Here is a 56,822-nt window from a genome sequence, read left to right as displayed (position 1 = left end):
ACGGCGGGGACGGTTGGAGCGCGGCATGCATCCATTCTGCCCCAGCGGGAGCGGCCGCCACTGCAGCGTCCCCGCGGCGGGTGGATGCACTGCCGCCGGCGTCGCCGTCGTTCACCCCGCTCGCGCACCCGGTAGTGTGTACGGCGTGCGACTTGTGATTGCCCGATGCTCCGTTGATTATGTTGGCCGGCTCAAAGCCCATCTCCCCCTCGCCACCAGGCTCCTGCTGGTCAAGGCTGACGGCTCTGTCCTTGTGCATTCAGACGGTGGCTCGTACAAGCCCCTGAACTGGATGAGTCCGCCGGCCACACTCCGTGTTTCGTCACCGGAGGATGTTGACCTGGAGTTGGGAGTCGCGGAGCAGTGGACGGTCCAGTCCGCCAAGACGGATGACCGGCTGATCATCAATATCCACGAAAAGCTCAGCGAAACCTCGCACGACCTCGGCGTGGACCCGGGCCTGATCAAGGACGGCGTGGAAGCGGACCTCCAGCGGCTCCTCGCCGATCAGATTGAAACGCTGGGAACAGGCTATTCGCTGATCCGGCGCGAATACTTCACGGCCATCGGTCCGGTGGACATCCTGGCCCGGGACGGCGACGGCGCAACCGTGGCCATCGAACTCAAGCGGCGGGGGGACATCGATGGCGTGGAGCAACTCACCCGCTACCTCGAACTGTTGAACCGCGATCCCCTGCTGGCACCGGTGCGCGGCATTTTCGCCGCCCAGCAGATCAAGCCGCAGGCCAAGGTCCTCGCCAACGACCGCGGGATTGATTGCGTCACCCTTGATTACGACGCAATGCGCGGTGTCGACGACAGTGAATCACGGCTCTTCTGACGCCGCCTGACTTTCAGGCATTGGCCAATTGTGTCCTGACAAGGCATCCACCCCGGTTTTTACCTAAAATTTGTCCGATTCCGCCGCCGAAGCGTTGACCTGCGGGAACGGGCGTGAAATTCTTAACTCAGTCTTTGTGTAGGTGTTATTCATGCTCGCAAGACATGTTGCGAGCGCGAAGCTCCTGCAGGGCCAGTTCCTTTCCCGGACGGCTATTCAGGATTCTTCTCGCGGAGTGACCAAGGCCGGTACGAAGTGTGCCGATCTTAAGAAAGTTCCACAATGAGGAGAAATAAATGGCACAGGGAACTGTGAAGTGGTTCAACGCTGAAAAGGGCTTCGGCTTCATTACCCCGGACGACTCCGACGGCGACGTCTTCGTCCACTACTCCGAGATCCAGACCGGCGGCTTCAAGACCCTCGACGAGAACCAGCGTGTTCAGTTCGAAATCGGTCAGGGCGCCAAGGGCCCGCAGGCCACCGGCGTTACGCTCGTCTAGTCTTCGGACAGACTGCTAAGCCTGATTAGCAAGAATGGTCCCCGGCACAATTGCCGGGGACCATTTCTTTTGCCTGCCGCATTGTCCGGCCAGCCTTAGCCTTTGCTTTATGCGGCCCGGGCCCGGGCGGTATCCGGCGGCGATCGGCATCCTTTATCAGACTAAATTCCGGACCAGCCTCGCGCCCTGGGGCAAGGACAGCCCAGGCAGGTAGGCCCGGGTGAGCGCGCGGCCGATCGCCGGCAGCTGAAGAGGGTCCTGATAGTAGAGGTACAACGCCCGGTACTCGGGTTTGAACCGGGACTTGAAGGCGGCCAATGACCGGAAGCCATAGACGGGTTCCAGCGCGTGGCCCACCAGGTCCAGGATGCGGACCAGGTTCTTGGCTCCCCCCTGGGCGGTGTCCTCGGCTCCCCCGTCATTCGCCAGCGGTGAACCGGACAGCGAAATCACCTCCACGGAATCCCGCAGTTCCAGGACAGCGGAGGCGATCAGGAATTCCATCACGCCGGGGAAACCCCCGGCGCCCCTGCGCATCACGTCCAGCGTCCGGCTGACAAGGCGGCCGTCGTCGTACACGGGAAGCCAACTGGTGAACCCGTGGACCCTGCCCTCACCGTCAACGGCGAGACAGCACAGCACCTCATCGTCGTCGAGCTCGTCCACGCTGCCAAGGGTGAACCCCATTTCCGGAACGGACTTTCCGGCGGCCCATTCCTCGGACACTTCGTTCAACCGGGTGCGCAAGGCAGCAGGCAGCCCGCTGTACGGACCCCAGACGGCATGCACCCCCAGCTTGGCCGCCCGGTTCAGCGCTGTCCGGACGTTCTGCCACTCCTTGCCCTTGAATTCCAGCTCCCGGATGGCCAGCCGGGTTTCCTGGGCCACCGATACCCGGGAGAAACCGCGCTCACGCAGGGCCGGCCACACCGAGTCGTCGCAGGAATACAGTGCCGGAATCAGCGCCTCGCGCCGGCAATGGCCGAGGAACCCCTCCGTGACGGCCAGCTGGGATCCGGCAGGGCCGATGGCACACCCGAGGGTGAGGGCCACGCTGCCGTGCTGCTGGTAGGCCATGGCGCCCTGGCCGTCCGGGCTGAACCAATACGTGTTCGGTTCCCAGAGAGCCATCCAGGACAGCGGGCCGCCGCCCTGGTGGAGCAGCGTCCGCGCACGTGCCCGGTCCTGCCGGCCGGAGTCGTGCCCGTGGTTTCCGCCCAGCAGCGCCCACCACACAGCTGCCAGCGCAATGAGCCAGAACACGGGCCCGGAATAGGCGAAGAGGACAGCCTCAACAGTGTTCCGGTCTGCGAAGACCCGGTGGAAATGCTGCGGAATCGGCACCGGTACATACTGCCGTGCCAGCTCGGCAAACAGACCCAGCACACCGCCGTCGCGGGACATCCCGCCAGAGGCGAACCATGCGGTGGCATAGGCGGCAGCCAGCACCCCCCAGGAGCCGCCCACCAGCACGGCAAGCGTGCGCCGGGCGGTGGGCAGGGTCTGCACCCGGAACTGCCTCCGGTTCAGCCAAAGGATGACGGACAGCAGCAGTGGAACCACCACCAGAGGAAGCACATGGGCAAAGGCGGAGCCCATGGGCGCCGCGTGCGGGCCCTGCGGCCTGGAGGGAACCAGGGCGAACAGTGCAAGGTACACGGCGGCAAGGGCTGTCACAGCCAGCTGGATCGCCAGGGCAATGTTCAGGGCCATCCTGCGTCCCCGGCGCATCCCGTCGGCGCAGATCAGCAGCAGGACCACCGGGACCACTGCCAGGGCCAAGCCGAACGGACCGGCGAAACCTGCCCTGCCCGCTTCAAGGCAGGACGCTTCCACGGTGGCACCGCAGTTGAACGCCAATTGGCCCAGCGTGGGCAGCGGATTCAGGACAACGTCCCGGAGCAGCGCCAGCGGCCCGGTGGGTGCCCGGGTGATCCCGGTAAGGATGGGCCCGACGGCGAACACTGCCACCATCAGGGCCAGCAGGTTACGGGCCTCCCGTCCCGTGGAGCGGTGGCGGTGGAGCCTGCCTTCGTCGCCTTGGATCCACCAGCCCACCAGGAGTCCCAGCAGCGCGCCAAGGAGGCCGATCACCGTCTCGGCATGTCCCACGTACAGGACGAGCAGGAGCGAGATCGAGAGGGCCGTCGTCCGCAGGCGCCGCTGCCAGAGCACCGGCAGCCGGGCGCTGCCTGCCATGCCTGCGGCGAGCACCGGAGCGTAGGGGCCGATCAGGATGACGTCGGTCATGGTGTCGAGCCAACCGTCCCCCACATAGGCCGCGAGCTGGGTCACCAGGAGGAACAGCGTGACGGCCGCGAACTGGCCCCCCAGGAACAGTGCAGCGGCAGCCCGGAATCCGAGTTTCCGTTCGGCCAGGCCCAGCAGCACAATGATCATCAGTCCGGCCACCACATAGGCAGTGGGGTTGGTGGCGAAGAAGAGGCTGGTGAACAGCGACCACCAACGGCCCTCACGCAGTCCGGGACCGCTGACGCCGGCAACATCCAGCAGCTGCTCGGACGGACCGGCCAGGAAGCTGTCAGTAGCCGCGCCGGTCCCCACAAACAGGGCAAGAACCGCAAGCGTGAACGGCATGGCCTTCAGCCCCGCCGCGGCCCTGCCCAGCGTTGGCCGGACCACGGTGTCCCAGGCCAACGCCATGGTCCGGGTGTCCTGTCCGCCGGTCATCCGCCGGCCCTCCACTGGTCTGCGAGGAACTGCAGGGCATCGCCAAACCGCCGGGACGACGTGTCCCACGAGTGCCCGGTGTGCTCCACCTCGTAGGCGCGCACGGTGAATCCGGCATCCTGGGCAGCGGCCGCCAGGGTCCTGAGGTAGCCCACAAATTCAGTATCGTTCTGCCCGGCCGTCAGGTACAGGCCGTGGCCGTCAAAGCGCTTGTCCGCCATAATAGCCAGCGGCGTCTGCCGCAGGAACGCCTCGGGGTCGCCCGGGAAGGCGGCGTCGACGGTCTTCTGGCGTTCCTTGGCGATGGCAGGCTCTGCTTCTGCCGAGAACGCGAGGACCTCGGGGAACAGGTCGGGATGGCGGGTTCCCAGCTGGATGGCGCACGTGCCGCCGAAGGAGAATCCCCCTACGGCCCAGTACGCATGGTCCGTGTCCACGGCAAGGGTGGAGCTGATCCACCGCGGCACATCCTGCGACAGGTAAGTATCAGCGTGGGCAATCTGGCTGTCCATGCACATGGTGTTGGCGTTCTGCGACCCGTTGGCATCGGGGACCACCACCACGGGAGCCACGCCGCCATGCGCGGCTGCAAAGGAGTCCATGTGGCCGCGGAGGGCTCCGCCGGTCAGCCAGTCGGCCGGACCGCCGGGCTGGCCGGCAATGAGGACCAATACGGGCAACGCCGGACGGTTCTGTGCAAAGTAGGCCGGAGGAAGGTAGATGAAGGCGTCCCGGGTATCCATGCCGGAGATGGTGCCTGGAATGGCGGCCTTCCGCAGGACTCCCCCGTCCGGGATGTCCCCTTGCGGACGCCAGCCCTGCAGCGCCCCGCCGTCGGGCGCTCCCGCCGGCCGAACGAGGTTCTGTTCCAGGGCAGGAATGCGCGCAAGGGCGGTCCCCATCAGGTCGCTCACCGTACGGTTGAGGCCGAAGTAGGCGTTGATTTGCACGCTGGACAGTGCGATCACCAGCAGTGCGGCCGCCAGGCCACCGCCACGGCGGCGCCAGGAGTTCCGGGGCAAGAGGAACAGCCAGAGCAGTACCGCAGCCACAGCGGGCACCAGCCACAAAAGGACCGGGTCCGGGATGTTCTCCGGGAAAACGGAATAGAGGTTAATCAGCGCCCAGTGGACGGTTGCCACCAGCGCAAAGGCCACGGCAACGGCCGCAATGACCCGGCAGAGCCAGCGCAGCGGTCCGTGGGGCGGCGGTGGCATGAGGAGGAACGCGGCGCCGGCGAGGCCCAGGATCAGCGAGGCCCAGTAGAGGGGGCCGTCGGTCAGCCGGACATCAAAGATCCAGTCCACGCGTCTAACGCCAGGTGCCGATGCCGATGACCGGCCCGGCTTCCAGCCACGACGACAATCCTGTGTAGGCATCGAACTTCATGGCGAGCCGCAGGTCCTGGCCCTCGTAGCGCAGTTCCACGATGACGACGTCGGGCTGTACCTTGACGGCTTCGGCTTCGGTGGGCTGGCGGCGGCCAAGGAGTTCAAGGGAATGCCGCTTGAACTTGTGTTTGGGGCGGACACTGAGCGAAAGCAGCCGGAACCACTCAAGATCGTTGTCCTGATAACGACAAACCCCCATCTGCCAGCTGTTTCCAGCCATGCAAATGGAGGCGTCCACCGTGCCGAGGGCACGCCGCAGGTTAAAGCGGCGCACCCCCGAAAGGCACAGTGCAAAAATCAGCAATCCAAAGGCGATTGCCAGTGCGATGAACGAAATACCCGGTGCGTCCATCAAGGTCGTGCTAGCGGATCCCAGCGGTAGCCGAGCCGCCAAGCTGGGCGTTGTCAGCAACGATGACTACCCGGTTGTTGTCGACGGAGAAGAACCCGCCGTCAACATCGACCGAAATACGGTCCCCGGACACCGGCTGGATCGCGAGTTCACCTTCGGCCAGGATCGCCAGCAGGGGCGAGTGGCCGGGCAGGATTCCGATCTCACCATCGCTGGTGCGGGCCTTGACCATCGTGGCCGCTCCGGACCACACGAAGTGGTCCGCTGCGACAATCTCAACCTCAAGCTCAGCCATATTACTTGGTCTGTTCCTGGATCTTGGCCCACTGGCGCTCAACGTCATCGAGGCCGCCGACGTTGAAGAACGCCTGCTCCGCAATGTGGTCGAGCTCGCCGTCGCAGATGGCGGTGAAGCCTTCGACGGTGTCCTTGATGGAAACCGTGGAGCCTTCGACGCCGGTGAACTGCTTGGCGGTGTAGGTGTTCTGCGAGAGGAACTGCTGGATACGGCGTGCACGCGACACGACGATCTTGTCCTCTTCGGAGAGTTCGTCAACGCCGAGGATGGCGATGATGTCCTGGAGTTCCTTGTTCTTCTGCAGGATCTGCTTCACGCGGACAGCCGTGTTGTAGTGATCCTTGCCGATGTACTGCGGGTCCAGGATTCGCGACGTGGAGGTCAGCGGATCCACGGCCGGGTACAGGCCACGGGAGGCGATTTCACGGGAAAGTTCCGTGGTGGCGTCCAGGTGCGCGAACGTGGTGGCCGGGGCCGGGTCGGTGTAGTCATCTGCAGGAACGTAGATGGCCTGCATCGAGGTGATGGAGTGGCCCTTGGTGGAGGTAATGCGTTCCTGCAGGAGACCCATTTCGTCGGCCAGGTTGGGCTGGTAGCCCACGGCGGACGGCATGCGGCCGAGCAGGGTGGAAACCTCGGAACCTGCCTGCGTGAAGCGGAAGATGTTGTCGATGAACAGCAGCACGTCCTGGTTCTGGACATCGCGGAAGTACTCCGCCATGGTCAGTGCGGACAGTGCAACGCGAAGGCGCGTTCCCGGCGGCTCATCCATCTGGCCGAATACAAGGGCGGTGTCCTTGAGGACGCCTGCCTCTTCCATTTCTACCCAGAGGTCGTTACCCTCACGGGTACGCTCGCCAACACCGGCGAATACCGAAGTACCACCGAAGTTGCGGGCAACACGGGTGATCATTTCCTGGATCAGAACGGTCTTGCCCACGCCGGCGCCGCCGAACAGGCCGATCTTGCCACCCTTGATGTACGGGGTGAGAAGGTCGATGACCTTGATGCCGGTTTCCAGCATCTCGGTGGAACCTTCGAGCGAAGCGAAGGCAGGCGCCTTGCGGTGGATCGGCCAGCGTTCGCTGATATCCAGCTCCGACTCGGTAACGTCCAGGGGCTGGCCCAGCACGTTGAAGATGTGGCCCTTGACGCCGTCGCCAACGGGGACGGAGATGGGGGCACCGGAGTCCACCACTGAGGTGCCGCGGACCAGTCCGTCAGTAGCCTGCAGGGAGATGGCGCGGACGAGGTTGTCACCCAGGTGCTGGGAGGTCTCGAACGTGATGGTCTTGGTCTCACCGTTGAGAGTAATCTCGGTGGTGAGGGCGTTATAGATCGACGGGATTGCGTCAGCCGGGAATTCGACGTCGACAACCGGGCCGATTACGCGCGCAATACGGCCGGTGGCACCGGACGTTGCGGCTACGTGTTCGGTAGCAGTGGCAGTCATCTCTCTCACTTCACTCAGTAGATGGCGTGGGGTTAAGTTTATCTGTTGTGGTGCAGGTTCCGCGGAGACCGGGGCAGTGCAGGCTAGGACGCAAGAGCGTCGGCGCCGGCAACAATCTCGGAGAGCTCCTGCGTGATCTCGGCCTGGCGGGCCGTGTTCCGCAGACGCGTGTACTTCTTGATCAGGTCGGTGGCGTTGTCCCCTGCCGACTTCATCGCGCGCTGGCGGGCAGCCAGCTCGGAAGCGGCGGCCTGCAGCATTGCTGCGAACAGGCGTGACTCGATGTAGCGGGGCAGCAGCGCGTCGAGGACCTGTTCGGTCTCCGGCTCGAACTCGTACAGCGGCAGCAGGTCTGACTCGGAGGCGGCTTCCTCTTCCACTACCTCAAGCGGCAGCAGGCGGATGACCGTGGGCTCCTGGGTGACCATGGACTTGAAGCGTGTGTAGACAACATGGATTTCGTCCACGCCGCCTTCTTCGAAGTCCGCAGCAAAGTCGGCCAGCAATGCGGCTCCGATTTCACGCGCGGTGCTGAACTCGGGTGCGTCAGTTCCTCCGGTCCAGACCCGCGCATATTCGCGGTTCCGGAAGTCGAAGTAAGCCTGGGACTTACGTCCCACGAGGTAGGTCTTGACTTCCTTGCCTTCGGCGTGGAGCAGCTCGTTGAGACCTTCCGCCTGCTTGAGGACGCTGGCCGAGTAAGAACCTGCCAGGCCGCGGTCCGAGGTAATAACCAGGACGGCGGCTCGGCGGATCTGCTCCGGCTCAGTGACCAGCGGGTGGTCGATTTCGCTTTGGCTGGCGACAGCAGAAACGGCGCGCGTGATCGCGTTCGCGTAAGGCAGTGAAGCTGCTACGCGCGCACGGGCCTTCCCGATGCGCGAGGTAGCGATCAGTTCCATCGCCTTGAAGATCTTGCGCATCGACGTGGTCGAGCTGATCTTCTGGCGGTAGACCCGGATCTGGGCTCCCATACTTATCCTTTCCTAAGATTCCGTAAACCGGGTGTGCCGGACCCTGCGGGCCCGGCACACCCGGCCATCGGAACTAGCGCTTCTGCTTGACGATCTTTTCCTGGTCGACTTCACCCTCGGAGATGGCGTCATGTGCCTCGTGGCCTGCGCCCACCAAGTGGTTGTCGCCTTCGCCGAAGAAGCCCTTCTTGAAGTCGATGATGGAGGACTTCAGAGCTGCTGCGGTGTCATCGTCCATCACGTTGGTCTGCGCCAGCGTGGTGAGGATGGAGGACTTGTGCTTGAGGTGCTCCAGGAACTCGGTTTCGAACCGGTTCACATCCTCAACCGGAACGTCATCCAGGTGGCCGTTGGTGCCTGCCCAGATGGAGACAACCTGGTCCTCAACCGGGAACGGTGAGTACTGGCCCTGCTTGAGCAGTTCCATCAGGCGGGCTCCACGGGTGAGCTGCTGGCGTGAGGCGGCGTCCAGGTCCGAGGCAAACATGGCGAAGGCCTGCATGTCGCGGTACTGGGCGAGTTCCAGCTTCAAGGTGCCGGAGACCTTCTTCATGGACTTCACCTGCGCTGCACCGCCAACGCGGGACACCGAAACGCCCACGTCGACTGCCGGACGCTGGTTGGCGTTGAAGAGGTCTGACTGCAGGAAGATCTGGCCGTCGGTGATGGAGATGACGTTGGTCGGGATGTAGGCGGACACGTCGTTCGCCTTGGTCTCGATCAGCGGCAGGCCCGTCATGGAACCGGCACCGAGCTCGTCGGAGAGCTTTGCACAACGCTCCAGGAGACGGGAGTGCAAGTAGAAGACGTCACCGGGGTAGGCTTCGCGTCCCGGCGGGCGGCGGAGCAGCAGGGACACAGCGCGGTAGGCTTCAGCCTGCTTGGACAGGTCATCAAACACGATGAGGACGTGCTTGCCGCCGTACATCCAGTGCTGGCCGATCGCGGAACCGGCGTACGGTGCCAGGTATTTGAAGCCGGCGGGGTCGGATGCGGGAGACGCCACGATGGTGGTGTACTCGAGCGCGCCGTTTTCCTCGAGGGTCTGGCGGACAGCGGCAATGGTGGATGCCTTCTGGCCGATCGCCACGTAGATGCAGCGGACCTGCTTGGTCACATCGCCGGAAGCCCAGTTGGCCTTCTGGTTGATGATGGTGTCGATCGCAATGGCCGACTTGCCGGTCTGGCGGTCACCAATGATCAGCTGACGCTGGCCGCGGCCGATCGGAATCATGGCGTCGATGGCCTTGAGACCGGTCTGCATCGGCTCGTGCACCGACTTGCGCTGCGTCACGCCGGGAGCCTGGAGCTCCAGGGCACGGGTGGCTTCAGCCTTGATCTCGCCGAGGTCGTCGATGGGCACGCCCAACGGGTCGACTACGCGGCCGAGGAAGGCGTCGCCCACGGGCACGGACAGAACCTGTCCGGTGCGGTGGACTTCCTGGCCTTCTTCGATACCGGTGAAGTCGCCGAGGATGATGACGCCGATTTCGCGGACGTCAAGGTTCTGGGCGAGGCCCAGGGTGCCGTCCTCGAAGCGCAGCAGCTCGTTCGCCATGACCGAGGGAAGGCCCTCAACACGGGCGATGCCGTCACTAGCGGTGGTTACGCGGCCGACCTCTACGCGTTCTGCGTTTCCGGGTTCGTAGGACGCCGCGAACTCGTTCAGCGCATTACGGACGTCGTCGGCGTTGATGGTCAATTCGGCCATCTGCAGTCCCTGCTCTCCTGTTTTGTGATCACCGTCAGGTGACCGGGGTTTCTATCAGTTTGGTTGTGCTTGTCCGGCTAGCCGGCCAGCTGGCGTTGCAGCTCGCCCAGGCGGCTGATGACCGAAGCGTCAAGCACTTCGTCACCCACCCGGACGCGGATGCCGCCAATGAGTGCCGGATCAACGTTGATGTTGACCTTCAGTTCCCGTCCGTACAGCGCGTTCAGGCCCGCCTGGAGGCGGGACAGCTGCGTTGACGTCAGGGGACGGGTCACGCTGACCGTTGCAATCCAGCGCTGCTGCCGCTTGGCCGCCAACTCGGCGAACCGTTCCACCAGGCGCGTCGCCTTGATGCCGCGGGGCTGGGTGACTGCCTGGGTAATGAGGACTTTTGCTTCCTCACTGACACCGGGCACCAGTTTTTCGGCAAGGGCAGCCTTGGCTGCCCCGCTGGCCTGTGGTTCGGACAGAGCACGTTGTACCTCGTGGCTGGACGCCACGGCCTGGTTGAAGGAGAACAGGTCGTTCTCCAGTTCTTCCAGGCCAGTGATGCCGGAGGCAGAAACGGCCGACTTGTTTTCAGCAACGGAAATGACCACCGTTGCGGCAAGAGTCTCGAGTGCATCGCCGATGTCCCGCGCAGATGCCCAGCGTGAACCGGCCAATCCGCCCGCGACCTCTGCAGCATCAGCGGAGACTTTTCCGCCAACCAGCTGCCTGACCAGCGCCGACTTTTCGTCACCGTTACGGGACGGGTCAGTCAGGGCGCGGCGCAAGCCAGCCGAGCTGTCCACCATTCCCAGAATTCCGAAGAGTTCCTTAGCCAGCTGCAACGACGCGGTGGGAAGCTTTACTTCCAGTGCGGCCAGTGCTGTTGCCAGCGATTCGCTCGATACGCCTGCCATTACTTAGCTGCACCTGCGCTCTGGGTCTCCAGATCTGCCAGGAACCGGTCCACGACCCGTGCTGAGCGGTCGTCGTCGTTGAGCGATTCGCCCACGATGCGGCCGGCAAGAGTGGTGGCCAGGGTGCCAACCTCGGAGCGCAGGGACACAACGGCCGCCTGGCGCTCGGATTCGATCTGTGCGTGTGCCTGCGCAGTGATGCGGGCAGACTCGGCAGCAGCCTTCTCCTTGAGGTCCGCGAGGATCTGCGCACCTTCGGCGCGTGCTTCCTCACGGATGCGGTTTGCTTCGGTGCGGGCGTCGGTCAGCTGCTGCTTGTACTCTTCGAGTGCAGCAGACGCCTCAGCCTGGGCCTTTTCAGCCTTGGCAATGCCACCTTCGATGGCTTCGGCTCGCTCGGCAAAGGTCTTCTCGAACATCGGGACAACAAACTTGACCACGATGAACATGAGAATCGCGAAGCCAACCAGGACAACTCCCATTTCCCAAAGGTTGGGAACGAGGGGGTTAACCTTTTCGCCTTCAGTGGCGGCTGAGATGATCAGCTGATTCATATTTCACCCGTCCTTATCTACTCGGTTCTGAATGTTCGCTTCGCGCCAGGACTAGGAAAGGACGAAAGCGAAGACGAGACCAAGGATGGCGAGGGCTTCGGTCAGTGCCAGACCAAGGAATGCGATCGGCTGCAGCACACGCTGGGCCTCCGGCTGACGTGCCACACCGTTGATGTAAGCGGCGAACACGAGACCCACACCGATACCACCGCCGATGGCCGAGAGACCATAGCCGATGAGGTTGAGGGAGCCGTTGATTGTGCCTTCCATTTTTCTTCCTTTCAAGATGCCACCCATGTGGCAGGTTGTTTGGGTTGCTTCATCCCCGCGAGGGGAAGATTTGTGTGTGCCTGTCGGCAGGGCGCCTAGTGGCTGTCGGCGTGCAGGGCGCCTTCGATGTAGATCGCCGTCAGCAGGGTAAAGACGTACGCCTGCAGGACCATGATCAGGGCCTCAAGCATGTACATGGCGATCGCACCGGCGAGCACCAGGACAGAGGTGCCTTTCAGGAGGATGCTCTCCTGCATGACCAGGTATTCGATGCCGGAACCGGCGATCATCACGATGAGGTGGCCGGCCAGCATGGTGGCGAACAGACGGAGGCTGTGCGTCACGGGCCGGACGACGAAGTTGGAGATGATCTCGATGGGGATGACGATCGGCAGGATGAACCAGGGAACACCCGACGGAACGGTGGCCAGCTTGAAGTAGCGCAGGCCGTTCTTCTTGACGCCGATGGCGATCCAGGTGAAGTAGACGATGCCGGCCAGGACGTATGCTCCACCAACGTGCGAGAACGTGGGGAGCTGGATGACCGGGATGGCGCCGTAGATGTTGTTCACCAGGATGAAGAAGAACAGGCTGAACAGCAGGGGCACGTACTTGATAAAGTCGCGGCCGCCGATGATGTCTTTGGCGATGCCGTTGCGGACGAAGCCGTAGGCGGCCTCGCCGGCGAACTGGAGCTTGCCGGGTACCAGCTGCTGCTTGCGTGCAGCCAGCACGAAGAAGACGGCGATAAAGACGACAGAGAGGAGGACCAGCAGCATCTGCTTGGAGAATCCTTCTGCGGCACCCCACGGCAGGATTGCCGGCAAATGCATTTCGTTAATACCAGGAGGTGTAAACTCTCCTGAATCTTGGGCCGGGAGCGCAAGCGCGATCAACGCGTTTCCTCTCTGCAGTGTCCATCATTGGGCGTTGGGCGGGGAGCAGGGGCCTTGCGGCCTGAAGTTCCCCCTGTGAAATTATTTGGCATTCGTGCCGCCGTCCTGGGACGGACCGCTGGCAGCAGGACGATCACCAGTGTTTTTGCGGGAACTGGTGAGGCCATGCATGTGGGAAAGGTAAAAACCTCCGACGGCTCCAAGCAGAGCGCCTGCGAGCACAATCCAGCGCGTTCCCCACAGAAAATCCAATCCCCACCCTATCAAACTCCAGACGATGATTCCGCCAATGATGTAGCTGAAGACGGCCATCCCGGCGTTGTATCCGCCGTCGGTGTTTTCGCTGGAGACGCCGGCCGCAGAACTGTTCTGCGCACGGTTGCCGTTGCCGGCAGCGTCACGTTTCCTTGAGTTACGCACGGGGCTCCCCTTTGTCCTCTGGATCGTTGTAGATCTGAAGGCGGACTTTGCTGAAACCATAGATTTCGGCCGCCTGCCACAGGACGACGGCCACTACGGCTCCGACGACGAACCAGCGGCCTTGCAGCCATTGGGGCGCCCCCAGCACGAACATCACAATGGCGAAGCCCACGACTTTGATGAAGTAGGTGGCCACGAAGACGCCGATGGCACCGGAGGGATTGCTTCGTCCGACGAAGTGGCCAACCAGGAGGCTGATTCCAAAGAACAGCATCACCAGCAAACCGCCCAAAGTACTTGAGAGTGCGGCGGCACCACCGTTGAGGAACATCGCTGTTGCAGTGCAGAGGACCAGGCCAATTGCCGCGGCAGCGGCGCTGATCTTCAGCAGGTGCAGCCACAGCGATGCGGTGGGACCGGAAGCACCAACATGTCCTTTGCCGGACGCAGGTCCGGGCTCGGCGTTGGAGGTCATTCGATCCCAATCGTCGGGGGCATTTGGCGGGGAGCCAGCAGGGTGGAGTGGCAGCTTGTGCTGCCCCTAAATTCTACACGAGATAGAAAATGTTTCCGCACGGCGTTACGTGGCTGGTTCCTCGCCGCTGCGTGACAGGTACGGCCACGCCGTGATCAGGCCCATCACCAGGGTAGCGAACAGGTCAACCGCAAGGACGATCTGCCAGGGAAAGATCGCAAAGGCGAGCCCGCCGAAGGACAGCACCACTGTCCAGAGATACATGAGGATCACGGCCGTGCGGTGCGAGTAGCCGATATCGAGGAGTTTGTGGTGCAGGTGTCCACGGTCCGCAGACCACGGCGAGCGTCCGCGTGCGGTGCGCCGGACCACTGCGAGCCCCAGGTCCAGCAAGGGCAGGAAGAGCACGGCGAACGGAAGGAGGATGGGAATGACAGTGGAAATACCGTTGGCCCGGTCATACAGGCCCGAGGTGATCTGCCCCGTGGACACCACGCCTGCCGAGGCCATCAGCAGCCCGATCAGCATGGCCCCGGAGTCCCCCATGAAGATCTTTGAGGGGAACCAGTTATGCGGCAGGAACCCGAGGCAGCCGCCCACGAGGACCGCCGTAATGAGCGTGGCAAGGTCTGAGTAATCCAGCAGGACCGCATTGCGGTGTACCCAGTAGGCGGTAACGAAGAACGCTGTTCCGCCGATCACGGCCACTCCAGCGGCAAGACCGTCCAGGCCGTCGATGAAGTTGAATGCGTTCATGGTGGTGACAATGAGCCCCGCGGTCAGCACCACCCGGAGCGTTCCGTTTTCCAGGTAGATGGGTTCCGGAACCCAGGGAACAATGGTCATCTGTACGCCCCAGGTGGCCACGGTCAGGGCAGCTACGCTCTGGCCGATCAGTTTCACCCACCAGCGGATGTCCAGGAGGTCGTCGGCCACGCCCACCAGGACGATCACCGCGGCCCCGGCCAGCACTCCCCACGGCGAGAAATTGTTCCGGTAGATGTCCTTGACGAAAAAGGACTGGCTCGCGACGATCAGTGCCACCATCACACCCAGGAAGATGGCAACGCCGCCAAGCCTGGAAACGGGGGTGGAATGCATGTCGCGGCTGCGGATGGGCTGGTGCAGTTCGAGCCTGTGGCCCACCACCCGGGCACCCCAGGTAGCGGCGTAGGACACGACGGCGGCCGTCAGGCCCATGAGCAGGTACATGATCATGGGGTGATGGCCGTTTCAGAATTAAGGGGGCCGGGAATGGACCGCCGCGCCGGCGGCAGGTCCGGGATAGGTGGGCTCACTGGCCGGGAATCTGTTCTGCGATAAATGAAACTTCTCCGTCGCCGAGCGCGCAGCAGACAGTACGCGGATAGCTTTACGCAGTGCCTTACAGGGCTGTATTACAGTGGACTCTAGTCAAAGATACTAGCGCCAACGGCGTCATGGCTCCGCGCCACACTCGCGCAGAAGGAGCAGGGAAACCCCTGACAGCCATGCTGAAAGGACCCCCATGACCGCCCGCATTGCAGTTGCAGCCGTGACCTTCGACCGTCCGAGGGAACTCGCGGTACTGCTGGATTCGATCAAGGCCCAGTCGGCCGCAGTGGACACCATCTGCCTGGTGGACAGTGGCACAACGCCGGCGCGCGGCATAGCAGAACAGCATGCCAACGTGGACTATGTCCGGTCCGAAGCCAACCTCGGCGGGGCCGGCGGGTTCGCCCTCGCAGCCCTCAAGGCGGTGGCCAGCGGTGCCAGGTGGATCTGGATGATGGACGACGACGCGGTGCCCGCCGATCCTGAATGCCTGGCCACCCTTGTGCGGGAAGCCGAAGCCCGCGACCTTGAGGCTGTGGTCCCGCTCGTTACGGCCCCCGGACAACCCGACAGGCTCTCTTTCTTCTTCCGGCTGGACGGCAAGGTCACCCACGACCGCGCCGAAGTGGAAAAATTGGGGTTTCTTCCCGACGACGGGCACTTCTTCAATGGCGCGCTAATCCGGTCCGACGTGTTCTTCAAGGTGGGCCTGCCCGACATGCGCCTGTTCATCCGCGGTGACGAGGTGGACTTCACCATCCGGCTCCGCCAGGCAGGGATCAGGTTTGGCACAGTCACCACCACAGCCATCACACACCCTCATGCGTTTTCCGAAACCCAGCACGTGTACGGCGCCGGATGGCACGTCATCGTTCCGGAGTCGGCGTTCAAGCGCTACTACTACTACCGCAACCGCGGGTACCTCATCCGCCGGTATTTCCGGGTCCGTTCGTTCGTTGCGGACGTAGGCGGCTACCTGGGGTACTTCCTGCAGCGCCGTGACCTTCCCGGACTGCTGAGCTGGGCCAGGACCTTCAGCACCGGCTTGCGCGGCAAAGGATTCGGCCCGCTGGAGGACCAGAAGTTCTAGCGGTACTTCCCGCGCAGGGCTGACGGAGGAGCCCACTAACCCTTGCGGGATAACCGGCGCGTTGCCAGGAGCCACAGCAGGACCCAGGGCTCGCCGAAAACACGATAGGCAACGCGGCGCGGGTGCAGCAGCAGCCGCCAGGCCCACTCAAGGCCCAGCCGGCCAAGCCAGCGGGGCGCCAGTTTCTGGATCCCGGCCAGCTGTTCGATAGCACCACCCACGGCGCAGTAAATGGCCGGCGGCAGGCCGGCGAGCCGACGCTGCAGCACTTCTTCCTGCAGGGGCATGCCCAGGCCCAACAACACCAACTGCGGCTGCTCGCGGTGCAGCCAGGCGACCGCGGCGTCCTCCAGTTCAGGGTTCCAGTCCTCGCCCGGAAAACCTTCAACCCGGGCACCGGGAACAATGGTCCTCAGCCGGGCCACCGCACCGGAATTGGCTTCATTGCCGGCGCCCACCACGGCAATCCGCTCGAGGCCGCGCACCTGGTCGAGGGCGGGCAGCCAGTCCGTGGAGCCGAGCCGGTAGTCCATGACGGGACCCTCCGCGTTGCCGGTCCTCCCCCACAGCCACAGCACCGGCGCCCCATCCAGGAGCACGATGTCACTGGCCTCGTAGAGCCGGCGAAACCCATCATCGGAGAGGGTGAGCGTGACGCTGTGGAGGTTGTGTCCCAGCACCGTCCGGGTGGAACCGTCCTCAATGAAGAGGCTGAGCTCCTCAACCAGCTCGGGAACCCGCAGCGGCGTGGCGTGGACGTCCAGGACAGGAATCTGCTGGCGGTCCAGTGCCATCAAGGCTGCTGTTCCCTGGCCGGTGCGGCAGCATCCGCCGGCTCGGCTTTTCCGGCAGCATCAGCGGTTGCGGACTCAGCACCAGCAGATTCAGCACCGGCAGCGTCAGCGGTGGCTGACTCAGCATCGGCAGGCTCGGTATTGGCAGACCCAGTAGCATCGGCCGGTTCTGCTGCCACGGCCGGCTCCGCCGGATCCTCCTCAGCCATTGGAATCTCGCCGAGGCCAAGGACGCCCGGAACGTGCTCGCGGAGCTGGTCGAGGCTGACCGCGCCGTTGCGGACAACGCGGAGGCGGGGCCCGGTGGCATCAACAATGGTGGAAGGAACAGCGTCTGCGCCCTCGGCCGGGCGGAAGCCGCCTTCCAGGTAGACCTCCACGGAGTCCGCCAGCTGCTCGCGCGCCGCAGCGGCTGTCTGTGCCGGCGCGTGTCCGGTCCGGTTTGCGGAGGACACGGCCAGCGGCCCGGTGAGGGTCAGCAGCTCCTGCGCAATTTCATCGGCCGGCATCCGCAGCGCCACAGTCCCCTTGGTCTCGCCAAGGTCCCAGTCCAATGAAGGCTGGGCGTGGAAAATGAGCGTGAGGCCGCCGGGCCAGAAAGCCTCCGCCAGCTTACGGGCCTCCGCGGAAATATCCGTGGCCAGCCCGTCCAGGGCGTTGATGCGGGGAATCAGCACGGGCGGCGGCATGGTGCGGCTGCGTCCCTTGGACACCAGGAGCATGGTGACGGCCTGCGGAGAGAAAGCGTCGGCGGCGATTCCGTACACGGTGTCCGTGGGCAGGACCACGCATTTCTTTTCGCTGATGGCCCGCTGGGCATGTTCAAGGGCTTCGGCGCGCTGGCTGTCGGTGCTGCAGTCGTAGGTTGTGGTCACAGGCCTATTCTTTCATTCCGTGTGGCCGGGTCCGGCAAGGAAGGCGCTGGTGGCGCGCTCTTTGCCGTTCAGGTCCACGTGCGTGCTGATCCCGGTCCAGGCTCCCTGCCTGCCAAGCATGGCGGCGATCCAGCCGGCCTGGACTTCGGCGTGTTCCATCACAAAGTAGCCCCCGGGCCGCAGGAGACGCGCAGCGGAGGCCGCGGCCGCCGTCGGGAGCTCCATACCGTCCGCTCCCCCGCCGTAGAGTGCCTCCGGCGGGTCGTGCAGTGCCACTTCGGGTTCGTTGGGGATGGCTTCGGCCGGGATGTAGGGCGGGTTGGAGATGACGACGTCGAAGGTTCCGTTCAGCTCCGGAAGTGCTGTCCGCAGGTCCCCCAGGACGAGGTGGACACCGAGGGGTTCGAGGTTCCGGGCCGCCCAGGCGTGGGCCAGCGGACTGAATTCGACGGCATGGACTTCGGCGCCGGGGACTTCATGGGCGATCGAGCCTGCGATGGCGCCGGACCCTGTACCGAGATCCACGATCCGCGGCGCGTCCATTCCCGCCACATGGTCGATCACCAGCTGGACCACGGATTCAGTCTCGGGCCGGGGAATGAAGACACCCGGGCCTACCGCCAGTTCCAGGTACCTGAAGTGGGCCACCCCGGTGATGTGCTGGAGGGGTACACGGCCCGCCCGTTCCGCGACAAGTTCGTCATACCCCTCCGGCGCCGGAGCGTCGCCCAGCATCAGGGCGCGGAGCCGGCCCAGGCCGACGTGGAGCAGGTAGTCGGCGAGGAGCTCGGCGTCGACGCGGGGGCTGGGCACACCGGCCTCGCGGAGGACAGCGGTTGCCGCACTGACGGCGTCAGCGAGGGACTGGCCTTCACTCATACGTGCGGACTAGTCGCCGATGGCGTCCAGGCGTGCCTGTTCGTCCATCTCGATGGCAGACTGGATGACCGGTTCCAGGTCCCCATTCATGACCTGGTCCAGGTTGTACGCCTTGTAGCCGGTGCGGTGGTCCGCGATCCGGTTCTCCGGGTAGTTGTACGTGCGGATCCGCTCGGAGCGGTCCATGGTGCGGATTTGGGATTTCCGCTGCTCGGAGTTGGCGGCGTCGATCTGCTCCTGCTGGTGGGCAAGGATGCGCGCACGCAGCACGCGCATGCCGGCTTCACGGTTCTGCAGCTGCGACTTTTCGTTCTGCATGGCCACCACGATGCCCGTGGGAAGGTGCGTGATGCGGACGGCAGAGTCGGTGGTGTTCACCGACTGGCCACCCGGGCCGGAGGACCGGTACACGTCGATCTTGAGGTCGTTCTGGTTGATTTCGAGCTCTTCGGGCTCGTCAACTTCTGGCAGGACCAGCACGCCGGCGGCAGAGGTGTGGATGCGGCCCTGCGACTCGGTGACGGGGACGCGCTGCACGCGGTGGACGCCGCCTTCGAACTTGAGCCGTGCGTAGACGCCCTCGGCGGGGTCGTTGGAGCTGCCCTTCACGGCCACCTGGACGTCCTTGTATCCGCCCAGGTCGGACTCCGTGGAAGAGATGATTTCGGTCTTCCAGCCGCGGGATTCCGCGTACCGGGTGTACATGCGCAGGAGGTCGCCGGCGAACAGCGCGGCTTCGTCGCCGCCTTCGCCGCCCTTGACCTCAAGGATCACGTTGCGGGCGTCGTCCGGATCGCGCGGGATCAGCAGGCGCCGAAGCTTGGCCGCGGCAGTCTCCAGGGATGCCTCCAGCTCGGGAACCTCTGCAGCGAACTCGGGATCCTCTGCTGCCATCTCCTTGGCAGCGGAAAGATCGTCCCGCAGCCCCTCCCAGCGGTGGTAGGCCTCCACAATGCCATTGAGCTGAGCCGACCGCCGCCCCAGCTTCCGGGCAAGCCGCTGGTCAGCATAAACAGCAGGATCCCCCAGCTGCGCCTGAATGGAGTCATGCTCATCAAGCAGGCCCTGTACGGACTCAAACATTTATAAACCTCTTTCGACTTGTACAAGTCTAATGACGCATACAGCGGCAGGTGACGTGCGACCGCCGTCGCATATTTTGCCGGCCAGGGAGTGGCCCGTAAGGGCCCGGCCGAGGGACCCGACGCGAGCTTGCGAGCGTTGGGAAGGCCCCTGCCCGCTATCGGAGCGTTGCGGCTGACGTACGCAGTACGTCAGCCGCAACGCGAAGGGGCGGGGCCGGCAAAATATGCGACGGCCCCACCCCTGTAACGCAGCTACTTGTCGTTATCCGACTTCGCACCAAGCGTCGTCTTCTGTACTTGCATGAGGAACTCGACGTTGCTCCCGGTTTCCCGGATCTTATTGGTTAGCAGCTCAAGGCTCTGCTGCGTTTCGAGTCCGGACAGGACGCGGCGCAGCTTCCACATGATCTTGACTTCCTCCGGCGAGAGCAGGTTCTCTTCGCGGCGGGTGCCCGATGCGTTGACGTCCACGGCGGGGAAGATGCGCTTGTCTGCCAGCTGGCGGGACAGGCGCAGTTCCATGTTGCCGGTGCCCTTGAACTCTTCGAAGATGACTTCGTCCATCTTGGAGCCGGTCTCGACGAGGGCGGTGGCCAGGATGGTGAGTGAACCGCCGTTCTCGATGTTGCGGGCTGCGCCGAAGAAGCGCTTCGGCGGGTACAGCGCGGCGGAGTCCACACCACCGGACAGGATGCGGCCGGAGGCCGGTGCTGCCAGGTTGTAGGCGCGGCCCAGGCGGGTCATGGAGTCCAGGAGGACCACCACATCCATGCCCATTTCCACGAGGCGCTTGGCGCGTTCGATGGAGAGTTCGGCCACGGTGGTGTGGTCGTCCGCGGGACGGTCGAAGGTGGAGGCAATGACCTCGCCCTTGACGGTGCGCTGCATGTCCGTAACTTCTTCGGGACGTTCGTCAACCAGCACCATCATGAGGTGGACCTCAGGGTTGTTGGTGGTGATCGCGTTGGCGATGGACTGGAGGATGAGCGTCTTGCCGGCCTTGGGCGGTGAGACGATCAGGCCACGCTGGCCCTTGCCGATGGGAGCCACGAGGTCGATGACCCGGGGACCGATCTTCTTGGGGTCCGTTTCGAGGCGCAGGCGCTCGGACGGGTAGAGCGGGACCAGCTTGGCGAATTCAACGCGGTCCTTGAGCTCTTCGGCGGTCTTGCCGTTGACTGACGTGACGCGGACCAGGGCGTTGAACTTCTGGCGGGTGGACTGCTGGTTGCGGTCTTCGCCGTCGCGTGGTGCACGGATGGCGCCGACAACGGCGTCGCCCTTGCGCAGGTTGTACTTCTTGACCTGTGCCAGCGAAACGTAAACGTCGTTCGGGCCGGGCAGGTAGCCGGAGGTCCGGATGAACGCGTAGTTCTCCAGGACGTCCAGGATGCCGGCGACGGGCAGGAGGACGTCATCCTCGGTGACCTCGACGTCGTCAACATCGGGGCCCTGGTTGCGTCCGCGGCGGCGGTCGTTGCGGTCGCGGAAGCGGTCGTTGCGGGAGCTGTTGTCCCGGTCCTGGCCACCGGAGCGGTCGTTACGGTCGTTCCGGTCGCGCCTGTTGCGGCGGTTCCGGCGGCTGCTGCCGTCGGTGTCATCGCCATCGCGGTTATCGCGGTTGTTGTCACGCTGGCCGGAGTCACGCTGACCGGCGTCACGGCTGTTGTCACGCTGGCCGGAGTCACGCTGACCGGCGTCACGGCTGTTGTCACGCTGACCGGCGTCACGGCTGTTGTCACGCTGGCCGCCCTCGGCATCGCGGTTGTCGCGGCCTCCACGGCTGCGGTCGCGGCGGTCATTGCGCTGGCCGGCATCCACCGTTTCGGTGGACTCGGAGCGCTGCTCGGCGGCCTTCTGCTCCGTGTTCCCCTGATCGGAGGCCTCGGGTTCGCCTGCCGGCTGCTCCGCGGGAGTTTCGGTGGGAGCCTCCTGGGCGGCGGCTTCGCCACGGCGGCGGTTGCGGGTACGGGGCTGGCGGCGCTCGGGGGCACCTTCGGCGGCTTCCGCAGCGGGAGCAGCCGACGGCGCTGCAGCGGTTTCCGCAACGGGCGCGGCGTCAACTGCAGGAGCAGTTTCAGCGGCCGGGGTCACAACAACACCATCGCTGCCGGCGCGGCGGCTGCGGCCGCGGCGGGCACGGGTGCCTTCAGCGGCCGGTGCTTCGGCAGCCTCAGGTGCGGCGGCCGGAGCGGAAACAGCGGGAGCGGCAACGGGAGCCGTGGCCTTTTCAGTTGCCCGGGCCGGTGCCTTGGTGGTGGGAGTGCCGGCACGGTGGGCGGAGATGGCAGCCACCAGGTCTCCCTTGCGCATGCGGGAACCGCCCGAGATTCCAAGCTGGCTGGCCAAGGCCTGCAGCTGGGCGAGCTTCAGGCCTGCAAGGCCGCTGCTCTTGGCGGGTGCTGCCGGTGACTCGGCAACAGAAGATGATAGTTCCACAGCTGGTGACAGCTCAGTGGTTTCGGTCACGAAGGATCCTTCCCCCTCGACGGCGTCCGGACTGGGAGCTGGACGCGATGATTTGATCTGGGCTGCAGTTCAGATCTGCAGCCGCATTTTGCGGCCTTGCCGGTTGGATTTCGGCCAGCAGGGCCGGTACTGATTCACCTTCCGTACCGCCCGTGGCGGGACGGAGGGCTGACGCGTGGGGGGCAGTTGGATGCTGCAAATTCCTGCGACAGACCAAGCAGGTGGCACCGGAATAGATTCGCAGTAGGAGATCAGTTGCAACTGAGTGCAGAAGCAGATCAGATAGGCGGAATTACCGCCGGTGCACGTCCACCTTAGCACCTTCCACGTCCACTGCGAGCTTCAGCACGCGCCAGTTCACTTCCGGCGTGTTGGCTCCTGTAAACGCGGTGATGAAGGCCAGGATGTCGGCGGCCTCCGGCTCGCCGTTGGCCAGTACCAGCACGGTGGGGCCGGCACCGGAAACCACTGCGGCATGGCCCGCCTGCCGCAGCGCACCAATCAGCGCCGCACTGGGCCGCATGGCCGATGCACGGTAGCTCTGGTGCAGGTAGTCCTCCGTGCCCGCCAGCAGGAATCCGGGATCCCGCGTCAGGGCGTGGACCAGCAGTGCGGCCCGGCCCGAGTTCATGGCGGCGGCGTGGTGTCCCACCGAGGCGGGCAGGAGGGCCCGCGCCGCTTCGGTGGACAGTTCGAAGTCCGGGACAGCCACGATGGGAACCACCGCTCCAGCCACCTCGGCGCGGGTGCTGCTGTACTGGTCACTGTCCTGCCATGACAGCGCCAGTCCGCCATAAATCGCCGGTGCGACGTTGTCCGGGTGGCCCTCCATTTCGCTGGTGAGCTGCAGGATCCAGTCCCGGCCGCGCCGGCTTTCCGCTGGAACCATGGCATTTGCGGCAGACACAGCGGCCACCACCGCTGACGCGGAGGAGCCCAGCCCCCTGCCGTGCGGGTTGACGTTCTGGGCCGTCACCTTCAGGCCGCCGTGGCGGAAGCCGAGCCGTTCGAAGGCCGCGTCCATTGCCCGGATCACCAGGTGGCTGGCATCCCGCGGCAGGGTGTCTGCCCCTTCGCCGCGCAGGTCGAAGACGAGCTCGTCCGTGTCCAGGCTCTCCACCGTCAGGGTGTCGTGCAGGGCCAGGGCCATTCCGAGGCTGTCATATCCCGGGCCGAGGTTGGCCGTGGTTGCCGGGACCCGGACCGTGACACGCTGGCCGGGCTCAATGAGTTGCAGTCCGACGGCGGCCTGCGAGGTGGCGTTCAAGGCTATTTTTCTTCCAGTCCCAGTTCAGCAGCAACAGTGACGACGTCGTTGGAGACCTTGACCGGCTGCACGTCGCTGCCGTCCTCGGTGCGCAGCGCCCACTGGGGATCCTTGAGCCCGTGTCCCGTGACAGTGATGACGATGGTCTTCCCGGAAGGAACTTCACCGGCAGCGTGCTTCTTGAGCAGTCCGGCGACACCAGCAGCGGAGCCCGGCTCCACAAAGACGCCTTCCTTGGCGGACAGCCAGCGGTGTGCGGCCAGGATTTCGTCGTCAGTCACGGCGTCGATCAGGCCGCCGGACTCGTCGCGGGCGCCAACGGCACCGTCCCAGGAGGCGGGGTTGCCGATCCGGATGGCCGTGGCGATGGTGTCCGGTTCGGTGATGGGGTGTCCGGCAACGAACGGCGCGGCACCGGCGGCCTGGAAGCCCCACATGGTGGGTGTCTTGGTGGACACTGCGGGAAGCGTTCCGGCGGTTTCGGACTCGAACGGCGCGGAGTACTCCTTGTAGCCCTTCCAGTACGCGGTGATGTTGCCTGCATTGCCCACGGGCAGGACGTGGATGTCCGGGGCGTCGCCAAGGGCGTCAACAACCTCGAACGCTCCCGTCTTCTGGCCCTGGATCCGGGCGGGGTTGACGGAGTTGACCAGGAAAACCGGGTAGGACTCCCCCAGTTTCCGGGCGATGTCCAGGCAGTTGTCGAAGTTGCCGTCCACCTGCAGCAGCGTGGCGCCGTGCGCAATGGCCTGGCTCAGCTTGCCCATGGAGATCTTTCCTTCGGGCACCAGGACGGCGCACTTCAGCCCCGCTGCCGTTGCGTAGGCGGCCGCGGAGGCGGAGGTGTTGCCGGTGGAGGCGCACACCACTGCCTTGGCACCGGCCTCGACGGCGGCGGTCATGGCCATGGTCATGCCGCGGTCCTTGAAGGATCCGGTGGGGTTCATGCCCTCAACCTTGAGGTACACCTCGGAGCCGGTGAGCTCGGAGAGCTTCTGTGCGTGCACCAGCGGAGTGCCGCCTTCGCCCAAGGTGATGACGCGGGTGGATGCCGTGACGGGCAGGCGGTCAGCGTATTCGCGGATGACGCCGCGCCATTGGTGAGCCACTTAGACTCCTTCTACCCGCAGAACGGATGTAACTGAATTGATGACGTCCAGGCCCTTCACGGCCTCGACGGTGGCCGCAAGGGCGGCCTCGGACGCACGGTGGGTGACGATCCTCAGTTCGGCGGATTCCACATTGGACTCCGCGTCGCGGTGGATGGTCTGCCGCATGGTTTCGATGGAGACACCGTTCCCGGCGAACAGCTGGGCGATCCTGGCCAGGACGCCGGGCTGGTCCGCGACGTCGAGTCCGATGTAGTAGCTGGTGACCGAGGCATCGATCGGCAGGGCCGGGACGTGGCCGGTAGTGGTTTCGGTACGCTGGGGTCCGCCCAGGACCAGGCGCCGTGCGGCGGAGACGAGGTCGCCCAGGACGGCAGACGCCGTCGGCGTGCCACCGGCACCCTGGCCGTAGAACATCAGTTCGCCGGCGTTTTCGGCCTCGATGAAGACCGCGTTGAACGCGCCGCGGACGGCTGCCAGCGGATGCTCCCGCGGCAGCAGTGTGGGGTGTACGCGGACGGACACGCCGTCTTTGCCGTCTGTTTCTGTGTCTGTGACAGTCAACTTTTCGGCGATCGCCAGCAGCTTGATGACGAATCCGGCGTCCTTGGCCGCAGCGATGTCTGCCGCAGTGACGGAGGTGATGCCTTCGCAGTGGACGTTTTCCAGCGCGAAGCGGGTGTGGAAGGACAGCGTTGCGAGGATGGCCGCCTTGGCGGCGGCGTCATGGCCTTCGACGTCGGCTGTCGGGTCGGCCTCGGCGTAACCGAGGCGCTGCGCTTCGGCGAGGGCGTCGGCGAACTGGGCACCTGTTGAATCCATCTGGTCAAGGATGAAGTTGGTGGTGCCGTTGACGATGCCCAGCACCCGGGTGATCCGGTCGCCGGACAGGCTGTCGCGGATGGGCCGCAGGATGGGAATCGCACCGGCAACGGCAGCCTCGAAGGACAGCTGCACGCCGGCTTTGTCCGCTGCTTCGTACAGCGTGGGACCGTCCTGCGCGAGCAGGGCCTTGTTGCCGGTGACCACACAGGCGCCGTTGGTGAGCGCGGAGAGGATCAGAGTGCGGGCCGGTTCGATGCCGCCCATCAGTTCGATGACCAGGTCGGCGTCCTTGACCAGGGTCTCGGCGTCGGTGGTGAACAGTTCCTGCGGCAGCTCGACGTCGCGCTTCGAGTTCACGTTGCGCACGGCGATGCCGCTGAGTTCCAGCCGCGCACCGGTACGGGCGGCAAGGGCGTCGGCGTCCTCAATGAGGATCCGCGCAACCTGGGCCCCAACGTTGCCACAGCCCAGAAGGGCTACTTTCAGGGTTCGCATTTCCGTCATTCAGGCTCCCATGTCGCGGTTCAGCAGATCTTCTTCGGTTTCCCCGCGGACAATCAGCCGGGCAGATCCGTCGCGCACCGCGACAACGCCCGGCCGGGCCAGATAGTTGTAGTTGCTCGAGAGGGCCCAGCAGTAGGCGCCGGTTCCCGGTACAGCAAGCAGATCACCGGCTGCCACGTCCCCGGGCAGATATACATCTCTAACAACTATGTCGCCGCTCTCGCAATGTTTGCCCACCACTCGGGACAGCTGCGGGGCGGCCGTGGAGGTGCGCGAGGCAAGGACGGCCGAATAATCGGCGTCGTACAGCACTGGACGGGCGTTATCGCTCATGCCGCCGTCCACTGAAACATAGCGGCGGGGATACGTAACGTTGTTGCCTGCGTCACCACTGTTCAAAGGAGTCGCATCAACGCGGACGGTCTTGAGAGTTCCCACTTCGTACAACGTGAAAGTGGTGCTGCCAACGATCGCGCGTCCAGGCTCGATGGAGATGCGCGGCGCGTCGATGCCCAGCTCGGCGCAGGTGGAACGCACGACGGCGGCCATCGCCGCCGCGATCTCCGCTGCGGGGCGCGGGGTGTCCACCGGCGTGTAGGCAATGCCGTATCCGCCGCCGAGGTCCAGTTCGGGCATGGTGATGGAGTACTTTTCCTGCATGGCTGCCAGGAAGCGCAGCAGCTTCTCGGCGGCCAGGGCAAACCCGTCGGGTTCGAAAATCTGCGACCCGATGTGGCAGTGCAGGCCGAGCAGCTCGATGCCCGGATGGGCCGATGCTGCGGCCACAGCTTCCTCCGCTGCGGAGAGCCCAGCCTGGTCCGTGGTGTCCGCAGCCATGGAAAGGCCGAACTTCTGGTCCTCGTGGGCGGTGGCAATGAATTCGTGGGTGTGCGCGTGCACGCCCGGCGTGAGCCGGAGCATGACCTTTGCCAGCCGGCCACTGGCACGGGCAATGTCCCCCACCCTGACCAGCTCGTCCAGGCTGTCCACCACGATGCGGCCCAGGCCCATGTCCAGGGCCCGGGTGATCTCGGCGTCGGACTTGTTGTTGCCGTGCAGCGCAACCCGCTCCCCTGCGATGCCGGCGCGGGCGGCCACGGCGAGCTCACCGCCGGACGCGGTGTCCAGGCGGAGCCCTTCCTCGTCCACCCACTTCACCACGGCGGTGCACAGGAAGGACTTACCGGCGTAGTACACGTCCACGCCGCCGCAGATGTCGGCGAAGGCGGCGTCGAAGGAGTCCTTGAAGGCGCGCGCACGGGCACGGAAATCGGCTTCGTCCATCACGAAGAGGGGCGTGCCGAACTGCTCTTTGAGCTCCTGCACGTCAACTCCGCCGACAGTGAGGGCGCCGGCACTGTTCCGGTCCACGCTGCCGGCCCACATGGGTTCATGCAGCGCATTCAGGTCGGCCGGGACCTGCAGCCATTCGGGGGCCAGCGGGGACGCCGCCTGCCCGGCGTGCACAGTGCTTCCAGTGGTTGTCATGGCACTCACATCCGTTCCGGGGCGGAGACGCCCAGCAGGTCAAGTCCGTTGGCGAGGACCTGGCTGGTGGCGTCGTTGAGCCACAACCGCGTGCGGTTGGTATCGGTGACGGCTTCGTCTCCCATGGGGGCGATCCGGCAGGCGTCATACCAGCGGTGGTAGGCGCCGGCGATGGTTTCAAGATGCCGTGCCACGCGGTGCGGTTCACGCAGTTCCGCGGCCTTGGCCACCACCGACGGGTAGCTGCCCAGGAAGGACAGCAGCTCGTTCTCGGTGGCGTGGTCCAGCAGCGAGGCATCGAAGCTGTCCGCGCCGTCCACCTGGCGTTCCACGCCGGCTGCCACCGCGTTGCGCGCGGCACCGCGGGAACGGGCGTGGGCGTACTGCACGTAGAACACGGGGTTTTCGTTGCTGTTCTTCTTCAGCAGCTCCGGGTCCAGCGTCAGCGGGGAATCCGCCGGGAAGCGGGCCAGCGAGTAGCGGACCGCGTCCTTACCCAGCCAGTCGATGAGGTCCTTGAGCTCGATGATGTTGCCCGCGCGCTTGGAGAGCTTGGCCCCGTTGACGGAAACGAGCTGGCCGATCAGCACCTCGATGTTGACCTCGGGATCGTCCCCGGCGGCGGCAGCGATGGCCTTGAGGCGGTGGATGTAGCCGTGGTGGTCGGCGCCCAGCAGGTAGATCTTCTCCGTGTAGCCGCGGTCCTTCTTGGAAAGGTAGTAGGCGGCGTCCGCCGCGAAGTAGGTGGGCTCGCCGTTAGCCCGGATCATGACGCGGTCCTTGTCGTCGCCAAAGTCCGTGGTGCGCAGCCAGACCGCGCCGCCGTCGTCGAACACGTGGCCCTGCTCGCGCAGGCGCGCCACGGCACTTTCGATGGCGCCGGCGTCGTGCAGCTCCTGCTCGGAGAAGAAGACGTCAAACGCGACGCCGAAGTCAGCGAGTGTGGCCTTGATGTCCTTCATCTGGGCTTCGTAGGCGGCAGCACGGATGACCGGCAAAGCGGCGACCTCGGTGAGTTCGCGGATGTCCGGGTGCGCTGTGAGGACCTCATGGCCAAGGTCCGCGATGTACTGGCCCGGGTAACCGCCGTCGGGGACGGGCAGGCCGTGCAGGCGGGAGTACACGGAGTTGGCGAACGTGTTCATCTGCGAGCCGGCGTCGTTGATGTAGTACTCCGCAGTGACGTCGGCGCCCGAGGCGCGCAGCACCCGGGCAATGGCGTCGCCGAGGGCAGCCCACCGCGTGTGGCCGATGTGCAGCGGCCCGGTGGGGTTGGCGGAGACGAATTCCATGTTGACGGTGTGGCCTGCGAGCGCAGTGTTCGTGCCGTACTGTGTGCCGGCCTCGACGATCGCCTTGGCCAGGGCACCGGCGGCAGCAGCGTCAACGGTGATGTTCAGGAACCCCGGCCCGGCGATGTCCACGGCGGAAACCCCGCTGATTGTCTTCAGCCGCGCACTGAGGATGGTGGCGAATTCGCGGGGATTCGTGCCGGCCTGCTTCGCGAGCTGCAGCGCGATGTTGGTGGCCCAGTCGCCGTGGTCCCGGTTCTTGGGTCGCTCCACGCGCACGTCCTCGGGGACGGCTGATTCTGCCAGGGCGATTTCGCCGGCGGCGACGGCGTCCTTCAGGCATGCGGATATGGCGAGGGAGAGTTCTTCGGGAGTCACTCTTCTAGGGTACCGGGGGCCAGTCACAGCAAAGAATTGCGGGCATTTGCTTCGTCGAGCTTCCGCACAGGCCGCCTCCAAGGAAATTCCAGAGAATGCACAGGGTTGAACCAATATGGTGGTTTCAGCGTTGACAAGGTCGTAACGTCCGCCGATACCTGTGATCACCCTACGAAACGAGAGCCTTCATGAGACCCTCAGCACTGAACCGCCCAGTACGCAAGAGCATCTACGTTGGAATCGCCGGGCTGTCCCTCGTGGGCACTGTGGCCGGCTGCGCCCCCTCGGCGGCCGAAAGCAACCCCGTCCCGACCGCCGGCGGCGCCTCTGCTGCCGCAACCACACCCTCCGCAGGGGAATCTGCCCTTGCCAGCAGCGGTTCGAGCTACAAGGACGGTACCTACAGCGCTGACGGCACCTACGTCTCGCCCAACGGTAACGAAACGGTGGGCGTGCAGCTGACCCTGGCGTCGGGCAAAGTGACGGACGTCCAGATCACGCAGCACCCGTCCAACCCCAACACCCGCAAGTTCCAGGGCGAGTTTGCCGGCGGCATCGCTGCCCAGGTGGTGGGCAAGAACATCGAGGATCTAAACGTGTCCAAGGTGGCCGGTTCTTCCCTGACCAGTGGTGGCTTCAACCAGGCCGTGGAGCAGATCAAGTCGGAGGCGCAGTAGGCGGTGCCGCACGCGGACTGGGCTGCTTTTTCGTTCGAGGGAATCGGGACCCGTTGGGAGGTTTCCACGCCGCACGTCCTTGGGCCGTCCGCACAGCAGGACCTGCTGGCCCTCGTGGAGAAGTTCGACGCCGCCTGGTCCCGCTTCCGCGCCGACTCGCTGGTCAGTGCCATGGCCCGCGAGCCCGGCAGCTACAGCTTTCCCGCAGAAGCCGCCGGGCTCGGGGATCTGTACAGGACGCTGTACGGGCTGACCGGTGGCGCCATGACGCCGCTGGTGGGCGCAAGCCTCGAGCGCCTGGGCTACGACGCCGCCTACACCCTCCGGCCGTCGGGTGACCCGCTGCCAGCCCCGCGCTGGGAGGACGTCCTGGACTGGAACGGAACGTCGATCAGCACCGCCGCCCCGGTGGTACTGGACATCGGGGCAGCAGGCAAGGGCCTCCTGGTTGATGTGCTGGCGTCCGCCCTGGAGGTACACGGCGTGGAGGCTTTCATGGTGGACGCCAGCGGTGACCTGCTGGCCCGCGGCCCCGGCACCGTCCCGGTGGGGCTCGAACATCCGTATAACCCGGCCCAGGCCATCGGCGTGGTGGAACTCGGCGGCAGGGCACTGTGCGCTTCCGCCGCCAACCGCCGGGCCTGGGGCGACGGACTGCACCATGTCCTTGACGCGACCACCGGGCTACCGGTGCGCACCGCCGTCGCAACCTGGGCGCTGGCGGACACCGCCGCCGTGGCCGACGCCCTCGCCACCGCCCTCTTTTTCGTCCCCGGCGCTGTGCTCGAGGAGTCATTCGACGTTTCCTGGCTGACGGTTTTTTCCGACGGCAGCGCCGCCTATTCCGCAGAATTCGAAGGGACACTGTTTACATGAGCACCGTTGAGACGCCGTCCGCCGGCCCGGCATCCACCATTGCCGGGCGCCTGGACACCGTGCTTGGCCGCTTCACGATGTACCGGCTCATCCTGCTGGTCCTGGCGGGCCTGGTGGCGTACAGCCTGCTGCTGGACGTGCTGGGATGGCTGACGTTCGGCATTCCGGAGATGCTGGCCCACCTGGCCCTGTGCCTCCTGCTGACCTATGCCTCGAACCGTGGGCTGGCGGCGTTGTTCCGGGTGCGCCCGCACTCGGAGTCCTCCCTCATCACCGGCCTCCTGCTCTACTTCCTGTTCTGGCCTTCGTTCCAGGCCATGGACGTCGCCGGCGTGGCATTGGCCTGCGTCCTTGCCTCCGCATCGAAATACGCGCTGGCGTGGCGGGGCAGGCACGTCTTCAACCCTGCCGCCCTCGGTGCCTTCGTGACTGGCCTGACCGGGCTCAATATCGCCACCTGGTGGGCAGCCACGCCGGCCATGCTGTGGCTGTTGGTTCCCGGCGTCCTGGTGGTCCTGTACCGGACCCGGAAGCTCCTGATGGCCTCGGTGTTCACGGTGGTCTCAACGTCGATCATCACGCTGGAACTGCTCCGGGCCGGTATGGGTGTGGGGATGGGTGTGTGGCAGGCACTGGCGCAGCGTCCTGTGCTGTTCTTTGTCGGCTTCATGCTGTCCGAACCTCTGACGCTGCCGCCGCGCCGCTGGCAGCAGCTGTCCCTGGCGGCATTGGTGGGCGTGCTGTTCGCCGTCCCGTACAACTTCGGCTTCATCGCCAATTCGCCGGAGGCTGCCCTTCTGGTGGGCAACCTTGCAGCCTTCCTGCTGGGCCAGCGCGGCGGCGTAAAGCTCCGCTTTGCCTCCAGCCGGCCGCTGACGCCCAGCACCACCGAGTTCTCGTTCACGCCCTCGCATCCCGTACGGTTCCTCCCCGGCCAGTACATGGAACTGGACCTGCCGCACGCAAAAACCGACGGCAAGGGCAGGCGGCGCGTGTTCAGCCTTGCCGGTTCGCCAAGGGAGCGCCTCGTGAAATTCGGCGTCCGTACTGCAGAACCCCTTTCTGCGGCCAAAAAGGTCCTGCTGGGGCTGCGGCACGGTGATGAGCTCACGGCAACGTCCGTGGGCGGCGACTTTGTCCTGTCCCGGGATCCGAACCGTCCGGTGCTCCTGGTCGCGGCAGGCATCGGCATCACGCCGTTCCTCTCGCACATTGCCTCCGGCGCACTTGAGGAACGCGACGCGGTACTGCTCCTGCTGACCAGGAGCGCGGAGGATGTCGCCTATGCGGACGAGCTCCGGACTTCGGGTGTCCGGGTCCTGGTCCGCACCGCCGACGGGTCAGAGCCGCCGTCAGGCCTCGACGCTGCGCCGGCCGGCACTTCCAGGCTCGACGCAGCCGGGCTGAAGGCCCTCGTCCCGGACATCGCGGGCCGCGACGTCTACGTGTCCGGCTCGCCCGCCAGCGTGGCGTCCCTGCGCCGCGCCGCACGCCAGGCCGGGGCACGGCGCGTGCACGTGGACTCTTTCTCGGGTTACTGATGGGCGTGGCCCAGGTGCCGGGGCAAGCCCCTCCGGCGCTGCCGGGGATTGGCCCGGGCCTTGAACCCGCGCCGATTTTCCTTTGCGGGGCACCTTCCTGCTAAGCTCTAGGACGTCCCGCCAGCAACGGCAGGAACCCTGGATTGCCCTCGTAGCTCAGGGGATAGAGCGTCTGCCTCCGGAGCAGAAGGTCGTAGGTTCGAATCCTATCGAGGGCACAGTTAGAACCCCGCCGTCCGGTACGGCGGGGTTTTTGTTTAACCCGCCGGACAGCAGGCCCGCCCTGCAATGCGTGCACAGCCGCGGCTGCTGACTGCTGTGTGGCGGAAACCTGGCTGCAGTGTGGCTGCCGCCAAATGTCGGTGCCCCCTCCTAACCTGAAGTTACCTACTTGAGGGGGTACGCCATGCACGTTCCGTTCTGCACCATCGTTCCGCCGTACCTGCTGCGGCGTCTTGCCCGGCAGGACGCACCGGAGTACTCCGCCGCGGCCAGGGCTGCCAAGGAAGCCCTGGTCCATGTGAAGAGTGTCCAGGCCGCCCGGATAACCGCCCGGCCGGAGTCCCAGGCCGGGATGCTGGCTGCCAAACCGGGCCCGGCAATCAGGACCATTTATGACGCCCATGGCGCTGAATCCCTTCCCGGAAAACTGGTGCGGAAGGAAGGCGAACCACAGACCGGAGACGTCGCCGCCGATGAAGCCTATGACGGCCTGGGCCATACCCACCGCCTCTACGCGGACGTCTTTGGCCGGGACTCCATTGACGGCCGCGGGCTCCCGATGGACGCAACCGTTCATTTCGGCAAGCTGTATGACAATGCTTTCTGGGACGGCAAGCAGATGGTCTTTGGTGACGGCGACGGCGCCGTCTTCCAGCGGTTCACCGCCTCACTGAGCGTCATCGGCCACGAACTGGCGCACGGCGTCACGCAGTTTTCCGCCGGCCTGGCATACCGCAACCAGGCCGGAGCCCTGAACGAATCAATGTCGGATGTCTTTGGTGCACTGGTGGAGCAATACGTGAACGGCCAGTCCGCGGCGGACGCCAGCTGGCTCATCGGCGAGGGACTCTTTACCCCGGACGTCCAGGGGCAGGCACTGCGCTCCATGAAGGCCCCGGGAACGGCGTACGACGACGATGTGCTCGGCAAGGATCCCCAGCCTGATTCCATGGACGGCTACGTCCGGACCAGCGCTGACAACGGCGGCGTCCATATCAACTCGGGCATCCCCAACAGGGCGTTCTACCTAGTGGCGCAGGCCCTGGGCGGAAACGCCTGGGACGCGCCGGGACGCATCTGGTACGAAACCCTGACCGGGGGCTCGCTTCCCGCCACGGCCACCTTCAGCGTCTTTGCCCGTGCCACGCTCGCGGCGGCGGGGGAACTTTTCGGGTCGGACAGCAAGGAGCATGACGCCGTCCGGCAGGCGTGGGAAACTGTGAAGGTCAAGCTTTAACAGATGCCTGGCTGCCGGATTCCAGGCCGCCAGGCTGAGCGGAAGCCCCAGGAACCAGGCCATGAAGATCAGTGTGGAGCGCACGGGCGGAATCGCGGCGATCACCAGGGTGTGGACCGTGGATGCCCGGTCCGAGACCGCCATCAGCCAGTGGCAGCCGATCGTTGAGGCGTGCCCCTGGGACGCCGTCCCGCGGACCGCGGTGGCGGCGGCCAGGGAGTTCGCCGACGCCCAGCCCGACCGGTTTATCTATTCCATCCGTGCCGGCGGGCGCCGTGCCGCCCTGCCGGAGCGTGCAGTCACCGGCCCGTGGCGGATCCTCGTGGAGAGTGCCCGCGCCGCAGCGGAGCAGGACCAGGCGTCAGCGGACGACGACGGGGCGTCCGGCGCGTAGGCTAGCCCGCCTCGGCCAGTTGCCCCCGGAACGCCCGGCGATAGGACTGCGGGCTGGTATCCAGCACTTTTGCGAAGTGGTGCCGCAGCAGCACCGGGTGGCCGAAGCCTGATTCGCGGGCCACTTCATCGATATTCAGGTCTGTGGACTCGAGGAGTTCCTGCGCCCGCAGCACCCTTTGGGAATTGAGCCAGGCGGCGGGCGTGGCCCCGGTTTCCGACCGGAACTTCCGTGCGAACGTGCGCGCTGACATGTGTACCCGGGCCGCCAGTTCATTGACCGAGTGCTCACGGTCCAGGTTCTGCACCATCCAGCGCAGCAGTGCCTCCATGGGCGCCGAGCCGCAGGTGGGCATGGGCCGGTCGATGAACTGGGCCTGGCCGCCGTCGCGGTGCGGCGGAACCACCATGTCCCTTGCAATGGCGGAGGCAACCTGTGCACCGAGCTCCACCCGCACCAGGTGCAGGCAGGCGTCTATGCCTGCGGCGGTTCCGGCAGAGGAGATGATGTTGCCGTCCTGGACATACAGGACGTTTTCGTCGACCAGCGCGTCCGGATAGGAGGCGGCCAGCTGGTCCGAGTAATGCCAGTGCGTGGTGCAGCGTCGGCCATTCAGCAGCCCGGCCCGGGCCAGGGCGAAAGCGCCGGAACAGATGGACATGACCCAGGCTTTCCTGGCATCAGCGGCGCGCAGGGCATCCAGGAGCGATTCGGGCAGGTCCTGGTCGCGTCCGAACGGGGCCATGATCACCAGGTCCGCGTCCTTTGTCGCTTCGAGGCCGAGTTTGACGTTCATGGAAAGGCCGGATTTCAGCGGCACCTCCCCCGGCGACGGCGTGCAGACCCGGAATTCGAAGGCGGGAACGCCGCTGCCCCGGTCCGAGCGGTCGATTCCGAACACCTCGCAGGCGGTGCCGAATTCAAACATCGAGAAGTTGGGAACCACGATCACTGCCACCGTTTTCAGCATGTCTTCAGTGTGGCAGAAATTTTCCCTTTTTGGGCATTTCTGCCACTGTTTCCTGCTGCTCCACAGGAGAAGCATGGAGGTATGGAAATCTTCGCAGCCATCCTCGTCATAGTCCTCCTCCTCGTCGCCGCGGCCACCGTAGCGGCACTCCTCAGCGACGGCCGGGGTCACACGCCTCCCGTTGCTTCGCACCAGGACTGGTCCGCGTTGGACCTGCCCAGCACCAACTACACCCTCCGCATCTTCTAGCCACCAGCAACAGCCGCAGGCAGTCGAACCACGGGTAGCCGGCCCCGCCGCAGTAGACTGTCTGCAGCCATGACTTTTCACATTTCCTATCCCGCCGAGCTGCCGGTCTCCGAGCGCCGCGAGGACCTGATGGCAGCCATTGCGGCCGACCAGGTGACCATCATTGCCGGCGAGACCGGTTCCGGAAAGACCACCCAGATCCCCAAGATGTGCCTGGAACTGGGACTGGGCGAGAACGGGCTGATCGGCCACACCCAGCCGCGCCGGCTCGCCGCCCGCACCGTTGCCGAACGCATCGCCGAAGAACTGGGCGTGGAAATCGGCCAGGAGGTGGGATTCCAGGTCCGCTTCACCGGCGAAGTCAGCAAGGCCACCAAGGTCAAGCTGATGACCGACGGCATCCTGCTGGCCGAGATCCAGCGCGACAAGCTGCTCCGCAAGTACAACGCCATCATCATTGATGAGGCCCATGAGCGCAGCCTCAACATCGATTTCATCCTCGGCTACCTGAAGCGGATCCTCCCGCAGCGGCCGGACCTGAAACTCATCATCACCTCGGCCACCATCGATCCCGAGCGCTTCGCCAACCACTTCGGCACGCCGGAAACGCCGGCCCCCATCATCGAGGTCTCCGGCCGTACCTTCCCGGTGGAAATCCGTTACCGCCCCCTCTCCCAGCCCAGGGAGGAAGACGATGACGCCTCGGACGACGAGCTTGAAGAGGACCGCGACCCCCTGGACGCGGTCTGCGACGCCGTGGACGAACTCGCAGCGGAAGCCCCGGGCGACATCCTCGTGTTCTTCTCCGGCGAGCGCGAGATCCGTGACGCCGCCGAAGCCCTCCAGTCGCGCATCCAGGGGAACCGACGGCTCGCGGGCACCGAAGTGCTTCCGCTCTTCGCCCGCCTGAGCCTGCAGGAACAGCACAAGGTTTTCCATCCGGGCAGCAAGCGCCGGATCGTGCTGGCTACCAACGTGGCCGAAACCTCGCTGACGGTCCCAGGTATCAAGTACGTCATCGATACCGGCACGGCCCGCATCTCGCGGTACTCGCACCGCACCAAGGTCCAGCGGCTGCCCATCGAACGGGTTTCCCAGGCCTCCGCCAACCAGCGGTCAGGGCGCTGCGGCCGCGTCTCCGACGGCATCGCCATCCGGCTGTACTCGGAGGAGGACTTCGAGTCCCGCCCGCAGTTCACCGATCCCGAGATCCTTCGAACCAACCTGGCAGCCGTCATCCTGCAGATGACCGCCATGGGCGTGGCACGCGGACCCAGGGACGTTGAGGAATTTCCCTTCGTCGAACCGCCGGAAACCCGGGCAATCAACGACGGCGTCACCCTCCTTCGCGAGCTCGGCGCCCTGGCTCCCCCGCGGTCCCAGGGCAAGGGCGGGCAGGCGGAAACAGGAACCCGGGGCGGACCCCAGGGCGGCGGCCTCACCGCCGTCGGGCAAAAACTTGCCCAGCTGCCCGTGGACCCCCGCCTGGGCCGCATGATCGTGGAAGCCGGCAAACGCAACTGCGTGCGGGAAGTCATGATCCTCGCCGCTGCGCTCACCATCCAGGACCCGCGCGAGCGTCCAACGGACAAGCAGCAGCTGGCGGCCGAGAAGCACAACCGGTTCAAGGACGAAAATTCGGACTTCACCGGTTACCTGAACCTCTGGAACTACCTGCAGGAAAAGCAGCAGGAACTCTCGTCGTCGGCGTTCCGCCGCCTGTGCCGGGCTGAGTTCATCAACTATCTCCGGGTCCGGGAGTGGCAGGACCTGTTCACCCAGCTGCGCCAGCTGGCCCGCCCGCTGGGCATCAGCCTGGACAACAAGCGGCTCACGGATCCGGTGGGGAACCACGAGGGTGTCCACATCAGCCTGCTGTCCGGATTGCTGAGCCACATCGGCATCCTGGACGAACGCAAGCGCGAATATGCCGGTGCCCGTGGCAGCCGGTTTGCCATCTTCCCGGGCTCTGCACTGTTCAGGAAGTCACCCACGTTCGTCATGGCCGCCGAGCTGGTGGAAACCAGCCGGCTGTGGGCCAGGGTGGCCGCGAAGTTCGACCCCGTCTGGGCCGAGCAGGTGGCACCGGACCTGGTGAAGCGCAGTTACAGCGAGCCGCATTGGTCAACCCGCCAGGGCGCCGTAATGGCCTACGAGAAGGTGACCCTCTACGGTGTCCCCATCATCGCCCAGCGGCGGATCAACTACGGCCGGGTGGACCCGGTGGTGGCGAGGGAGCTCTTCATCCGGCACGCCCTGGTGGAGGGCGACTGGCGCACCCACCACAAGTTCTTCCACCGCAACCGTGCCCTCCTGCACGAGGTGGAGGAGCTTGAAGCGCGGATGCGGCGCCGCGACCTGATGGTGGACGATGACACGCTTTTCGACTTCTACGACGCCCGGGTGGGCGCCGACGTTGTTTCGGAACGCCACTTCGACAAGTGGTGGAAGGATGCCCGCAGGGACAATCCCGACATGCTGGACTTCGACAAATCACTCCTGCTCAGTGACGATGCCGAAGACCTTGACGAGGCCGCGTACCCGAAAACCTGGCTGCACAAGGGCTTCGAACTTCCGCTGACCTACGAGTTCCACCCGGTGGCCCCCGGGTCTCCTCCGAACCCCTCCGACGGCGTGACGGCAGAAGTTCCCGTGCTGTTCCTCAACCAACTCGATGACGCCCCGTTCCGATGGCTGATCCCCGGACAGCGCGTGGAGCTGGTGACGGCCCTGATCAAATCGCTGCCAAAACAGGTGCGGAAGAACTTTGTCCCGGCCCCCGACGTGGCACGCCAGGCCGTGGCTCTGCTTGAGGCCGACTTCGATCCCGCCACGGACGGGCTTGAACCGTCACTGGAGCTGGCGCTGCGCCGCCTCCGCGGAGCGGTCATTCCCCCCGACTCGTGGAACTGGGACGCCGTACCGCCACACCTGCGGGTGAGCTTCACGGTGGTGGACAGCAAAGGCAAGGCCCTGGGCGAAGGCAAGGACCTTGCGGCGCTCCAGGAGAGCCTCGCGCCGGCTACCCGGCGCGCCATTGCCGAGTCCCTCGGAGCCACGCCCGCCACCACGGCCCGCGCGAACGCCCAAGGCAAGGGCCAAGGGGCGTCCGGGGCCACTCCAGCGGGAGCAACGCGCGACGCCGGGGCCACGCCGGCCGGACAGGCCGCCACGAACACCGCCGGCAGCCAGGCCGCTGCCGGATTCGTGGAATGCGACGGCCTGACGGAGTGGAGCTTCGGCACCGTAGAGCGCAAGGTCAGCAACATGGTCAAGGGCCATACGGTAACCGGGTACCCGGCACTGGTGGACCAGGGAAAATCCGTGTCGCTGCAGGTCTTCCAGACTCCGGATGAGCAGCTGGACGCCATGCGGGGCGGTGTCATCCGCCTGCTGGCGTTGCGCGTCCCTGCGCCGGACCGCTATGTCCTCGAACACCTGAGCAACACCGAAAAGCTCACCTTCAGCCAAAATCCGCACGGCTCTGTGTCAGCCCTGATTGCCGACTGTGCACTGGCAGCCATCGATAAGCTCACCCCGGCCGAGCTGCCGTGGGACAGGAACGCCTTCGACCGGCTCTATGAGGTGGTCCGTGCTGAGCTGATCGACACCGTGTTCAGCGTGACGGCCGTCGTGGAGCGCATCCTCGCCAGCACCCGCCGGATCGAAAAGCAGCTTAAGGGCACCACCAGCCTGGCCCTGATCAGCGCCCTGAACGACATCAGGAGCCAGCTGGAGCAGCTGGTCTACCCCGGTTTTGTGGCACGCACGGGCTACGCACAGCTCAGCCAGCTGCCCCGGTACCTCACGGCCATCGAGAAACGGCTGGAACGCCTGCCGGGCAACGTCCAGCGCGACGCCCTCAACATGGCCGTGGTCCAGCGCCTCGAAGACGACTACGACGATGCAGTCTCGGCACTGCTCCCGGGGCGGCGCGCCGGGCGCGAGTTAACCCAGGTGCGCTGGATGCTCGAGGAGCTCCGGGTGAGCCTCTTCGCCGTCGAACTTGGAACCGCCTACTCCGTCTCGGAGAAGCGCATACGCACAGTACTCAACAAGGCACTGGCCCCCGCTTAGCGGGCAACTACCCCACGAGAGGAAACCCCATGGAGATTTCGCTTGCCCACGGGCCTGCCGGCACCGAGATAGCCGGCCTTGGCCACGCACAGCCGGTGCGCGTCATGGACAACCATGAACTCGAAGGCATGATGGACACCAACGACGAATGGATCCGACAGCGTACCGGCATCATCACCCGGCGCATCGCCGCGGAGGGCGAAACCGTAGTGGACCTCGCCATTCCCGCCGCACGGATGGCGCTGGAAGACTCAGGCGTTCCGGCGGCGGACATCGACCTCGTCGTCGTGGCCACCACCACTGCAGCCGAGCGGTCACCCAACACCGCCGGACGTGTGTCAGCAGCCCTCGGGCTGGGACGGGACGGCCGGGGACCCGCCATCATGGACGTCAACACGGCCTGTTCGGGATTCGAATACGCCCTGGGCATCGCCGACCAGGCCATCCGCATGGGAAGCGCCTCGCACGCGATCGTGGTGGGGGCCGAGACTCTCTCAGCGGTGACTGACTGGACGGACCGTGCGACGGCGGTGCTCACCGCCGACGGTGCGGGCGCCGCCGTCGTGCGCCCCTCCGCCACCCCGCGGATCGGCCCGGTGGTGTGGGGTTCCGAGATCGGCATGGCCGACGCCGTCAAGATCTCCCCGCCCTCGGGACGCTTCGCCCAGAACGGCCGCGAGGTGTTGCGCTGGGCCCTCACCAGGGCACCGGAGCGAGCCCGCGAGACCGTTGCCCGCGCGGGCCTGTCGCTGGACGACATCCAGGTGCTGGCCGCGCACCAGGCCAACCTGCGCATCATCGAGCCCCTGGCCGAGGCACTGGGCATGACGGACCGCGTTGTCATCACCGATGTCACTGAATCAGGGAACACGTCAGCTGCCAGTGTGCCGCTCGGCTTGAGCAAGTGGTGGCACTCCGGCAAAATTCCGGCGGACGTCCCGGCGTTGCTCTTCGGGTTTGGTGGAGGATTCACCTATGCCGGCATGGTGGCGATGACGCCCCGCCGCGCGTAACGGATCCGATCGGCCTGCTGATTGCCGGCACGTGGCGCCGGCAATCAGCAGGGTTTAGTCGGCCGGGACAAACTCCCCGTACCCGGCGGCCCGGAGACCCTCGCGGAGTTTGGCGGCATTGGCATCGAGCACGGCAGGGTCCGGGTTCTGGTCCGCGGATCCGAAGTCGAAGTCTGCCATGGTCCGGGACGGCCAGACGTGGACGTGCAGGTGGTTGATCTCGTACCCGGCCACGATCAGCCCGGCCCGGCTCGCGCCGAAGATGTCCACCTGGACTGCACCAATCCGCCGCGCCACCTCCATGACTTTCGCCAGCGTCTCGGGCGAGGCGTCGGTCCAGCGGTCCACTTCCTCGGTGGGAACCACCAAGGTGTGGCCGTCGGCAAGGGGCCCGGTGGTGAGGAAGGCGCCGACGCCGTCCTCACGCCACACAAAGCGGCCCGGAATCTCACCGTTCAGGATCTTGGTGAAAAGCGTGCTCATGCGTCTGCCTCCTTGGCGGGTGACTGAAGGGTTCCGGCGTCCAGCACGAAACGGTATTTGACGTCGCCGGCAACCATCCGGTCGTACGCTTCATCAAGCTGGTGCGCACCGACCACTTCGACGTCGGCCAGCACGCCGTGTTCGGCGCAGAAGTCCAGCATCTCCTGGGTTTCTGCGATACCGCCGATCAGCGAGCCGGCATAGGCCACGCGGCGGCGGATGAGGGTCCGCGGATTGACCGGAGGCATCTCCCCGGACGGCAGGCCGAGCTGGAACAGGGCGCCGTCCACGCGGAGGGTGCGGAACAGCGAGTTCAAGTCGTGCGGCGCCGCGACGGTGTCGATGATGACGTCGATGGTCCGGTTGGCGCGCGCCATGGCGTCCGCGTCCCGGGAGAGGACTACCTCGTCAGCTCCCAGCTCCAGCGCGGCGGCAACCTTTGATTCCGAGGTGGTAAAAACGACCACCCGGGCACCCATGGCTTTGGCCAGCTTGACCGCCATGTGCCCGAGTCCGCCCAGGCCCACCACGCCCACTACGTCGCCTTCTTCAACATCGAAGTGCCGCAGCGGCGAGTAAGTGGTCACACCGGCGCAGAGCAGCGGCGCGGCGGCAGCCGGGTCCAGTGCGTCCGGGATGCGGAGGACGTACCGGCGGTCCACCACGATCGAGGAGGAGTAGCCGCCCTGAGTCATGGCGTCCCCGTTCCTCCGGTCAGTGGCGCCGTACGTTCCGGTCATGCCGTTTTCGCAGTACTGTTCCAGGCCGTCGAGGCAGCTTTCGCATTCCCGGCAGGAATCCACAATGCAGCCCACACCCACGCGGTCACCCACGGCGAAGTCCGTGACGCCGGCACCGACGCGGCTGACCAGTCCCACGATTTCGTGGCCGGGAATCAGCGGGTAGGTCTGGCCGCCCCACTCACCCCGGGCGGCGTGGACGTCGGAATGGCAGAGGCCGCAGAATTCAATGGCGATTTCGACGTCGTCCGTCTTGGGGACGCGGCGGGCGACAGTGAGCGGGACCAGTCCGCTGTCCGGGGACACGGCTCCGCGGGCTGCGGCCAGCAGGCCATCGGCACCGCTGGCGGGGAGACTGCTGGTGGGTAGGCCGGCAGCGGGTTCAACGGGTTTGGCAAGGGGCGGGGGAACGGGGCGTCCTGGGGTCATAGTGCGACGCTACCCTTGCCTGCGGCGCCGTTTCCAGCCGGCTCCCGGGCCGTGCTTCCGGGTTCGGGGCCTGTGGCCACGGGCAGGTCCGGATGGTTCGACCACTCGGAGAACGAGCCCGGGTACAGCGCCGCCGTGAATCCCGCGGCGGCCAGCGCGGCCACTTGGTGCGCGGCGGTTACCCCGGACCCGCAATACACAGCCACTGGTGTCCCTTCCCGAACGCCCAGCGCCTCGAACCTGCTCCTCAACGCGCCCGCCGGCAGGAATGTGCCGGTCCCGTCGACATTCTCAGACGTCGGCGCGCTGACGGCCCCGGGGATGTGCCCGGCACGCGGGTCCACCGGTTCAACCTCGCCGCGGTACCGCTCGCCCGCACGCGCGTCGAGCAGGAGCCCGCTGTCCGCCCAGGTGGCTGCAGCACCGGCGTCGGCCACGGGCATCGCTCCGTCGCCCAAGGTGACGTTGCCGGGGACCGGCTCCACCGGGCCCGTTTCAACACCCAGGCCGGCGGCACGCCAGGCACCCAATCCGCCGTCGAGCAGGTACGCCTCAGGGAACCCGGCGTTCCGCAGCATCCACCACGCCCTGGCGGCCGCCATGTTCCCGGTGTCGTCGTAGGCCACCACCACGTCGCCGTCGCTGATTCCCCAGCCGCGGGCCGCCGCCTGGAAGTCGGCCGGTGCGGGCAAGGGGTGCCTCCCCCGCGTGGGCTCTGCGTGGGCAGCGAGTTCCGAGGCGAGGTCCACGAACACGGCGCCGGGCAGGTGGCCTGCGAGGTAGTGGTCCCGGCCGTGCGGATCCCCCAGCGCCCAGCGCACGTCCAGCAGTACGGTGCGCCGGCCTTCCGCGAGGAGCTCCGTAAGCCGGGCCACGTCCATCAGGGGATTCATCGTTCTCCTTGGGTGGTTGCCTTTGTCCCTCCACTCTAGGGGGCACGTTCGCGTCCGCGGGTAGGCTGGTGCGGTGGCAGGATATAGAGGCAACGGCGACGGCAGCAGCACGGCACGGGCAGACTGGAGCGGCCGGCAATGGCGGGACCGGGATTGGGCCGACCAGGCAATCCGAAAGATCACGGCGGAAAACAACCGGTCTGCGGACACCCACCTCTACTCGATCCCGCTTCCGGAGCACTGGGGCGTCCAGCTTTACCTGAAGGATGAGTCCACGCACCGGTCAGGGAGCCTGAAGCACCGGCTGGCACGTTCCCTCTTCCTCTTCGGCCTGGTCAACGGCTGGATCCGTTCCGATACCACCATCGTGGAAGCGTCCAGCGGCAGCACCGCCGTCTCCGAGGCCTACTTTGCCCAATTGCTGGGGTTGCCGTTCGTGGCAGTCATGGCCCGCAGCACCAGCCCGGAGAAGATTGCCCTGATCGAACAGTTCGGCGGTTCCTGCCTGCTGGTGGACCATGCATCCGAGGTGTATGCGGCGGCGGAGGAGGTGGCTGCCACGTCCAACGGGCACTACATGGACCAGTTTACGTACGCCGAGCGGGCAACGGACTGGCGGGGCAACAACAACATCGCCGAGTCCATCTTCGGCCAGCTCAGCCAGGAAGAGCATCCGGTGCCGGACTGGATCGTGGTGGGAGCCGGAACCGGCGGCACCAGCGCCACCATCGGCCGCTACCTCCGGTACCACAGCCACCCCACGCAGCTGCTGGTGGTGGATCCCGAGAATTCAGCTTTCTATCCGGGCTGGCTGGGCGGGAGCACCGGCGCCACAGGCCCCGCCACGGGGCTGCCGTCCCGCATCGAAGGGATCGGGCGGCCGCGCATCGAACCGAGCTTCGTGCCGTCCGTGATCGACAGGATGGTCCAGGTCCCGGACGCAGCCTCGGTGGCTGCCATGCGGCACCTCCGTTCCCTCGCTGGGCTCCACGCCGGCCCGTCGACGGGAACCAACCTCTGGGGCGTTTGGCAGCTCATCTCGGAAATGGTGGCGGACGGCCGCCGCGGCAGCGTCGTCTCGCTGATGTGCGACGGCGGCGAACGGTATGCGGGCAGCTACCACAATGCGCAATGGCTAACTTCCCAGGGCCTGGAACCCGGGCCCTGGGAAGCGGTCATCGCGGAGTTTTTCGAGACCGCCCGGTGGACGGGAGCCTAGATTTCCACCGACTCCCCTGCAGCCAGATGGGCGTAGTCGGTGCCGTACTTCGCACCGATCCGCTGGACGTGGGCCTCCACGACCTTCAGGCCGTTGTCGTTGAGCAGTCCGTCATGGATCTGGAAGGCTTTCGGCGCGCGCACGCCCACCACGAAGTCCACCACCTCACCGGCCTTGCTCCAGGGCGCATGCAGCGGGACCAGAAGGGTCTTGACGCTGATGCCGTCGGGGACGATGAACGAATCTCCCGGGTGGTACAGGTTTTCATCCAGCAGGTAACCGATGTTTGCCACCACCGGAATCTGCGGGTGGATCAGTGCATGCTGGCCGCCGAAGCTCCGGATATCGAATCCTGCCGCCTGGAAGGTGGATCCTGGTTCCACCGCGTGGATGCGGGCCTGTGCGTCCCCGGCTTCGGAACGCATCTGCGCTGCGACGCCTGCCGGGGCATACAGCGACAACTCCGTGTTGCTGCGCAGGGCACCTGCTACGGCGTCGACGTCGATATGGTCAGCGTGTTCGTGGGTCACCAGCACTGATTCCGCACCGGCCAGCGCCTCCCCGGTTTCGGAAAAGTTGCCGGGGTCGATCACCAGGACCCGGTTGTCCTTCTCGAGGCGGACACAGGCATGGGTGTATTTCGTCAGCTTCATAGCGCCAGCCTAGGGCGGGCTCCGGAAAGGTGTCCACGGAGCTCCGGCTGGTAATCTTGATCGTTGCCACCAACACCACGGAAGCGAGTTCATCCATGCCGCTCGGCGCCAAGGCTGATTCCACCCCGCCTTACCCGCCTGCGGGTGCCGGCAAGGAACAGCGCGTCACCAAGCAGCGCCGGGCCGTCAGCGCTGCACTGGACGAACTGGACGACTTCGTCAGCACCCAGGAGCTCTACCGGATCCTGCAGAACCAGGGCGTCTCGGTATCCCTCGCAACTGCCTACCGAATCCTGCAGTCGCTCGCGGACGAGGGCCTGGTAGACGTGCTGCGCAACGGTGAGGGCGAGGCCGTCTACCGGCGCTGTGCCGTCACGGGGCACCACCACCACCTGTTGTGCCGCAACTGCGGCAAGGCCGTGGAGGTGGAGGCGCCCGCCGTCGAAACATGGGCTGCCCGCACCGCTGCCGAGCACGGCTTCACCGAGGTGGCGCACACCGTGGAAATCTTCGGCCTCTGCCCGGACTGCACCGCACTCAAGGCCGCCGGCCGGCTCTAAGCCTGGAGGCTTTCCGGCCCAAATCCCGTCAGCGCGGCTGCAGGACCCGCCCGTTGATGCCCCTGCGCTGCCGGACCGATCCGATGACGCGGCACACCACATAAATCAGGAACGACAACGTGGTCACGTACGGGCTGATGGGAATCCGTCCGCCGAGGGCGAGCAGGATTCCGCCCACCGTTGCCGTCACAGCGAAGGCCACGCTCAGCGCCACCACGGCCACCGGGGAGGATGTCACCCGAAGCGCGGCCGCCGCCGGCGTAATCAGCAGGGCCAGCACCAGCAGGGCGCCCACCACCTGGATGGACAACGCCACACTGACGCCCAGCAGGACCATGAAGACAATGGCCAGGGTCCGCACAGGAACACCCCGCGCTTCGGCAAGCTCGGGATCCACGCTGGCGAAGTTCAGCGGCCGCCAGAGGGCAACGAGCGCGATCATGACCACCACGGCGGTCCCTGCCAGCGCCTGGAGCTGGACCGAATCGACGGACACTATCTGGCCGGTCAGCAGGCCGAATTTGTTGGCGGCGCGGCCCTCATAAAGGGACAGGAAGAGGATTCCCAGGCCGAGGCCGAAAGGCATGATGACGCCGATGATCGAGTTCTTGTCCCGCGCCCTGACGCCCATCAGCCCCAGCAGCAGTGCCGCCGCGACTGAGCCGACGAGGGAACCGAAGACGATGTCTGCGCCGATGAGCAGGGCGAAAGCCGCACCGGCGAATGACAGCTCGGAGATGCCGTGCACCGCGAAGGCGAGGTCCCGCTTCATGACGAAGGTTCCCACCAGGCCGCCCAGGAGGCCCAGGATGGCTCCTGCCCAGATGGAGTTCTGCACCAGGACCAGAAGCTCACCGTAATTGTCGAAGTTGAAGATGGCTCCGAGGATGCTGTCAGCGTCCATCAGGCAACCTCCCCCGCGAGCACATGCGGTTCGGCATGGTGGTGGGTGGTGGCGTCGGGGAGTCCAACCACCACCAGCCGGCCATTGGCGCGGATGACCTCAACGTGGCTGCCGTAAAGGTCGGACAGCACCTCGGTGGTCATGACGTCTTCCGGTGTTCCCACCCTGAACCGGCCGCCGGCCAGGTAAAGGACCCTGTCCACATAGTCGATGATCGGGTTGATTTCGTGGGTCACGAACACCACGGCGCTGTTGCGTTCGCGGCACTGGTTGTTGATCAGCGCGCTGACTGCCTGCTGGTGGTGCAGGTCGAGTGAGAGGAGCGGCTCGTCGCAAAGGAGCACCTGGGGGTCAGAGGCAAGGGCCTGGGCCACCCGCAGCCGTTGCTGCTCGCCGCCCGACAGCTGGCCCACCGGCACCTTGGCGTAGTCGGCCGCGCCCACCAGGTCCAGGAGTCCGTCGATCCGGCGGCTGGTCTTCGCCGACGGGAGCCGCAGCCCCCAGCGGTAGCCGTCCACGCCCAGTCCCACCAGGTCGCGGGCGCGCATAGGCGTGTCGGGGGCAAAGGATTTCTGTTGCGGGACGTAGCCAATCAGCCTGCTGCCCCGCTCCACGGGCTTGCCGCCGATATCGACGTTGCCGCGGTGGAGGTTCTGGAGGCCGAGCAGGACTTTCAGGAAACTCGTCTTACCGCTTCCGTTGGGTCCGAGGACCGCAAAGAACTCGCCGGGGTTGATGTCCAGGTCGAGGTCCTCCCAGAGCGTCCGCTCGCCGAACTTCAGGGACGCTCCAGTAAGGCTGACAGCTGGTTCCACCTATTTGCTCTCCAGGATCGTGCTGATGTTGTCCACATTGTCCGTCATCCACTGCAGGTACGTCTTGCCTTCGGGGAGGGTTTCATTGAAGTCCACCACCGGGACGCCTGCGGCCTCCGCCGCCTTCTTCAGGGCCTCGGTCTGGGGCCCTTCGGTCTGTTCGTTGTAGGCGAGCATCCGTACGGACTTGCCGGACACCAGGTCTGTAGCCGCCCGAAGGACGGCGGGCGGCACGTCCGTGCCCTCCTCGATGGCTGCGGTGTAGTCAGCCGGAGTCGCGTTGACCAGGCCGGCGTCTTCCAGGAGGTAGAGCGGCACTGGTTCCGTGACAGCCACCTGGGCTCCGCCGCCTGACGCCCTCAGGGTGTCCAGCTTTCCGTGCAGTTCCTCCAGCGACGACTTGAACGAGGCAGCGTTGGCTTTGAACTCCTGAGCGGATTCCGGCTCCCGTGCCGACAGTTTGGCTTCCAGTTCGTCGGCGAGATGCTCCATGGCATGCAGGCTGTACCAGACGTGTTCGTCGAAATCGCCGTGATCGTGCCCGTGGTCAGCGGAGGCCTCGGCACTGGCGGAAGGTTCTGCCTCCTCGCCGGAATGCTCCAGGCCGGAAAGTTCGACGGCGTCAAGCACGTTTCCGGCGTCGAGCTTGCCGCCGTCCACCAGGGTATTCATGAAGTCGTCGTACCCGCCGCCGTTCGTGATCACCAGGTCGGCCTTGGACACCGCCAGCCGGTCCTGGGCGGTTGCCTCGTAGGAGTGCGGGTCCTGGCTGGTCTTGGTGATGATTGAGGTGACGTTGACCTTGTCGCCACCCACTGACGACGCGATGTCGCCGTAGACGTTGGTGGAGGCAACCACATTGATTCCAGTGCCACCGGACTGCGTCCCCGGCGAAGCGTTGTCCGGTTGGGCGCTGCATCCGGAGAGCAGCAGGCCAAGGCCGGCAAGGGCGGCCAGGGACGGACGGGCGGCGGAGCGGCGCACGGAAAACCTCGGTTCACTGGGGAGGGGAACAACAGGTGCCCAGCTTATACCTAAATAGGAATCATTCCTATTTAGGTGTGGGTAAGCCCGGTCCCCTGCACCCCCTGGGACCGGACTTGCCGACACTGCGGCGCCTATCCCCCGTTGGGTTGTCCCAGCCGGCGGATGCCGGTGGCCTGGGTGGCATCCCGGATCTCACCGACCAGCTGTTCAATGACGTCCTCAAGGAAGAGGATGCCCTGGGTGTTGCCGTCCTTGCCGATGACGCGGGCAAGGTGCGAGCCCGTCCGCTGCATGACGGACATGGCCTTTTCGATTTCATCGCCGAGGGCCAGGTTGGCCAGGGAACGGACCCGGCTTTCTGCGATCGGCAGCTCGTAGGCCGCCGCGGGGATGGACAGCACATCCTTGACGTGCAGGTAGCCGTACAAGAGATCGTCCTCGTCCAGCATGGGGAACCGTGAAAAGCCCGTCCGGCTGACGGCCTTCTCGAACTCCACCGGAGTGGTGGCAGCCTTGAGCATCACCAGGCTGTCCAGCGGCACCATGATGTCCCCCGCCGTGTATTCGGAGAACTCCAGGGCGCCGGTGATCAGGCCGGCGTCGTCGTCCACGAGTCCGTGCCGGGTGGATTCCTGCACGATGGACTGGACCTCCTCGAGCGTGAAGGACGAGTTGACCTCATCCTTGGGCTCGATCCGCAACAGCTTGAGGATGTGGTTCGCCGACCAGTTCAGCACCGAGATGACGGGGTGGACCAGCCGTGCCACGAAGACCAGCGGCGGGGCCAGGAACATCGCCGCCTTGTCAGCGACCGATACCGAGATGTTCTTGGGCACCATCTCGCCAAAGGTGACGTGCAGGAAGGTCACGAACATCAGTGCAACGGCGAACGCGGCAACATCGGCCACCTCCACAGGCAGGCCCACCAGCTCAAGCGGCGCGGCGAGCAGGTGGTGGATCGCGGGCTCGGCCACCAGCAGGATCAGCAGCGAGCACACCGTGATGCCAAGCTGGGCGCAGGCCAGCATCAGCGACACGTTCTCCATCGCCTTCAGGGTGGTTTGGGCCCGCTTTGACCCGGCTTCGGCCAGTGGTTCGATCTGGCTGCGCCGGGCGGACATGATGGCGAACTCGGCCGCCACGAAGAACGCGTTGCCGAGCAGCAGGAAAGCCAGCCAGACGATGCCGGCCCAGTCGCTCATGATGCGCTCCCGTCGTTGTTGCCGTCCGGTTCAGGGGCGGCCGGCCGGAAGCAAATGCGGTCGATGCGGCGCCCGTCCATCCGGGTGACGCTCAACGTGCCGCCGTCGACGGCCACCGTGTCCCCCACCGCTGCGATCCGGCCGAGTTTGCTCATGACGTAGCCACCCACGGTTTCGTAGGCCGACTCGTCCGGGACCGTCAGCCCCGGGATTTGCTCGGACAACTCGTCCGGGCGCAGGAGTCCCGGGAAATACCAGTCCCCGGAGGCGCTCTGCAGCAGCCCCGGGCGTACCTTGTCGTGCTCGTCGGCTACCTCGCCCACAATTTCCTCGACAAGGTCCTCAAGCGTGGCAATGCCCGCGGTGCCGCCGTATTCGTCGAGGACCACCGCCAGCTGGAGGTTGCCCTCGCGGAGTTCCGCCAGCAGGGCGTCAAGGTGGATGGTCTCGGGAACCCTGAGGACTTCAGTCATGATGGCGCCGGCTTCAAGCTTGTGCCGCCTGTCCCACGGCACGGCCACGGCCTTCTTGACGTGGACCAGGCCCTTGATGTCGTCCGCGGAATCACCAATCACTGGGAACCGTGAGTATCCCGTGCGACGTGCCGCGTCAACGATGTCGGAGACCGGCTGGTCGGCGTCGACCATCTCCACCCGGATTCGCGGCGTCATGACGTCGGCCGCGGTCCTGGAGGAGAAGTTCAACGTGCGGGACACGAAGTTGGCCGTACCGGCGTCGAGCGTTCCCATCGCCGCCGAGCGGCGCACCAGTGACGCCAGCTCGGACGGGGTGCGGGCGCCGGAGATCTCTTCCTTGGCTTCCAGCCCGAAGATGTGGAGCACCCGGTTGGAAAAGCCGTTGAGGACCACGATGGCCGGCCTGAAGACCGCTGTGAAGATCAGTTGCGGCCGGGCAAGGGCTTTGCCGACCGGGAAGGACAACGCGATGGCCATGTTCTTGGGAACGAGTTCGCCCAGGAGCATCGACAGCAGGGTGGCCAGCACCATGGCGAGGATCAGCGAAATTGACGCTGCAGCAACCCCGGGCAGGCCAAGGGCCGTAAGCGGCCCCTCCAGGAGGCGACCCACCGACGGTTCCATGACGTAGCCGGTGAGCAGCGTGGTGAGCGTAATGCCCAGCTGGCAGCTTGAGAGCTGGGTCGACAGCGATTTGAGGCAGGCAAGCAGTGGCACAGCGCCGGTGTCACCGGCATCGACAGCGCGCTGGACCGTCGGCTGGTCAAGGGCGATCAGGGAGAATTCGACGGCGACGAAGAAGCCCGTGCCGGCGATCAGCAGCAGTCCTGCCGCCAGGAGTAGCCATTCCATTCAGCACCCCGCCGGCCCGGACAGGGGTCCGGGAATCACGGGGCTGGAATATCGGTCCGGCGTAGGGTGGTCGGCAGATGCCCTGTCCCCGGGGAATTCGACCGGGGAGGCCGACAGCAGATGATGGGCGCGTGTTCGGGGTTTGCCGGCTCTGCGGGTGGGCTGTGCGGCGCTGTGGTTCATGCTCCGCTGACAGCCCCCAGGCCGGCACCTAGATTTACTGTCCATAAGGATTTCAGTCTACAGGAGCGCCTGTCCCCGGCCCGCTCCCCCGGCACCGGCAGCGGACTCCGGAACCCCATACCCGGGGACACCGTCCGGGGTCTCTTCCAGCCGCCATAATCAACGGCCAGAACGTCACTTCATGATTTGGGTCACCCTTATTGGCAGATACCACATCCGGGTTACTAGACTTGCAGAGGTCTGGGTTCAGAGGACTCAGGGAAACCGGTCCGTCAGAGTGCTGTAGCACCGTATGGCCGGCAGAGAAATCAAACTCATGGAAGAGGCGTATTTCAAGTGCCAGAGCAGCCAAGCCACCGTCTACCAGAGGAATTTGGCGGGAACGAGTGGCTCGTTGATGAACTGTACGAGCAGTATCAGCAGGACAAGAACGCTGTGGATGCCAAGTGGTGGCCGCTGTTTGAATCGTTCGACTCAGGCAGCAGTTCTTCTTCCAACGGACACTCGGCGAATGCCGCAGCGAACCCTCCCACAACCAAGATGCCTATTGTGAACGCGGCACCTGCAGCACCGGCACCGTCGCCGGCCGCCGCACCGCCTGCGCCCGCAGCAGCACCGGCCGCAGCACCCGCGGCGCCGGCACCTGCGAAAAAAGCGCCCGCCACGGAAGCGCGCGACGGCGGCCGGAAGCCCGCCGCCGGAGCCCAGCCCATCCCGGCCCAGCTGCCCAAGAACGTCAAGGCACCCACCGCTCCGGAAGAGGACGTCGTCTCCGTCCTCCGCGGACCGGCCAAGGCCATCGCCACCAACATGGTCACCAGCCTTGAGGTTCCCACCGCCACCAGTGTGCGCGCCATCCCGGCGAAGCTGCTCATCGATAACCGCGTGGTCATCAACTCGAACCTCGCCCGCGCCCGCGGCGGCAAGGTTTCCTTCACGCACCTCATCGGCTACGCCGTGATCCGCGCCCTGTCCCAGTTCCCGTCCATGAACGTGTACTACGACGAGGTGGACGGCAAGCCCGTCGCAGTCCAGCCGGCGCACGTCAACTTCGGCATCGCCATCGACATGCCCAAGCCTGACGGCACCCGCCTGCTGATGGTCCCGAACATCAAGAAGGCCGAGACCCTCAACTTCGCCGAGTTCTGGCACACCTATGAGGACCTGATCAAGCGTGCCCGCAACGGCAAGCTCACGGCCGATGACCACCAGGGCACCACCGTGTCGCTGACCAACCCCGGCGGCATCGGCACCGTGCACTCGGTTCCGCGCCTCTCCAAGGGCCAGGCCGCCATCATCGGCGTCGGCGCCCTTGACTACCCTGCAGAGTTCCAGGGCGCCAGCGAAAAGATCATCGCCCAGAACGCCATCAGCAAGGTCCTGACGCTGACCTCGACGTACGACCACCGCGTCATCCAGGGCGCCGGCAGCGGCGAGTTCCTGAAGCTGGTCCACCAGCTGCTGCTGGGTGCGCAAAACTTCTACGACGAAATCTTCGAAGCACTGCGCATCCCCTACGAGCCCGTACGGTGGAGCCCCGACCTCCAGGTCGATCCGGCCGACGAGATCAACAAAGTTGCCCGGATCCAGCAGCTGATCCATTCCTTCCGCGTGCGTGGCCACCTGATGGCGGACACCGATCCGCTGGAGTACGTGCAGCGCAAGCACCCCGACCTTGATGTCCTCACCTACGGCCTGACGCTGTGGGACCTGGACCGCGAATGGCCCACCGGCGGTTTCGGCGGCAAGCCCATGCTGAAGTTCCGCGACATCCTGGGTGTCCTCCGCGACGCCTACTGCCGCACCACCGGCATCGAGTACATGCACATCCAGGAGCCGGAAGAACGCAAGTGGTTCCAGGACCAGCTTGAGCACCCCTACTCCAAGCCCAGCCGTGAAGAGCAGCTCCGGATCGTCTCCCGGCTTAACGCCGCGGAAGCATTCGAAACCTTCCTGCAGACCAAGTTCGTGGGACAGAAGCGCTTCTCGCTCGAAGGCGGCGAATCGCTGATTCCGCTGCTCGACGCAGTTATCTCGGAAGCGGCCGACGACGGCCTCGACGAGGTTGCCATCGGTATGGCCCACCGCGGCCGCCTCAACGTCCTGACCAACATTGCCGGCAAGACCTACGCACAGGTGTTCCGCGAATTTGAAGGTACGCAGGACCCCCGCTCCGTCCAGGGCTCGGGCGACGTCAAGTACCACCTCGGCACCGAGGGCACTTTCACGTCGGAGAACGGCAATGAGACCAAGGTCTACCTGGCCGCAAACCCGTCCCACCTTGAAGCCGTGGACTCCGTCCTCGAAGGCATCGTGCGCGCCAAGCAGGACCGCCTGGATCAGGGCGAGGCCTTCCCCGTCCTGCCCATCATGGTCCACGGTGACGCCGCGTTCGCCGGCCAGGGCGTTGTTGCCGAGACGCTGAACCTGTCGCAGCTCCGCGGCTACCGCACCGGCGGCACCATCCATGTAGTGGTCAACAACCAGGTCGGGTTCACCACCGCGCCGTCGTCTTCGCGTTCGTCCACCTACTCCACGGACGTCGCCAAGATGATCCAGGCACCGGTGTTCCACGTCAATGGCGATGACCCCGAGGCAGTGGTCCGCATCGGCCAGCTTGCCTACGAGTTCCGCCAGCGCTTCCACAAGGACGTTGTCATCGACATGGTGTGCTACCGCCGCCGCGGGCACAACGAAGGCGACGACCCTTCGATGACCCAGCCGATGATGTACAACCTGATCGAAGCCAAGCGTTCGGTCCGCAAGCTGTACACCGAAGCCCTGATCGGCCGCGGCGACATCACCGAGGAAGAAGCAGAGCAGCTGCTCCGCGACTACCAGGAACGGCTGGAGCGCGTCTTTGCCGAGACGCACGCAGCGCAGACCTCCCCGATCCCGATCGTTACCGCAGACTCCGCGGCCGTCTCGGACATCGAGCGGCCCATCGCCCAGCAGTCCGATTTCGGCACGAACGCCCCGGCCAACACCGCGATCTCTGCGGACACCCTGGCCCGCATCGGCAAGGCGCACGTCGAAATCCCTGAAGGCTTCACGGTGCACGCCAAGCTGAAGCAGCTGTTGGAGAAGCGCGAGCAGATGTCCCGCGAAGGCGGCATCGACTGGGGCTTCGGCGAAATCGCCGCGTTCGGCTCCCTGATCATGGAAGGCGTCCCCGTCCGGCTCGCCGGCCAGGACTCCCGCCGCGGTACCTTCGTGCAGCGCCATGCCGTGTTCCACGACCGCGCCAACGGCAACGAATGGCTGCCCCTGGGCAACCTGTCCGATGACCAGGCCAAGCTGTGGATCTACGACTCGCTGCTCTCCGAATACGCGGCCATGGGCTTCGAATACGGCTACTCGGTGGAGCGTCCGGATGCACTGGTCCTCTGGGAAGCGCAATTCGGCGACTTCGTCAACGGCGCGCAGACCATCATCGACGAGTTCATCTCATCCGCTGAGCAGAAGTGGGGCCAGCGCTCCTCGCTGGTCCTGATGCTGCCGCACGGCTACGAGGGTCAGGGGCCGGACCACTCGTCCGCCCGCATTGAGCGCTTCCTCCAGATGTGCGCCGAAGAGAACATGATCGTGGCCAACCCCACCACCGCGGCATCGCACTTCCATCTGCTGCGCCGCCAGGCGTACAGCCGGCCGCGGAAGCCGCTGATCATCTTCACTCCCAAGCAGCTCCTGCGCCTGAAGGCCGCCGCGTCCTCCGTCGAGGACTTCACCACCGGTACCTTCCGTCCGGTGATCGCCGAGCACGAGCACCTGGATGCGAACGCCGTCGAACGCGTCCTCCTGGTCTCCGGCCGCCTGTACTACGATCTTCTGTCCACCCGCCAGAAGACCGGCGACAAGACCACCGCCATTGTCCGCGTTGAGCAGCTGTACCCGCTCCCGAGCGCCGACATTGCGGCCGAGCTTGCCAAGTACCCGAACGCCGAGGTTGTCTGGGCCCAGGACGAGCCCGCCAACCAGGGCCCGTGGCCGTTCATTGGACTGAACCTGCCGGACGCACTTGACCGCAGGGTCCGCCTCGTGTCCCGGCCTGCGTCGGCCTCGACGGCGGCCGGTTCCATGAAGCGGCACGCTGCTGAGCAGGATGTGCTCCTGAAGCAGGCATTTGCACGGAAGTAGTCAGCGGGCTGCCCGGCCGGAGTCGAAATACCAGACTCCGGCCGGGCAGTTCTGTTTAATGGATGGACAGCGCCCTTTGTGTGCCGGTTGCAGCCCCAGGCGGCAACCGGCAACACACCGGCCGGTCAGGACGAACGTAAAGAGGATCGTGTGGAAGACAGGAAGCTGCGCATTGCAGCTGTAGGAGACGAACTGCTGGCCGGACTGGGAGACCCCCGCGCGCTGGGTTGGCTGGGGCGTGTCCTTGCCAGGACGCCACAGGAGGGCATGCTGCTGGAAAGCTATGCCCTCCCCTGCCCCCAGGAAGGCACCGAGGGGCTGGCCGCCCGGTGGCTGGGCGAGGCCGGGCGGCGCTTCAGCGACCAGGCGGAGAACCGGCTGGTCATCGGACTGTCGGGACGCGACGTTGAGTTCGGCCTGTCTACGGCACGAAGCCGCCTTAACCTCGCAAACATCCTCGATTCCGCATCGCAGAACCGGATCGAGGTCTTCGTCGTGGGCCCGCCGCCCACCCTGGACCCGGCCCAGAACCGCCGCCTGGACGAACTCAACACTGCCTTCGCCGATGTCACCACCCGCCGGAAGCACCTGTACGTGGACACCTTCTCCCCCTTGCTCAACCATGAGCAGTGGCGCCAGGACCTCGCCGCCAACGGCGGGACTCCCGGCCAGGCCGGCTATGGACTCATGGCCTGGCTGGTCCTGCACCGCGGCTGGTTCCAGTGGCTGCGCATCAACGCCCCGGAGTAGCCCGGCTTCGCGATATATCTTGACCCGCCTGCGCCTCCGGCGTACGGTGGATGCAACCGCGATATATCGTCTTTGGAGGGGCAATGCCTGAGCAGAGCTGGACAGTCACCAGTCCGCAAATTATCGATGTCGACGCCGTGACGTCGCTGAAGCTCGGCATGGTCAGCGGCAGGTTCGATGTTGTGACCCATGATGAGCCGGTAACCCGCATCGAGATTTCCCAGGTCGAGGGGGATCCCGTCGCAGTCTCGGTGGTTGACGGCAGGCTTGAGATCCGCCACCAGCTGCACGGCCCCCAAGGCTGGTTCAAGAACCTGATGGGCACCGTCAGCCAGCATAGCGACAACTCCGCGATCATCAGCATCGCAGTTCCGGAGAATGTCGAAGTTGAGGCCGGCACTGTCAGCGGTGACGGGCTGGTGTCCGGCATCTCCGGGCACACCAGGCTGAACACCGTCTCCGGATCGGTCATGGCGGACGGCACAGCCGGCGAGCTGCACATCAATACCGTCAGCGGGGATGTGACCGCCCGGAGCCACTCCGGGGTGTTGACCGCCAAAAGCGTGTCCGGCGAGATCACCGTTTCCGGCACGCTCAGCCACGTCCGGGCCAACACGGTCAGCGGAGACCTCAGCTTCGATCTGCACGGCTTTACGGAGGATTTCGGTTCCAACTCGGTGTCCGGGGATCTGACGATCCGGCTGCCGCACGACGTCGGCGTGGACATCGTGGCCAAATCAGCCAGTGGCGCGGTTGTCATCAACGACCACCGCTATGCCCAGGTGGGCGGGAAGGTGGAAACCATCGCCGGGCCGGACCGCCAACTGATGCTGGTCCGGACAAATTCGATCTCCGGCACCACATCGATCTTCCACAGGGCGGAGCGCGGTAACGCGGAAGCAGGGCTCTGATGCCCCCGGTCTTCGCGCACGGCGCCCTCCGCCTGTATCTCCTGGCGCTCCTGGAGTCGGGGCCGAAACACGGTTACGAGCTCATCAAGGCCTTGAAGGACAGGTTTGGCGGCACCTACTCCCCCAGTGCGGGCACCATCTACCCCCGCCTCGGCAAGCTTGAGGAGGAAGGGCTGGTATCCACGGAAACCGCCGGCAGGAGGACCAATTACCGCATCACCGAGTCCGGCCTTGCCGAGCTGAACAGCCGCCGCGACGAACTGGCCGGAGTG

The 56,822-nt window shown here is 65.5% G+C and carries 52 protein-coding genes and 1 tRNA gene (2 of these 53 only partly in view); 18 read left to right on the top strand and 35 right to left on the bottom strand.

What is annotated here, in order from left to right; translation table 11 throughout:
* Positions 1–27, bottom strand: the 5' end (the start) of a protein-coding gene (locus ACFV4R_RS01535) for a hypothetical protein (protein WP_015937510.1). 327 nt of this gene lie to the left of the window's left edge; only the first 27 of its 354 coding nucleotides appear in the window; its start codon is at positions 25–27; its stop codon lies beyond the left edge, outside the window.
* A gap of 118 nt (positions 28–145) precedes the next feature.
* Here ACFV4R_RS01535 and nucS point away from each other — a divergent pair, with 118 nt between their 5' ends.
* Together nucS and ACFV4R_RS01525 are read left to right on the top strand one after the other, a co-directional pair.
* Entirely contained in the window at positions 146–841 is a 696-nt protein-coding gene (nucS, locus tag ACFV4R_RS01530; protein WP_015937511.1) for an endonuclease NucS, read from the top strand.
* A gap of 296 nt (positions 842–1,137) precedes the next feature.
* The gene (locus ACFV4R_RS01525) at positions 1,138–1,341 is read left to right on the top strand and encodes a cold-shock protein (RefSeq protein ID WP_011692441.1); all 204 of its coding nucleotides are present in this window, start codon (positions 1,138–1,140) and stop codon (positions 1,339–1,341) included.
* Between the two features lie 156 nt (positions 1,342–1,497).
* Here the strand turns inward: ACFV4R_RS01525 and ACFV4R_RS01520 are convergent, their stop codons facing one another.
* The 14 genes from ACFV4R_RS01520 to ACFV4R_RS01455 all read right to left on the bottom strand — a co-directional run bounded on the left by ACFV4R_RS01520 (position 1,498) and on the right by ACFV4R_RS01455 (position 14,949).
* A complete protein-coding gene (locus ACFV4R_RS01520; RefSeq protein ID WP_377202265.1) occupies positions 1,498–4,032 on the bottom strand; it encodes a bifunctional lysylphosphatidylglycerol flippase/synthetase MprF in 2,535 nt (844 codons plus the stop codon).
* Positions 4,029–5,339: an alpha/beta hydrolase gene (locus ACFV4R_RS01515; RefSeq protein WP_377202266.1), complete on the bottom strand. Its 1,311-nt coding sequence runs from the start codon at positions 5,337–5,339 to the stop codon at positions 4,029–4,031. Before ACFV4R_RS01515 ends, ACFV4R_RS01520 begins: the two co-directional genes overlap by 4 nt.
* A 4-nt stretch (positions 5,340–5,343) precedes the next feature.
* The gene (locus ACFV4R_RS01510; protein WP_377202267.1) at positions 5,344–5,775 is read right to left on the bottom strand and encodes a DUF2550 domain-containing protein; all 432 of its coding nucleotides are present in this window, start codon (positions 5,773–5,775) and stop codon (positions 5,344–5,346) included.
* 10 nt (positions 5,776–5,785) lie between these two features.
* Complete coding sequence (locus ACFV4R_RS01505) at positions 5,786–6,070, bottom strand: F0F1 ATP synthase subunit epsilon (protein ID WP_091721140.1); 285 nt, start codon at positions 6,068–6,070, stop codon at positions 5,786–5,788.
* Between the two features lies 1 nt (position 6,071).
* On the bottom strand, positions 6,072–7,526 hold the full coding sequence (gene atpD, locus ACFV4R_RS01500) for a F0F1 ATP synthase subunit beta (protein WP_015937516.1): 1,455 nt from the start codon (positions 7,524–7,526) through the stop codon (positions 6,072–6,074).
* A gap of 83 nt (positions 7,527–7,609) precedes the next feature.
* On the bottom strand, positions 7,610–8,500 hold the full coding sequence (locus ACFV4R_RS01495) for a F0F1 ATP synthase subunit gamma (RefSeq protein ID WP_377202268.1): 891 nt from the start codon (positions 8,498–8,500) through the stop codon (positions 7,610–7,612).
* Positions 8,501–8,573: 73 nt separating this feature from the next.
* Positions 8,574–10,211, bottom strand: a complete 1,638-nt coding sequence (gene atpA / locus ACFV4R_RS01490) for a F0F1 ATP synthase subunit alpha (protein ID WP_377202269.1) — start codon at positions 10,209–10,211, stop codon at positions 8,574–8,576.
* A gap of 77 nt (positions 10,212–10,288) precedes the next feature.
* Positions 10,289–11,116, bottom strand: a complete 828-nt coding sequence (locus ACFV4R_RS01485) for a F0F1 ATP synthase subunit delta (RefSeq protein WP_377202270.1) — start codon at positions 11,114–11,116, stop codon at positions 10,289–10,291.
* The gene (locus ACFV4R_RS01480; protein ID WP_015937520.1) at positions 11,116–11,670 is read right to left on the bottom strand and encodes a F0F1 ATP synthase subunit B; all 555 of its coding nucleotides are present in this window, start codon (positions 11,668–11,670) and stop codon (positions 11,116–11,118) included. Before ACFV4R_RS01480 ends, ACFV4R_RS01485 begins: the two co-directional genes overlap by 1 nt.
* Before the next feature lie 51 nt (positions 11,671–11,721).
* The gene (gene atpE, locus ACFV4R_RS01475) at positions 11,722–11,940 is read right to left on the bottom strand and encodes an ATP synthase F0 subunit C (protein ID WP_011775261.1); all 219 of its coding nucleotides are present in this window, start codon (positions 11,938–11,940) and stop codon (positions 11,722–11,724) included.
* 95 nt (positions 11,941–12,035) lie between these two features.
* On the bottom strand, positions 12,036–12,836 hold the full coding sequence (gene atpB, locus ACFV4R_RS01470) for a F0F1 ATP synthase subunit A (RefSeq protein WP_056085165.1): 801 nt from the start codon (positions 12,834–12,836) through the stop codon (positions 12,036–12,038).
* A gap of 81 nt (positions 12,837–12,917) precedes the next feature.
* On the bottom strand, positions 12,918–13,256 hold the full coding sequence (locus tag ACFV4R_RS01465; RefSeq protein ID WP_377202271.1) for a hypothetical protein: 339 nt from the start codon (positions 13,254–13,256) through the stop codon (positions 12,918–12,920).
* On the bottom strand, positions 13,249–13,731 hold the full coding sequence (locus tag ACFV4R_RS01460; RefSeq protein WP_377202272.1) for a hypothetical protein: 483 nt from the start codon (positions 13,729–13,731) through the stop codon (positions 13,249–13,251). Before ACFV4R_RS01460 ends, ACFV4R_RS01465 begins: the two co-directional genes overlap by 8 nt.
* 105 nt (positions 13,732–13,836) lie before the next feature.
* Positions 13,837–14,949, bottom strand: coding sequence for an MraY family glycosyltransferase (locus ACFV4R_RS01455; protein ID WP_377202273.1), 1,113 nt, complete (start codon positions 14,947–14,949; stop codon positions 13,837–13,839).
* 289 nt (positions 14,950–15,238) lie between these two features.
* On the opposite strand from ACFV4R_RS01455, the gene ACFV4R_RS01450 reads away from it, so the two are divergent.
* The gene (locus tag ACFV4R_RS01450) at positions 15,239–16,135 is read left to right on the top strand and encodes a glycosyltransferase (RefSeq protein WP_377202274.1); all 897 of its coding nucleotides are present in this window, start codon (positions 15,239–15,241) and stop codon (positions 16,133–16,135) included.
* A 35-nt stretch (positions 16,136–16,170) separates the two neighbouring features.
* Here the strand turns inward: ACFV4R_RS01450 and ACFV4R_RS01445 are convergent, their stop codons facing one another.
* From ACFV4R_RS01445 to argS, 10 genes are all read right to left on the bottom strand, one after another.
* Positions 16,171–16,929, bottom strand: coding sequence for a WecB/TagA/CpsF family glycosyltransferase (locus ACFV4R_RS01445; protein ID WP_377202275.1), 759 nt, complete (start codon positions 16,927–16,929; stop codon positions 16,171–16,173).
* On the bottom strand, positions 16,929–17,804 hold the full coding sequence (locus ACFV4R_RS01440) for an L-threonylcarbamoyladenylate synthase (protein ID WP_377202276.1): 876 nt from the start codon (positions 17,802–17,804) through the stop codon (positions 16,929–16,931). Before ACFV4R_RS01440 ends, ACFV4R_RS01445 begins: the two co-directional genes overlap by 1 nt.
* A 12-nt stretch (positions 17,805–17,816) precedes the next feature.
* Positions 17,817–18,683 carry a peptide chain release factor N(5)-glutamine methyltransferase gene (prmC, locus tag ACFV4R_RS01435; protein ID WP_377202277.1) on the bottom strand — a complete coding sequence of 289 codons (867 nt, stop codon included), beginning with the start codon at positions 18,681–18,683 and terminating at the stop codon, positions 17,817–17,819.
* A 9-nt stretch (positions 18,684–18,692) separates the two neighbouring features.
* Complete coding sequence (gene prfA / locus ACFV4R_RS01430) at positions 18,693–19,766, bottom strand: peptide chain release factor 1 (protein ID WP_377202278.1); 1,074 nt, start codon at positions 19,764–19,766, stop codon at positions 18,693–18,695.
* Between the two features lie 254 nt (positions 19,767–20,020).
* Positions 20,021–22,237, bottom strand: coding sequence for a transcription termination factor Rho (gene rho, locus ACFV4R_RS01425; protein WP_377202672.1), 2,217 nt, complete (start codon positions 22,235–22,237; stop codon positions 20,021–20,023).
* A 292-nt stretch (positions 22,238–22,529) separates the two neighbouring features.
* Complete coding sequence (thrB, locus tag ACFV4R_RS01420; RefSeq protein WP_377202673.1) at positions 22,530–23,504, bottom strand: homoserine kinase; 975 nt, start codon at positions 23,502–23,504, stop codon at positions 22,530–22,532.
* A 2-nt stretch (positions 23,505–23,506) separates the two neighbouring features.
* Complete coding sequence (gene thrC / locus ACFV4R_RS01415) at positions 23,507–24,613, bottom strand: threonine synthase (protein WP_091721182.1); 1,107 nt, start codon at positions 24,611–24,613, stop codon at positions 23,507–23,509.
* A complete protein-coding gene (locus tag ACFV4R_RS01410; RefSeq protein ID WP_377202674.1) occupies positions 24,614–25,942 on the bottom strand; it encodes a homoserine dehydrogenase in 1,329 nt (442 codons plus the stop codon).
* The gene (gene lysA, locus ACFV4R_RS01405; protein ID WP_377202675.1) at positions 25,943–27,430 is read right to left on the bottom strand and encodes a diaminopimelate decarboxylase; all 1,488 of its coding nucleotides are present in this window, start codon (positions 27,428–27,430) and stop codon (positions 25,943–25,945) included.
* A gap of 5 nt (positions 27,431–27,435) precedes the next feature.
* Positions 27,436–29,100, bottom strand: coding sequence for an arginine--tRNA ligase (argS, locus tag ACFV4R_RS01400; protein ID WP_377202676.1), 1,665 nt, complete (start codon positions 29,098–29,100; stop codon positions 27,436–27,438).
* Between the two features lie 188 nt (positions 29,101–29,288).
* Between argS and ACFV4R_RS01395 the strand changes: the two genes are divergently transcribed.
* The 6 genes from ACFV4R_RS01395 to ACFV4R_RS01370 all read left to right on the top strand — a co-directional run bounded on the left by ACFV4R_RS01395 (position 29,289) and on the right by ACFV4R_RS01370 (position 34,047).
* Positions 29,289–29,777, top strand: a complete 489-nt coding sequence (locus ACFV4R_RS01395; RefSeq protein WP_377202677.1) for an FMN-binding protein — start codon at positions 29,289–29,291, stop codon at positions 29,775–29,777.
* A 3-nt stretch (positions 29,778–29,780) separates the two neighbouring features.
* On the top strand, positions 29,781–30,653 hold the full coding sequence (locus ACFV4R_RS01390) for an FAD:protein FMN transferase (RefSeq protein ID WP_377202678.1): 873 nt from the start codon (positions 29,781–29,783) through the stop codon (positions 30,651–30,653).
* Positions 30,650–32,194: a ferredoxin--NADP reductase gene (locus tag ACFV4R_RS01385; protein ID WP_377202679.1), complete on the top strand. Its 1,545-nt coding sequence runs from the start codon at positions 30,650–30,652 to the stop codon at positions 32,192–32,194. The genes ACFV4R_RS01390 and ACFV4R_RS01385 overlap by 4 nt, the downstream gene beginning before the upstream one ends.
* Before the next feature lie 145 nt (positions 32,195–32,339).
* Positions 32,340–32,412: transfer RNA gene (locus ACFV4R_RS01380), tRNA-Arg, on the top strand.
* 188 nt (positions 32,413–32,600) lie between these two features.
* Positions 32,601–33,653 (top strand): M4 family metallopeptidase, encoded by a 1,053-nt coding sequence (locus ACFV4R_RS01375; protein ID WP_377202680.1) that lies wholly within the window; start codon positions 32,601–32,603, stop codon positions 33,651–33,653.
* A 61-nt stretch (positions 33,654–33,714) separates the two neighbouring features.
* Entirely contained in the window at positions 33,715–34,047 is a 333-nt protein-coding gene (locus ACFV4R_RS01370; RefSeq protein ID WP_377202681.1) for a hypothetical protein, read from the top strand.
* A 1-nt stretch (position 34,048) separates the two neighbouring features.
* On the opposite strand, the gene ACFV4R_RS01365 is transcribed toward ACFV4R_RS01370, so the two are convergent.
* Positions 34,049–35,017, bottom strand: a complete 969-nt coding sequence (locus ACFV4R_RS01365; RefSeq protein ID WP_377202682.1) for a GlxA family transcriptional regulator — start codon at positions 35,015–35,017, stop codon at positions 34,049–34,051.
* An 81-nt stretch (positions 35,018–35,098) separates the two neighbouring features.
* Between ACFV4R_RS01365 and ACFV4R_RS01360 the strand changes: the two genes are divergently transcribed.
* The 3 genes from ACFV4R_RS01360 (at position 35,099) to ACFV4R_RS01350 (ending at position 40,356) form a co-directional block, all read left to right on the top strand.
* A complete protein-coding gene (locus ACFV4R_RS01360; RefSeq protein WP_200937942.1) occupies positions 35,099–35,266 on the top strand; it encodes a hypothetical protein in 168 nt (55 codons plus the stop codon).
* 69 nt (positions 35,267–35,335) lie between these two features.
* Complete coding sequence (gene hrpA / locus ACFV4R_RS01355) at positions 35,336–39,343, top strand: ATP-dependent RNA helicase HrpA (protein ID WP_377202683.1); 4,008 nt, start codon at positions 35,336–35,338, stop codon at positions 39,341–39,343.
* A 29-nt stretch (positions 39,344–39,372) separates the two neighbouring features.
* On the top strand, positions 39,373–40,356 hold the full coding sequence (locus tag ACFV4R_RS01350) for a beta-ketoacyl-ACP synthase III (RefSeq protein WP_377202684.1): 984 nt from the start codon (positions 39,373–39,375) through the stop codon (positions 40,354–40,356).
* 54 nt (positions 40,357–40,410) lie between these two features.
* On the opposite strand, the gene ACFV4R_RS01345 is transcribed toward ACFV4R_RS01350, so the two are convergent.
* Genes ACFV4R_RS01345 through ACFV4R_RS01335 form a run of 3 tightly spaced genes read right to left on the bottom strand, consistent with a single transcriptional unit; the run spans position 40,411 to position 42,901 of the window.
* On the bottom strand, positions 40,411–40,839 hold the full coding sequence (locus ACFV4R_RS01345; RefSeq protein WP_377202685.1) for an HIT family protein: 429 nt from the start codon (positions 40,837–40,839) through the stop codon (positions 40,411–40,413).
* A complete protein-coding gene (locus ACFV4R_RS01340) occupies positions 40,836–42,008 on the bottom strand; it encodes an NAD(P)-dependent alcohol dehydrogenase (protein WP_377202686.1) in 1,173 nt (390 codons plus the stop codon). The genes ACFV4R_RS01345 and ACFV4R_RS01340 overlap by 4 nt, the downstream gene beginning before the upstream one ends.
* Positions 42,005–42,901 carry a sulfurtransferase gene (locus ACFV4R_RS01335; RefSeq protein WP_377202687.1) on the bottom strand — a complete coding sequence of 299 codons (897 nt, stop codon included), beginning with the start codon at positions 42,899–42,901 and terminating at the stop codon, positions 42,005–42,007. Before ACFV4R_RS01335 ends, ACFV4R_RS01340 begins: the two co-directional genes overlap by 4 nt.
* Before the next feature lie 169 nt (positions 42,902–43,070).
* Between ACFV4R_RS01335 and ACFV4R_RS01330 the strand changes: the two genes are divergently transcribed.
* Positions 43,071–44,120 carry a PLP-dependent cysteine synthase family protein gene (locus ACFV4R_RS01330; RefSeq protein ID WP_377202834.1) on the top strand — a complete coding sequence of 350 codons (1,050 nt, stop codon included), beginning with the start codon at positions 43,071–43,073 and terminating at the stop codon, positions 44,118–44,120.
* Here ACFV4R_RS01330 and ACFV4R_RS01325 read toward each other — a convergent pair.
* Positions 44,117–44,773 (bottom strand): MBL fold metallo-hydrolase, encoded by a 657-nt coding sequence (locus ACFV4R_RS01325; protein WP_377202688.1) that lies wholly within the window; start codon positions 44,771–44,773, stop codon positions 44,117–44,119. The two genes, ACFV4R_RS01330 and ACFV4R_RS01325, sit on opposite strands and share 4 nt — an antisense overlap.
* Before the next feature lie 95 nt (positions 44,774–44,868).
* Between ACFV4R_RS01325 and ACFV4R_RS01320 the strand changes: the two genes are divergently transcribed.
* Positions 44,869–45,333, top strand: a complete 465-nt coding sequence (locus ACFV4R_RS01320) for a Fur family transcriptional regulator (RefSeq protein WP_377202835.1) — start codon at positions 44,869–44,871, stop codon at positions 45,331–45,333.
* 28 nt (positions 45,334–45,361) lie between these two features.
* Here the strand turns inward: ACFV4R_RS01320 and ACFV4R_RS01315 are convergent, their stop codons facing one another.
* From ACFV4R_RS01315 to ACFV4R_RS01295, 5 genes are all read right to left on the bottom strand, one after another.
* The gene (locus ACFV4R_RS01315; protein WP_377202689.1) at positions 45,362–46,237 is read right to left on the bottom strand and encodes a metal ABC transporter permease; all 876 of its coding nucleotides are present in this window, start codon (positions 46,235–46,237) and stop codon (positions 45,362–45,364) included.
* A complete protein-coding gene (locus tag ACFV4R_RS01310) occupies positions 46,237–47,052 on the bottom strand; it encodes a metal ABC transporter ATP-binding protein (protein ID WP_377202690.1) in 816 nt (271 codons plus the stop codon). The genes ACFV4R_RS01315 and ACFV4R_RS01310 overlap by 1 nt, the downstream gene beginning before the upstream one ends.
* Positions 47,053–48,036, bottom strand: a complete 984-nt coding sequence (locus ACFV4R_RS01305; RefSeq protein WP_377202691.1) for a metal ABC transporter solute-binding protein, Zn/Mn family — start codon at positions 48,034–48,036, stop codon at positions 47,053–47,055.
* 134 nt (positions 48,037–48,170) lie between these two features.
* On the bottom strand, positions 48,171–49,241 hold the full coding sequence (locus ACFV4R_RS01300; protein WP_056085102.1) for a hemolysin family protein: 1,071 nt from the start codon (positions 49,239–49,241) through the stop codon (positions 48,171–48,173).
* The gene (locus ACFV4R_RS01295) at positions 49,238–50,569 is read right to left on the bottom strand and encodes a hemolysin family protein (protein ID WP_377202692.1); all 1,332 of its coding nucleotides are present in this window, start codon (positions 50,567–50,569) and stop codon (positions 49,238–49,240) included. The genes ACFV4R_RS01300 and ACFV4R_RS01295 overlap by 4 nt, the downstream gene beginning before the upstream one ends.
* A gap of 519 nt (positions 50,570–51,088) precedes the next feature.
* Between ACFV4R_RS01295 and ACFV4R_RS01290 the strand changes: the two genes are divergently transcribed.
* The 4 genes from ACFV4R_RS01290 to ACFV4R_RS01275 form a co-directional block, all read left to right on the top strand.
* Positions 51,089–54,889, top strand: a complete 3,801-nt coding sequence (locus tag ACFV4R_RS01290) for a multifunctional oxoglutarate decarboxylase/oxoglutarate dehydrogenase thiamine pyrophosphate-binding subunit/dihydrolipoyllysine-residue succinyltransferase subunit (RefSeq protein WP_261619217.1) — start codon at positions 51,089–51,091, stop codon at positions 54,887–54,889.
* 150 nt (positions 54,890–55,039) lie between these two features.
* Positions 55,040–55,639 carry a GDSL-type esterase/lipase family protein gene (locus ACFV4R_RS01285; protein ID WP_377202693.1) on the top strand — a complete coding sequence of 200 codons (600 nt, stop codon included), beginning with the start codon at positions 55,040–55,042 and terminating at the stop codon, positions 55,637–55,639.
* 83 nt (positions 55,640–55,722) lie between these two features.
* The gene (locus ACFV4R_RS01280) at positions 55,723–56,550 is read left to right on the top strand and encodes a DUF4097 domain-containing protein (protein ID WP_377202694.1); all 828 of its coding nucleotides are present in this window, start codon (positions 55,723–55,725) and stop codon (positions 56,548–56,550) included.
* Positions 56,550–56,822, top strand: the 5' end (the start) of a protein-coding gene (locus tag ACFV4R_RS01275; protein ID WP_377202695.1) for a PadR family transcriptional regulator. 339 nt of this gene lie beyond the right edge of the window; 273 of the gene's 612 nt are visible here — the first part of the coding sequence; its start codon is at positions 56,550–56,552; its stop codon lies beyond the right edge, outside the window. The genes ACFV4R_RS01280 and ACFV4R_RS01275 overlap by 1 nt, the downstream gene beginning before the upstream one ends.

Origin of the sequence: Pseudarthrobacter sp. NPDC059871, from assembly GCF_042731175.1 — a bacterium.
GTDB lineage: Bacteria > Actinomycetota > Actinomycetes > Actinomycetales > Micrococcaceae > Arthrobacter.
Note: the sequence above shows the minus strand (reverse complement) of the source record. Positions and strands in the feature narration are given on the sequence as shown.

Bases quoted from the DNA above. Each gene is read 5' to 3' on its own strand.
- prmC (WP_377202277.1), bottom strand. From the start codon at position 18,683: ATGAGTGAAGGCCAGTCCCTCGCTGACGCCGTCAGTGCGGCAACCGCT.
- ACFV4R_RS01345 (WP_377202685.1), bottom strand. From the start codon at position 40,839: ATGAGCACGCTTTTCACCAAGATCCTGAACGGTGAGATTCCGGGCCGC.
- ACFV4R_RS01520 (WP_377202265.1), bottom strand. From the start codon at position 4,032: ATGACCGGCGGACAGGACACCCGGACCATGGCGTTGGCCTGGGACACC.
- ACFV4R_RS01315 (WP_377202689.1), bottom strand. From the start codon at position 46,237: ATGGACGCTGACAGCATCCTCGGAGCCATCTTCAACTTCGACAATTAC.
- ACFV4R_RS01340 (WP_377202686.1), bottom strand. From the start codon at position 42,008: ATGACCCCAGGACGCCCCGTTCCCCCGCCCCTTGCCAAACCCGTTGAA.
- ACFV4R_RS01395 (WP_377202677.1), top strand. From the start codon at position 29,289: ATGAGACCCTCAGCACTGAACCGCCCAGTACGCAAGAGCATCTACGTT.
- ACFV4R_RS01350 (WP_377202684.1), top strand. From the start codon at position 39,373: ATGGAGATTTCGCTTGCCCACGGGCCTGCCGGCACCGAGATAGCCGGC.
- ACFV4R_RS01325 (WP_377202688.1), bottom strand. From the start codon at position 44,773: ATGAAGCTGACGAAATACACCCATGCCTGTGTCCGCCTCGAGAAGGAC.
- lysA (WP_377202675.1), bottom strand. From the start codon at position 27,430: ATGACAACCACTGGAAGCACTGTGCACGCCGGGCAGGCGGCGTCCCCG.
- ACFV4R_RS01365 (WP_377202682.1), bottom strand. From the start codon at position 35,017: ATGCTGAAAACGGTGGCAGTGATCGTGGTTCCCAACTTCTCGATGTTT.
- prfA (WP_377202278.1), bottom strand. From the start codon at position 19,766: ATGTTTGAGTCCGTACAGGGCCTGCTTGATGAGCATGACTCCATTCAG.
- ACFV4R_RS01385 (WP_377202679.1), top strand. From the start codon at position 30,650: ATGAGCACCGTTGAGACGCCGTCCGCCGGCCCGGCATCCACCATTGCC.
- ACFV4R_RS01370 (WP_377202681.1), top strand. From the start codon at position 33,715: ATGAAGATCAGTGTGGAGCGCACGGGCGGAATCGCGGCGATCACCAGG.
- ACFV4R_RS01445 (WP_377202275.1), bottom strand. From the start codon at position 16,929: ATGGCACTGGACCGCCAGCAGATTCCTGTCCTGGACGTCCACGCCACG.
- ACFV4R_RS01455 (WP_377202273.1), bottom strand. From the start codon at position 14,949: ATGATCATGTACCTGCTCATGGGCCTGACGGCCGCCGTCGTGTCCTAC.
- ACFV4R_RS01525 (WP_011692441.1), top strand. From the start codon at position 1,138: ATGGCACAGGGAACTGTGAAGTGGTTCAACGCTGAAAAGGGCTTCGGC.
- ACFV4R_RS01460 (WP_377202272.1), bottom strand. From the start codon at position 13,731: ATGACCTCCAACGCCGAGCCCGGACCTGCGTCCGGCAAAGGACATGTT.
- hrpA (WP_377202683.1), top strand. From the start codon at position 35,336: ATGACTTTTCACATTTCCTATCCCGCCGAGCTGCCGGTCTCCGAGCGC.
- ACFV4R_RS01295 (WP_377202692.1), bottom strand. From the start codon at position 50,569: ATGGAATGGCTACTCCTGGCGGCAGGACTGCTGCTGATCGCCGGCACG.
- ACFV4R_RS01360 (WP_200937942.1), top strand. From the start codon at position 35,099: ATGGAAATCTTCGCAGCCATCCTCGTCATAGTCCTCCTCCTCGTCGCC.
- ACFV4R_RS01480 (WP_015937520.1), bottom strand. From the start codon at position 11,670: ATGAATCAGCTGATCATCTCAGCCGCCACTGAAGGCGAAAAGGTTAAC.
- ACFV4R_RS01320 (WP_377202835.1), top strand. From the start codon at position 44,869: ATGCCGCTCGGCGCCAAGGCTGATTCCACCCCGCCTTACCCGCCTGCG.
- ACFV4R_RS01505 (WP_091721140.1), bottom strand. From the start codon at position 6,070: ATGGCTGAGCTTGAGGTTGAGATTGTCGCAGCGGACCACTTCGTGTGG.
- ACFV4R_RS01280 (WP_377202694.1), top strand. From the start codon at position 55,723: ATGCCTGAGCAGAGCTGGACAGTCACCAGTCCGCAAATTATCGATGTC.
- ACFV4R_RS01300 (WP_056085102.1), bottom strand. From the start codon at position 49,241: ATGAGCGACTGGGCCGGCATCGTCTGGCTGGCTTTCCTGCTGCTCGGC.
- ACFV4R_RS01485 (WP_377202270.1), bottom strand. From the start codon at position 11,116: ATGGCAGGCGTATCGAGCGAATCGCTGGCAACAGCACTGGCCGCACTG.
- ACFV4R_RS01375 (WP_377202680.1), top strand. From the start codon at position 32,601: ATGCACGTTCCGTTCTGCACCATCGTTCCGCCGTACCTGCTGCGGCGT.
- ACFV4R_RS01495 (WP_377202268.1), bottom strand. From the start codon at position 8,500: ATGGGAGCCCAGATCCGGGTCTACCGCCAGAAGATCAGCTCGACCACG.
- atpD (WP_015937516.1), bottom strand. From the start codon at position 7,526: ATGACTGCCACTGCTACCGAACACGTAGCCGCAACGTCCGGTGCCACC.
- ACFV4R_RS01410 (WP_377202674.1), bottom strand. From the start codon at position 25,942: ATGACGGAAATGCGAACCCTGAAAGTAGCCCTTCTGGGCTGTGGCAAC.
- ACFV4R_RS01510 (WP_377202267.1), bottom strand. From the start codon at position 5,775: ATGGACGCACCGGGTATTTCGTTCATCGCACTGGCAATCGCCTTTGGA.
- atpE (WP_011775261.1), bottom strand. From the start codon at position 11,940: ATGGAAGGCACAATCAACGGCTCCCTCAACCTCATCGGCTATGGTCTC.
- ACFV4R_RS01335 (WP_377202687.1), bottom strand. From the start codon at position 42,901: ATGAATCCCCTGATGGACGTGGCCCGGCTTACGGAGCTCCTCGCGGAA.
- ACFV4R_RS01450 (WP_377202274.1), top strand. From the start codon at position 15,239: ATGACCGCCCGCATTGCAGTTGCAGCCGTGACCTTCGACCGTCCGAGG.
- atpA (WP_377202269.1), bottom strand. From the start codon at position 10,211: ATGGCCGAATTGACCATCAACGCCGACGACGTCCGTAATGCGCTGAAC.